The sequence below is a fragment of the Anoxynatronum buryatiense genome (genome assembly GCF_900182905.1).
GTDB lineage: Bacteria > Bacillota > Clostridia > Peptostreptococcales > Tindalliaceae > Anoxynatronum > Anoxynatronum buryatiense.
The window spans coordinates 288,357-346,027 of sequence record NZ_FXUF01000001.1 but is presented as its reverse complement, the minus strand read 5'-3'; the positions used below and the strand labels follow the sequence as shown (position 1 = coordinate 346,027).

53 protein-coding genes, 2 tRNA genes and 3 riboswitches (2 of these 58 cut by a window edge) are annotated in these 57,671 nt (G+C 45.6%); of the genes, 43 read left to right on the top strand and 12 right to left on the bottom strand.

Translation table 11 applies throughout. From position 1 onward, the window contains the following. From QOL74_RS01570 to QOL74_RS01495, 16 genes are all read left to right on the top strand, one after another. A protein-coding gene (locus tag QOL74_RS01570; protein ID WP_283407914.1) for a molybdopterin-dependent aldehyde oxidoreductase crosses the window boundary here: on the top strand, positions 1–819 show its 3' portion. The gene continues 1,914 nt to the left of window position 1, outside the view; the window shows 819 of its 2,733 coding nt (coding positions 1,915–2,733); its start codon lies off the left edge, out of view; it ends in the stop codon at positions 817–819. 154 nt (positions 820–973) lie between these two features. Further along, the gene (locus tag QOL74_RS01565) at positions 974–3,334 is read left to right on the top strand and encodes a pyridine nucleotide-disulfide oxidoreductase/dicluster-binding protein (protein ID WP_283407668.1); all 2,361 of its coding nucleotides are present in this window, start codon (positions 974–976) and stop codon (positions 3,332–3,334) included. 48 nt (positions 3,335–3,382) lie between these two features. After that, on the top strand, positions 3,383–3,589 hold the full coding sequence (locus tag QOL74_RS01560; RefSeq protein ID WP_283407667.1) for a DVU_1557 family redox protein: 207 nt from the start codon (positions 3,383–3,385) through the stop codon (positions 3,587–3,589). 15 nt (positions 3,590–3,604) lie between these two features. After that, positions 3,605–4,342: a DVU_1556 family methyltransferase gene (trsM, locus tag QOL74_RS01555; protein ID WP_283407666.1), complete on the top strand. Its 738-nt coding sequence runs from the start codon at positions 3,605–3,607 to the stop codon at positions 4,340–4,342. Positions 4,343–4,363: 21 nt separating this feature from the next. Further along, positions 4,364–4,747 (top strand): DVU_1555 family C-GCAxxG-C-C protein, encoded by a 384-nt coding sequence (locus tag QOL74_RS01550; protein WP_283407665.1) that lies wholly within the window; start codon positions 4,364–4,366, stop codon positions 4,745–4,747. Between the two features lie 17 nt (positions 4,748–4,764). Further along, a complete protein-coding gene (gene trsS, locus QOL74_RS01545) occupies positions 4,765–6,150 on the top strand; it encodes a radical SAM (seleno)protein TrsS (RefSeq protein WP_283407664.1) in 1,386 nt (461 codons plus the stop codon). After that, positions 6,147–7,493: a DVU_1553 family AMP-dependent CoA ligase gene (locus QOL74_RS01540; protein ID WP_283407663.1), complete on the top strand. Its 1,347-nt coding sequence runs from the start codon at positions 6,147–6,149 to the stop codon at positions 7,491–7,493. The genes trsS and QOL74_RS01540 overlap by 4 nt, the downstream gene beginning before the upstream one ends. Before the next feature lie 65 nt (positions 7,494–7,558). Next, positions 7,559–8,578 (top strand): molybdopterin-binding protein, encoded by a 1,020-nt coding sequence (locus tag QOL74_RS01535; protein WP_283407662.1) that lies wholly within the window; start codon positions 7,559–7,561, stop codon positions 8,576–8,578. 60 nt (positions 8,579–8,638) lie between these two features. Then, positions 8,639–9,781, top strand: coding sequence for a DVU_1551 family NTP transferase (locus tag QOL74_RS01530; protein WP_283407661.1), 1,143 nt, complete (start codon positions 8,639–8,641; stop codon positions 9,779–9,781). Beyond that, entirely contained in the window at positions 9,778–10,425 is a 648-nt protein-coding gene (locus QOL74_RS01525) for a histidine phosphatase family protein (RefSeq protein WP_283407660.1), read from the top strand. Before QOL74_RS01530 ends, QOL74_RS01525 begins: the two co-directional genes overlap by 4 nt. After that, positions 10,409–11,482, top strand: coding sequence for an XdhC family protein (locus QOL74_RS01520; RefSeq protein ID WP_283407659.1), 1,074 nt, complete (start codon positions 10,409–10,411; stop codon positions 11,480–11,482). The genes QOL74_RS01525 and QOL74_RS01520 overlap by 17 nt, the downstream gene beginning before the upstream one ends. Next, positions 11,482–11,598: riboswitch (molybdenum cofactor riboswitch) on the top strand. (Overlaps the previous gene by 1 nt.) Positions 11,599–11,738: 140 nt before the next feature. Continuing rightward, complete coding sequence (nuoE, locus tag QOL74_RS01515; RefSeq protein WP_283407658.1) at positions 11,739–12,272, top strand: NADH-quinone oxidoreductase subunit NuoE; 534 nt, start codon at positions 11,739–11,741, stop codon at positions 12,270–12,272. After that, positions 12,262–12,654: a (2Fe-2S) ferredoxin domain-containing protein gene (locus QOL74_RS01510; protein ID WP_283407657.1), complete on the top strand. Its 393-nt coding sequence runs from the start codon at positions 12,262–12,264 to the stop codon at positions 12,652–12,654. The genes nuoE and QOL74_RS01510 overlap by 11 nt, the downstream gene beginning before the upstream one ends. 7 nt (positions 12,655–12,661) lie before the next feature. Then, positions 12,662–14,470: an NADH-quinone oxidoreductase subunit NuoF gene (locus tag QOL74_RS01505; RefSeq protein ID WP_283407656.1), complete on the top strand. Its 1,809-nt coding sequence runs from the start codon at positions 12,662–12,664 to the stop codon at positions 14,468–14,470. A gap of 21 nt (positions 14,471–14,491) precedes the next feature. Next, entirely contained in the window at positions 14,492–16,228 is a 1,737-nt protein-coding gene (locus QOL74_RS01500; protein WP_283407913.1) for an NADH-dependent [FeFe] hydrogenase, group A6, read from the top strand. Positions 16,229–16,359: 131 nt separating this feature from the next. Then, positions 16,360–16,489: riboswitch (molybdenum cofactor riboswitch) on the top strand. A 322-nt stretch (positions 16,490–16,811) separates the two neighbouring features. After that, a complete protein-coding gene (locus tag QOL74_RS01495; RefSeq protein ID WP_283407912.1) occupies positions 16,812–17,438 on the top strand; it encodes a BUD32 family EKC/KEOPS complex subunit in 627 nt (208 codons plus the stop codon). Between the two features lie 88 nt (positions 17,439–17,526). On the opposite strand, the gene QOL74_RS01490 is transcribed toward QOL74_RS01495, so the two are convergent. Continuing rightward, positions 17,527–17,736, bottom strand: a complete 210-nt coding sequence (locus QOL74_RS01490; protein ID WP_283407655.1) for a TOBE domain-containing protein — start codon at positions 17,734–17,736, stop codon at positions 17,527–17,529. Positions 17,737–17,742: 6 nt separating this feature from the next. Continuing rightward, on the bottom strand, positions 17,743–18,828 hold the full coding sequence (locus QOL74_RS01485; protein WP_283407654.1) for a putative sulfate/molybdate transporter: 1,086 nt from the start codon (positions 18,826–18,828) through the stop codon (positions 17,743–17,745). A 429-nt stretch (positions 18,829–19,257) separates the two neighbouring features. Further along, positions 19,258–19,375, top strand: a riboswitch (molybdenum cofactor riboswitch). Positions 19,376–19,556: 181 nt separating this feature from the next. On the opposite strand from QOL74_RS01485, the gene QOL74_RS01480 reads away from it, so the two are divergent. Next, positions 19,557–20,492 (top strand): ABC transporter substrate-binding protein, encoded by a 936-nt coding sequence (locus tag QOL74_RS01480; protein WP_283407653.1) that lies wholly within the window; start codon positions 19,557–19,559, stop codon positions 20,490–20,492. Between the two features lie 94 nt (positions 20,493–20,586). Here QOL74_RS01480 and QOL74_RS01475 read toward each other — a convergent pair whose 3' ends face one another. Then, positions 20,587–21,435, bottom strand: a complete 849-nt coding sequence (locus tag QOL74_RS01475; RefSeq protein WP_283407652.1) for a DMT family transporter — start codon at positions 21,433–21,435, stop codon at positions 20,587–20,589. Positions 21,436–21,759: 324 nt separating this feature from the next. Between QOL74_RS01475 and QOL74_RS01470 the strand changes: the two genes are divergently transcribed. The 12 genes from QOL74_RS01470 (at position 21,760) to QOL74_RS01415 (ending at position 34,378) form a co-directional block, all read left to right on the top strand. After that, positions 21,760–22,545, top strand: coding sequence for an IclR family transcriptional regulator (locus QOL74_RS01470; RefSeq protein ID WP_283407651.1), 786 nt, complete (start codon positions 21,760–21,762; stop codon positions 22,543–22,545). A 331-nt stretch (positions 22,546–22,876) separates the two neighbouring features. Then, complete coding sequence (locus tag QOL74_RS01465) at positions 22,877–23,260, top strand: VOC family protein (RefSeq protein ID WP_283407650.1); 384 nt, start codon at positions 22,877–22,879, stop codon at positions 23,258–23,260. Positions 23,261–23,382: 122 nt separating this feature from the next. Beyond that, complete coding sequence (locus QOL74_RS01460; RefSeq protein WP_283407649.1) at positions 23,383–24,417, top strand: LacI family DNA-binding transcriptional regulator; 1,035 nt, start codon at positions 23,383–23,385, stop codon at positions 24,415–24,417. 112 nt (positions 24,418–24,529) lie between these two features. Next, positions 24,530–25,309, top strand: a complete 780-nt coding sequence (locus QOL74_RS01455) for a sugar phosphate isomerase/epimerase family protein (RefSeq protein ID WP_283407648.1) — start codon at positions 24,530–24,532, stop codon at positions 25,307–25,309. 62 nt (positions 25,310–25,371) lie between these two features. Then, positions 25,372–26,202 (top strand): 5-dehydro-4-deoxy-D-glucuronate isomerase, encoded by an 831-nt coding sequence (kduI, locus tag QOL74_RS01450; protein ID WP_283407911.1) that lies wholly within the window; start codon positions 25,372–25,374, stop codon positions 26,200–26,202. Positions 26,203–26,297: 95 nt separating this feature from the next. Continuing rightward, entirely contained in the window at positions 26,298–27,272 is a 975-nt protein-coding gene (locus QOL74_RS01445; protein ID WP_283407647.1) for a C-terminal binding protein, read from the top strand. A gap of 23 nt (positions 27,273–27,295) precedes the next feature. Then, a complete protein-coding gene (locus tag QOL74_RS01440) occupies positions 27,296–28,357 on the top strand; it encodes a TRAP transporter substrate-binding protein (RefSeq protein ID WP_283407646.1) in 1,062 nt (353 codons plus the stop codon). A 15-nt stretch (positions 28,358–28,372) separates the two neighbouring features. After that, positions 28,373–28,852 (top strand): TRAP transporter small permease, encoded by a 480-nt coding sequence (locus QOL74_RS01435; protein WP_283407645.1) that lies wholly within the window; start codon positions 28,373–28,375, stop codon positions 28,850–28,852. A gap of 209 nt (positions 28,853–29,061) precedes the next feature. Beyond that, the gene (locus tag QOL74_RS01430; protein ID WP_283407644.1) at positions 29,062–30,369 is read left to right on the top strand and encodes a TRAP transporter large permease; all 1,308 of its coding nucleotides are present in this window, start codon (positions 29,062–29,064) and stop codon (positions 30,367–30,369) included. Between the two features lie 93 nt (positions 30,370–30,462). Then, complete coding sequence (locus QOL74_RS01425) at positions 30,463–31,467, top strand: zinc-dependent alcohol dehydrogenase (protein WP_283407643.1); 1,005 nt, start codon at positions 30,463–30,465, stop codon at positions 31,465–31,467. A gap of 58 nt (positions 31,468–31,525) precedes the next feature. Next, positions 31,526–32,281 (top strand): SDR family oxidoreductase, encoded by a 756-nt coding sequence (locus QOL74_RS01420; protein WP_283407642.1) that lies wholly within the window; start codon positions 31,526–31,528, stop codon positions 32,279–32,281. Positions 32,282–32,488: 207 nt separating this feature from the next. Further along, a complete protein-coding gene (locus tag QOL74_RS01415; RefSeq protein WP_283407641.1) occupies positions 32,489–34,378 on the top strand; it encodes a PAS domain S-box protein in 1,890 nt (629 codons plus the stop codon). Positions 34,379–34,394: 16 nt separating this feature from the next. Here QOL74_RS01415 and QOL74_RS01410 read toward each other — a convergent pair whose 3' ends face one another. Further along, the gene (locus QOL74_RS01410) at positions 34,395–35,639 is read right to left on the bottom strand and encodes a [Fe-Fe] hydrogenase large subunit C-terminal domain-containing protein (protein WP_283407640.1); all 1,245 of its coding nucleotides are present in this window, start codon (positions 35,637–35,639) and stop codon (positions 34,395–34,397) included. A gap of 33 nt (positions 35,640–35,672) precedes the next feature. Further along, positions 35,673–36,479: an NAD(+)/NADH kinase gene (locus QOL74_RS01405; protein ID WP_283407639.1), complete on the bottom strand. Its 807-nt coding sequence runs from the start codon at positions 36,477–36,479 to the stop codon at positions 35,673–35,675. A 237-nt stretch (positions 36,480–36,716) separates the two neighbouring features. Here QOL74_RS01405 and QOL74_RS01400 point away from each other — a divergent pair, with 237 nt between their 5' ends. Then, positions 36,717–37,664: an RluA family pseudouridine synthase gene (locus tag QOL74_RS01400; RefSeq protein WP_283407638.1), complete on the top strand. Its 948-nt coding sequence runs from the start codon at positions 36,717–36,719 to the stop codon at positions 37,662–37,664. Positions 37,665–37,772: 108 nt separating this feature from the next. Here the strand turns inward: QOL74_RS01400 and QOL74_RS01395 are convergent. After that, positions 37,773–37,847 (bottom strand) — tRNA-Ala (locus QOL74_RS01395). 267 nt (positions 37,848–38,114) lie between these two features. Here QOL74_RS01395 and QOL74_RS01390 point away from each other — a divergent pair. The 5 genes from QOL74_RS01390 (at position 38,115) to QOL74_RS01370 (ending at position 43,232) form a co-directional block, all read left to right on the top strand. Then, complete coding sequence (locus QOL74_RS01390; protein WP_283407637.1) at positions 38,115–39,341, top strand: molybdopterin molybdotransferase MoeA; 1,227 nt, start codon at positions 38,115–38,117, stop codon at positions 39,339–39,341. A gap of 36 nt (positions 39,342–39,377) precedes the next feature. Beyond that, on the top strand, positions 39,378–41,309 hold the full coding sequence (locus tag QOL74_RS01385; protein WP_283407636.1) for a molybdopterin biosynthesis protein: 1,932 nt from the start codon (positions 39,378–39,380) through the stop codon (positions 41,307–41,309). Positions 41,310–41,382: 73 nt separating this feature from the next. Further along, on the top strand, positions 41,383–41,820 hold the full coding sequence (locus QOL74_RS01380; RefSeq protein WP_283407635.1) for an MOSC domain-containing protein: 438 nt from the start codon (positions 41,383–41,385) through the stop codon (positions 41,818–41,820). Positions 41,821–41,882: 62 nt separating this feature from the next. After that, positions 41,883–42,518, top strand: coding sequence for a GGDEF domain-containing protein (locus QOL74_RS01375; protein ID WP_283407634.1), 636 nt, complete (start codon positions 41,883–41,885; stop codon positions 42,516–42,518). 27 nt (positions 42,519–42,545) lie between these two features. Further along, a complete protein-coding gene (locus QOL74_RS01370; protein ID WP_283407633.1) occupies positions 42,546–43,232 on the top strand; it encodes a beta/alpha barrel domain-containing protein in 687 nt (228 codons plus the stop codon). 61 nt (positions 43,233–43,293) lie between these two features. Here QOL74_RS01370 and QOL74_RS01365 read toward each other — a convergent pair whose 3' ends face one another. After that, positions 43,294–44,100, bottom strand: a complete 807-nt coding sequence (locus tag QOL74_RS01365) for a histidinol-phosphatase HisJ family protein (RefSeq protein ID WP_283407632.1) — start codon at positions 44,098–44,100, stop codon at positions 43,294–43,296. Between the two features lie 282 nt (positions 44,101–44,382). On the opposite strand from QOL74_RS01365, the gene QOL74_RS01360 reads away from it, so the two are divergent. Then, positions 44,383–44,523 carry a hypothetical protein gene (locus tag QOL74_RS01360; RefSeq protein ID WP_283407631.1) on the top strand — a complete coding sequence of 47 codons (141 nt, stop codon included), beginning with the start codon at positions 44,383–44,385 and terminating at the stop codon, positions 44,521–44,523. A 119-nt stretch (positions 44,524–44,642) separates the two neighbouring features. Here QOL74_RS01360 and QOL74_RS01355 read toward each other — a convergent pair whose 3' ends face one another. Together QOL74_RS01355 and QOL74_RS01350 are read right to left on the bottom strand one after the other, a co-directional pair. After that, a complete protein-coding gene (locus tag QOL74_RS01355) occupies positions 44,643–46,586 on the bottom strand; it encodes an ABC transporter ATP-binding protein (protein WP_283407630.1) in 1,944 nt (647 codons plus the stop codon). After that, entirely contained in the window at positions 46,570–48,348 is a 1,779-nt protein-coding gene (locus QOL74_RS01350; RefSeq protein ID WP_283407629.1) for an ABC transporter ATP-binding protein, read from the bottom strand. The genes QOL74_RS01355 and QOL74_RS01350 overlap by 17 nt, the downstream gene beginning before the upstream one ends. 42 nt (positions 48,349–48,390) lie before the next feature. Here QOL74_RS01350 and pdxR point away from each other — a divergent pair, with 42 nt between their 5' ends. Both pdxR and QOL74_RS01340 read left to right on the top strand, forming a co-directional pair. Then, a complete protein-coding gene (gene pdxR / locus QOL74_RS01345) occupies positions 48,391–49,905 on the top strand; it encodes a MocR-like pyridoxine biosynthesis transcription factor PdxR (protein ID WP_283407628.1) in 1,515 nt (504 codons plus the stop codon). A 103-nt stretch (positions 49,906–50,008) separates the two neighbouring features. Beyond that, complete coding sequence (locus tag QOL74_RS01340) at positions 50,009–50,905, top strand: diacylglycerol/lipid kinase family protein (protein ID WP_283407627.1); 897 nt, start codon at positions 50,009–50,011, stop codon at positions 50,903–50,905. An 80-nt stretch (positions 50,906–50,985) separates the two neighbouring features. Here QOL74_RS01340 and QOL74_RS01335 read toward each other — a convergent pair whose 3' ends face one another. Continuing rightward, entirely contained in the window at positions 50,986–51,441 is a 456-nt protein-coding gene (locus tag QOL74_RS01335) for a bactofilin family protein (protein WP_283407626.1), read from the bottom strand. 27 nt (positions 51,442–51,468) lie between these two features. After that, positions 51,469–52,464 carry a M23 family metallopeptidase gene (locus QOL74_RS01330; RefSeq protein WP_283407625.1) on the bottom strand — a complete coding sequence of 332 codons (996 nt, stop codon included), beginning with the start codon at positions 52,462–52,464 and terminating at the stop codon, positions 51,469–51,471. A gap of 108 nt (positions 52,465–52,572) precedes the next feature. Between QOL74_RS01330 and pepV the strand changes: the two genes are divergently transcribed. The 4 genes from pepV (at position 52,573) to QOL74_RS01310 (ending at position 56,132) form a co-directional block, all read left to right on the top strand. Continuing rightward, complete coding sequence (gene pepV, locus QOL74_RS01325) at positions 52,573–53,973, top strand: dipeptidase PepV (RefSeq protein ID WP_283407624.1); 1,401 nt, start codon at positions 52,573–52,575, stop codon at positions 53,971–53,973. A gap of 122 nt (positions 53,974–54,095) precedes the next feature. Then, positions 54,096–54,266, top strand: a complete 171-nt coding sequence (locus tag QOL74_RS01320) for a DUF896 domain-containing protein (RefSeq protein ID WP_283407623.1) — start codon at positions 54,096–54,098, stop codon at positions 54,264–54,266. 47 nt (positions 54,267–54,313) lie between these two features. Continuing rightward, on the top strand, positions 54,314–55,471 hold the full coding sequence (locus QOL74_RS01315) for a sensor histidine kinase (protein ID WP_283407622.1): 1,158 nt from the start codon (positions 54,314–54,316) through the stop codon (positions 55,469–55,471). A 1-nt stretch (position 55,472) separates the two neighbouring features. Continuing rightward, complete coding sequence (locus QOL74_RS01310) at positions 55,473–56,132, top strand: response regulator (protein WP_283407621.1); 660 nt, start codon at positions 55,473–55,475, stop codon at positions 56,130–56,132. Between the two features lie 169 nt (positions 56,133–56,301). Here QOL74_RS01310 and QOL74_RS01305 read toward each other — a convergent pair. Continuing rightward, a tRNA-Leu gene (locus QOL74_RS01305) sits at positions 56,302–56,388 on the bottom strand. 144 nt (positions 56,389–56,532) lie between these two features. Here QOL74_RS01305 and polA point away from each other — a divergent pair. Further along, positions 56,533–57,671: the 5' portion of a DNA polymerase I gene (gene polA, locus QOL74_RS01300; RefSeq protein ID WP_283407620.1), read on the top strand. The gene runs 1,549 nt beyond the window's last position; 1,139 of the gene's 2,688 nt are visible here — the first part of the coding sequence; the start codon lies at positions 56,533–56,535; its stop codon lies off the right edge, out of view.

Genomic DNA, 57,671 nt, shown 5'->3' with positions numbered 1-57,671 from the left:
TTGCCAGCCGGAGGGGTAGCCATTTACAATTGCTGGCAAGACCATGGACAGGGATCAGACATGGGTACATTGGCGATTGCTCATGAATCATTAAGACCTTTGGGGATTCCGCTGGAAAAAATACAGCTGGTGATGAATGATACAGCCATTTGCCCTGACGGTGGTGTTTCTGCAGGCAGTCGTGGACAGGTATTCTTCGGAAATGCCATCAAACACGCCTGTGAAAAGTTGATTGAAGCGATGAAAAAAGAAGATGGCACTTTCCGATCTTATGAAGAAATGGCCAACGAAGGGCTTGATCTGAGGTATGTGGGCAACTTTGCTTCAGGTGCATACTGTGCGATGATTGACAAGGATACGGGCCAGGGAACACCAATGATGCAGTACATGTATGGCATTGTCATGTCAGAGGTTGAAGTGGATGTGACCACAGGTAAAACAACCGTGAACAAAATGACATTGGTGACTGACTGTGGGACGATCATCAATAAGACGGTGGTGGATGGACAGATGTATGGCGGTTTGGTTCAAGGCATTGGGCTGGCGCTCTCAGAAGATTTTGAGGACTTGTCCCGGCACACGAATCTGGCCCGCTGCGGCATACCCACCATCATGGATGCGCCGGATGAAATGGAAGTGGTGTATTTTGAAACACCCAGAGAGCATGGCCCCTTTGGAGCATCCGGTGTTGGTGAGCTGCCATTGAGTTCTCCCCATGCCTCCATTATCAATGCCATTTATCAGGCATGCGGGGCCCGTATTCGGGAACTTCCAGCGTTGCCGGAAAAAGTATTGGCTGCCCTTCAGGAAATTGAATAATCATCTCAGATGTTCCTGGTATTGCTGAAGACCTGATGGGAGGAAACGAGCAGGGGAAATGTCAGCGTATGATTCCCCTGCCTTTACATCATGGCGGATAGTGAAATGAAAGGGCTGTGTGAACTGCCTTTCAGCTTTTAAGGAGTGACGTTGCATGAAGCGCACGGAAATCAGGGCTTATGAAGATCGATGTACCCAGAGTGATCCACCTGCCTGTGAGTCCCGTTGTCCTGTTCACGTGGATGTAAAACAGATGATGTTACATATGCAAAAAGGCGAGCTGGAAGAAGCACTGCGGGTTTATCAGAAGAAGATCCCCTTTCCACGCATCATCAGCAGCGTGTGTGATCAGCCATGTCAGGATGTCTGCATGAGAAAAGAAATGGGAGGTTCCCTGCAGATCAGAGAAATCGAAAAAACCTGTACGACGTTGGGAATCATCGCAACCAAAAAAATCAGGATTTTCAAAAAAACCGATCATCGAGTGGCGGTGATTGGCGCAGGACTCAGCGGATTAACAGCAGCCTTGCTTCTGTATGAAAAAGGGCATGTGGTGCACGTATATGAAAAAAAGGCTGAAATAGGGGGGCAAATCAGGGGTTTTTCTTCTGAAAGGTTACCCAAACAACTGATTGATGAAGACTTTGACTTTTTAAAAAGTACTGGAATCCAGTTTTTTATGGGCTGTGAAATAGGACGCGACAAGCCGTTTGACACAATCATTGATGCATATGATGCTGTCTTTCTTGGAATGGGAACAATGCAAGCGGGGATGGTTGCTACAGGGAAGACTCAGTCTTTGGAAATTGATCTGCAGACTTTGTCCACAGAAGTCAGCGGTGTTTTTGCGGGAGGAAGCATGACCCGGAACCAGGCTGATTACTCACCCATTACATCCATTGCGGAAGGTCGAAGTGCGGCGATATCCATTGATCGATTTGTGAAGAAAGTTTCACTGACAGAGGGCCGCCATCATGAGGGAGCCTACAAAACCCGCTTATATACAAATATCCAGTCTGTTGAACATTGGGCACCAGTGCCTCCTGTCGATGAGGGCGGGGGATATTCAGCAGATGAGGCAGCAGCAGAAGCGGCGCGCTGTATTCAATGTGAATGCATGGAATGCGTGAAAAGCTGCAAATTTCTGCAATCCTACGGGAGTTACCCCAAAAAATACGTGCGTGAAATTGCCAACAACGTGAATATCATGATGGGTATTCGACAGACAAAACATATGGTGAACTCCTGCACGTATTGTGGGCTTTGTGAAGAACGATGCCCCAACGCATTGAATATGGGAGAGGTATGTGCCACTGCTAAAGAGGAACTTGTTGCGAAAAATGCCATGCCAGAAGCCATTCATGATTTCCCCATTCGTGACATGCAGTTCAGCAACAGTGACTATTTCCAGCTTTTCAGACATCAGCCGGGAATGAAGAGCAGTCAGTATATGTTTTATCCGGGATGTCAAATAGCAGCGCTTGCGCCTGAGCACGTGATGAAGGCCTATGAGTACCTGACAACTCATCTGGCAGGAGGTGTGGGTTTGTATTTAGGCTGCTGTGGTGCGCCGGCCGCATGGGCAGGAAGAGACCCATTATTCAAAAATACACTTGAAATTTTCACAAAAACCTGGGAAGAAGCTGGAAAACCTCTCATCATAACAGCTTGCTCCACCTGTCATAAAATCTTTAAAGAAGCACTGTCAGATCATGTGGTGCAATCCATTTGGGAGATTTACTGCCAGAGGGGACTTCCTTTTCAAGGGACGCCTGCCGGACATCATCGTAAAATCTCAATCCATGACGCCTGTACTGCAAAAAACGAACCACGGGTTCATCAGGCAGTGCGTCACATCCTTATTTCCAAAGGGTTTGAGATTCAAGAGCTTCCATTCAGTGGAGAAAAGTCCAAATGCTGCGGCTATGGAGGACTGGTTTCCTTCGCCAACAGACAGCTGGCACAGGAAATGGTAGCTGACCGGATTGGAGAAAGTCAGCAAGATTACATTGTTTACTGTCAAATGTGCCATGATTATTTTTCGAAACAGGGCAAAACCTGTTGGCACATTTTTGACCTGATCCACCGGGATCTTTCTCAGGAGGATTGGCGTGGTGAAAGTAATCAGCTCACCTTCAGTCAGCGTCATGAAAATCGGATTAAACTGAAGCAGCGACTGCTGAAAGAAGTTTGGAGGGATGATATGGATCGTCAGCCAGAGGACCATGAAAGCATTGTAGTACGTTTCTCCCCGAAGATGGAACAAGTCATGAATGATCGCCTGATCCTGCTTTCAGATATTCAGCAGGTGATTTATCACGCAGAGACCACTAACAATAAAATCTATCATCCCAATAACAATCATTATACTGCGAAGCTCAGGCCCGGAATCATTACCTATTGGGTGGAATACAGCATTGAAGAAACCAGCTTCCTGGTTCATAAAGCCTATAGTCACAGGCTTGAAATCAACCGGCAGGTGAAAGAGAATGAACATCGGAAATACAGCCTGTAACAACTTCTATTTTCCCTGGTTTCTCGTGTGGACGGACAGGAGGTTACCATGAAAGAAGAACTGAAAAACGAAGATGGTCTCACCTGTGTCAAATGTCATGTGTTGTTGGAGCCCCGTAAGGTGCACATTACTTATATGAAAAGCACTTTCCCGGCGGTATTACTGGCGTGTCCCAGATGCCAGGAAGTCTATGTCCCGGAGGATCTTGCCATGGGGAAGATGCTGGAAGTGGAAAAAACCCTGGAAGACAAGTAAGGAGAGGCAAGGAAGATGGAGATCATGGGCAGAGAAGAAAAGATTAAACTGTATGAAAACCCACTTTTTGAGGAGCTCACTGACGGCTCCATCAGACCCGGTGGGTTTCAGCTGACAATGAAAGCATTGGAGTATGGCGATTTCTATTCTAAAAGCAAGCTGTTGGACTTGGGTTGCGGTATGGGAGCCACCGTTGATTTCATCCAGCAACACTATGATTATACTTGTGCCGGGTTAGATGCTTCTCCGCTTCTTGTTGAAAAGGGGAAAAAAAAGTACGGGTCATTAAACCTGATAGAAGGAAAGGCTGAAGCGCTTCCATTTCCCACGGCTTCATTTGATGGCGTTCTCATGGAGTGCAGCTTTTCTCTCATGGAATCAAAAGAAAAAGTTTTGCAGGAAGTTCATCGCACGTTGAAGCCACAAGGCTGTTTGATGTTAACAGACATGTACCAGCGACAACAGGAGTTAATGGCTGTTGACGGCAATGCCGGCATCGAAAGCTGCTTAATGAGTCCGATGAGGCTGAAGGACCTTGATCACATGTTGCAAAATAATGGTTTTAATGTGGAACTTATGGAAGATGAGACCCACCACCTTCATTCAATGGTGGCCTCAATGATCATGAATTTTGGATCAGCCGCTGATTTTTGGAAGATGATCACTCATCAGCCAGTGGATGATAGGTGGACGCCATGCAACAGCAAGGTGAAAATGGGTTATTTTCTGTGTGTTGCCCGTAAAAGGAACTGAGGATTCACAGGGGGAATTCTGATGATGGATTACCTGGAAAAGCTAATGGATTATCGACTAAAGGGTTACTGCTGTTCACAAATGCTGCTGCAACTGGGTTTGGACGATCAGAAAAAAGAGAACAAGGACCTTATCAATGCAATGAAAGGACTCTGTGGCGGGTTATGTTCAGGCAAACTGTGTGGCGCACTAAGCGGCGGCGCCTGTCTGCTTTCTTATTATGACCCGGAAAAAGGAGCGCTGGAACTGGTGCCTCAGCTGGTAGGCTGGTTTGAGGAAACTTTTGAAAGTTGCGATTGTGCCACTTTGCTGAAAGGAAACGAAGGGAGACAGGGAGAAGTGTGTGAGAATCTGGTGGTGATGACCTATGAAAAAGTCAGGGCATTACTGGAGGAAAACGCATAGAGAGGAAGGCGGTGACCATGAAGTTCATTGAAGAGCACCAGGTATCGATGACTGAAAGCTTATGCCCGGTATGTCTGAGAAAGTTGGAGGCGCATATTGTTCGCAATGATCATCTGGTGAGCATGGTCAAGACTTGTACAGAGCATGGCGATTTCCGAACCATATTGTGGCGAGGAAAACCGGATTATGAGCAGTGGCAGCAGGAAACGGTGAATGATCCGCCGCTGTATGCTCCTAAAGTTCATGGCAAAGGGTGCCCTTACGATTGCGGTATTTGCGGGAAGCATCAACAGCAGGCTTGCTGTGTACTGGTGGAAGTGACTTCCCGGTGTGATCAGCAATGCACCGTCTGTTACGCAGACGTTGCCAAAGCACAATCAACAGACCCTTCCATTGAACGAATTGGAGCCATCTTTCGTCATTTGGTTCACATCAGTGAAGACCGGCCCTTTAACATACAGCTTTCTGGTGGTGAACCCACCCTTCGGGATGACCTTCCCCAAATTGTTAAAAGCGGCAAGCAGGAAGGGCTGCCCTACATTCAGCTCAATACCAATGGCCAGCGGCTGGCAGAAGATGAAGCCTATGTGGAAGCATTGAAGGAAGCGGGTCTTTCAGCAGTTTTTTTACAGTTTGACGGTGTGAGTGATGATGTGTATGAAAATCTGCGGGGCCATATGCGACTGGATATGAAGAAGAAAGCCATTGAAAACTGCCGAAAGTACGAACTGGGAACGGTACTGGTGCCCACCCTTGTACCTGGAATAAATACTCACCAGATAGGTGAAATCATTGAGTTTGCTCTTCAGTACCTGCCAACTGTTCGGGGAGTCCATTTTCAGCCTGTCAGCTACTTTGGAAAGTATCCCCATATGCCTTCAGATACGCAACGCATCACATTACCGGAAGTAATCCGGCAAATTGAGATTCAAACTGACGGAAAAATTCAGATGAAAGATCTGAAACCTCTTAAAACAGGATGTTCCCTCTGCTCCTTCAAAGGAAGCTTCGTGGTGGATGAGGGAGGTGCCGTTCGTTCCCTGTCATCACAGGGCGGATGTGGTTGTCAACAGGAAAAGCAAACATCAGAGATTGTCAATGCAAGAGACTTTGTGAAGAAAAAGTGGGAAATGGCTTCCAGTCACATGGAAAAAGAGGGACAGAACCCTAAGTCTGATCTTTATGATTTCACCGAGTGGGATGCTTATCTGAATCGCATTCGAAATGCAGGCTTCAGTATTACCTGCATGGCTTTTCAAGATGTGTGGAACCTTGATCTGAGCCGGCTCAAAAAATGCAGTGTGGCTATTTTTGATGCCGACAGTAACGAACTGATTCCATTCTGCGCCTATAATATCACCAGCTCTTCAGGGAATGCGCTTCATAGGAGGTCATCTCATTGATTGAAAAAACACCGCTGGAGAACTGGATCAGGGAAAAAATAACCGGCGAGCCGACAGTCTTCAATCGACAAATCCTTGAGAGGTACCAACTGAATCGAATCAGGTACACGGTGGCATATGCCAAAAGAAATAGCCGTTATTATCAGCAGAAGCTGAGTCACATAGAGCCAGAAGATATAAAAACGCTGGATGACATCAGGCTTATGCCATGGACAACAGAAGAAGACCTGAGGTCTGAAGGGCACCGGATGATTTGCGTCACGCAAGATGACATCAGCCGTATAGTGACCCTCCAGACTTCAGGAACCACAGGCCAGCCCAAAAGGATTTGTTTTACTCAGGATGACCAGGAACTGACCACTGATTTTTTTCACATAGGGATGTCCACCTTTACCAATCCAGGGGATCAGGTGCTGGTATTGCTGCCTGGTGCCAGCCCTGGAAGCATTGGTGACCTGTTAAAAAAAGCCCTGAGCCGCATGAACGCGGAGACATTGGTGTATGGTGTAGTGGATGATACAGCTCAGGTGGAAAACCTGTTGGTTAACAGGCGCATTAATGTCATTGTGGGAATACCACAACAACTCTTGGCGCTTGCAAAAGGAGAACATGCAGCTTTCATACGACAAAAGGGCACTTTGCATAGTGCGCTACTGAGTACGGACTATGTTTCCAGTGGCGTCAAGCGAACCATTGAAGAAAACTGGGGCTGCCGGGTTTTTCAACATTATGGGATGACAGAAATGGGGCTTGGCGGTGGCGTGGAATGCCACGGTTTTCAGGGATACCATTTAAGGGAAGCGGATCTATTTGTCGAGATCATGGACCCCCTTACAGGGGTTTCTCTTGGAGATGGTGAATGGGGCGAAGTGGTCTTCACCACACTGACACGCCGGGGAATGCCTTTGATTCGTTATCGAACAGGTGATCTGAGTCGTCTTCTAACCACACCCTGCACATGTGGAACAATATTGAAAACATTGGATAAAATTCAATGCCGTTTGAGATCTTCCGTTAAACTTTCAAATGGAAGTAAGCTGACCATGTCAGATTTGGAAGAAGTCATTTTTGGAATTGATCACGTCACCGATTTTGATGCTCGCATCCACACCACCGATGAAGGCGAAAGACTGGTCATTGGGGTGGGAGGCAAGACAGCAGGAGCGGACATGTATCAACAGTTATATCGGGCATTTGACGAGTCGCATCTGGCACCTTCCTTGGAGTCAGCAAATCTTGCCATCAGCTTTGAAAGACAAAAGCCAGCAGAGTTGGATGGAAAAGCGATTTATAAAAGACGCATCATTGATCTGCGGAGGCAGCCCATGAGGTCCGGCTTTTAGATTAAAGACTCAGGTAAATGAATGCTGTGGAGCAGTATCGATAAAATGTGTAAAGGTGGATGCATATGAAGCGAATACCGGTCCAAGAAGCGGTTGGAATGGTCATGTGCCATGATATGACACAAATTCTCCCGGGACAAAAAAAGGGTCCATTGTTTAAGCGGGGGCATGTGGTTGCTCAGGAAGATATTTCCCAATTACTGGATCTTGGTAAAAAGCATCTTTATGTGTGGGACTTGAATGCCGGATTTGTTCATGAAGATGAAGCGGCGCAGCGAATGGCAAAGGCAATGGCTGGTCAGGGAATTACCTTGACCACCCCCAGTGAAGGAAAGGTACAGATGATGGCATCAACAGACGGTTTGATAAAAATCAATCTTCAGGGACTTGAAGCCATTAACTGTATTGAGGATGTCATGGTTGCCAGCATTCATGAAAATCAGTCGGTGAAAGAAGGCGATCCCCTTGCTGGCACAAGAATCATTCCGCTGGTGATCAAAGAACGAGAGTTGGCTATGCTTGAAAAAGTATGTGAATCTTACAGGCCCATTTTCGAAGTAAAACCCTTCAGAAAATTAAACATCGGCATTGTGACAACGGGAAGTGAAGTTTTTGAAGGACGCATTAAAGATGGTTTTGGACCTGTTCTACGCCAGAAAATCAGTGCTTCGGGAAGCTGCGTGCTGGATCAGGTATTTGTGTCTGACTCAATCCAAATGATTGTTGAGGCAATTCACCGGTTTCGGGATCAAGGAGCAGATTTGATACTGGTCACGGGGGGAATGTCGGTGGATCCTGATGACGTGACCCCGGAAGGGATCCGACAAGCAGGTGCCCACATCGTCACTTATGGAGCGCCAGTTCTGCCGGGTGCCATGTTTTTACTGGCTTATCTGAATCAGATACCTGTGTTGGGCTTGCCCGGATGCGTCATGTACAACAGAACCAGCGTCTTTGATCTGGTGTATCCCAGGATTCAGGCAGGAGAAATACTGGGAAGAAAAGATATTATTCGCTGGGCCCATGGTGGTTTTTGCCTGGGTTGCGAGACCTGCCGGTGGCCAAATTGCTCTTTTGGAAAATGATCATGGGTCTGGAAATTCAACCAGGCTGCCAGAATTGATGGAAATGAAGGCGACGAGGTGATGGATTTGGGTAAATATGCTGCCATTATTGCTGCTGCAGGGTACGCTTCACGGATGGGTTTCTTAAAACCCCTGTTGCCGGTGTCTCCAAATGAACTGGTGATTGAAAGAGTCATCCGGGTTTTTCAGCGGGCAGGGATCCACGACATTCGAGTGATATTGGGCCATCAGGCACACTTATTAAAGCCACTGGTGGAAAAAATGGAAGCAATGGCAGTGGTCAATGAGGTATACTCTCGGGGAATGTACACTTCTGTTCAGGTTGGCGTCGACACATTGAAGACTGAAATTGACGCCTTTTTCTTTCTGCCTGCTGACATGCCTTTTGTTTCAAGTGAAGTGATCACAGAAATACTAAACACCTTTGAAACAAAATCATGTGATGTGGTTTATCCGGTTTACAAGGATCAAAAAGGGCATCCACCCCTAATATCCACAGCATTGCAGCCATTAATTCTGAAAAGAGAAGCGGCTGGGGGGTTGCAGGCTCTGTTGAGAGCACATGCAAGAACAGAGCAGGTTGTTGCTGTACATGATAAAGGGGTTTTAATGGATATAGACACTGAGGCAGCCTATCGAAGTGCTGTCAGAAACAATCTGGCTGACTTTCCAACAGCGGTTGAATGCCATGGAATGTGGCTGGAGCATGGAACAGAGGCTCACATTGTTTCCCACATGCAGCAGGTGGAACGGGTGGCCAGAGCCTTGGGAGAACATTTGAACAGCCAGGGTTATCATTTGCATCTGGGCTTGATCAGTGCTGCCTGCTTATTGCACGATCTTGTCCGGGGCAACAAGAATCACGCTGTTAAGGGAGCCTCATTGATTGCAGATAAAGGGTATCCTGAAGTAGCTCATATTGTCGCCGTCCACATGGATTTGCCGATTGAATTCAAAAATCAAATCAGTGAAACGACCCTGGTTTATCTGGCAGACAAACTGGTGGCAGATGCACAGCTAACAGATCTGAGCAATCGGATGGAGAAGATTCTGGTGCAGTTCCAAGGCAATGATCAGGCACAGAAATCAGCAGAAAAGCGTTTGACCGACGCAATGGACCTGCAAAAGATGGTGGAAGCTGCCTTGAAATGCCCTTTGATGCCATTCCTGCATTCCGAGCTGGTGCAGGGTGTTCAACCATGAAAGAGCGAATGGTGTTTTTAATCAGACATGCTGAACCTGCAACTGACCATCAGGAAAGCACTTATCTGGGATGGGAGAATCCATCTCTAAGCAGTCAGGGCGAACAACAAGCGAAAGCCGCTGCCCTGGCACTAAAATATCGGTCCCTGCAGGCGATTTATGCCAGTGACCTCATAAGAGCTGTTGAAACAGCAGCTGTTATTGCCAGTTTCCACCATAAACCGGTTGTTCAGATGGCCAGTCTTCGGGAGATCAATCTGGGAAACTGGGGTGGCAAAAGGTTATCAGAGATCAAAAAAACGGATCCTGAAGCATATACACGCCGGGGACGAGAAATAGATACTTTTAGGCCACCAAAGGGTGAGAGCTTTGCTGATTTAGCCAAACGGGTACTGCCCGCCTTCTATGGTATATTGGAAGATACATGTGAAAACATAGCCATTGTTGCCCATGCCGGCGTTAATCGAGTAATTCTGAGCCATTTGCTGGGAATGGAACTGAAGTCATTGTTTGAGATTCAACAGTGCTACACTCAGATCAGTCTGATCAAGCAATTGGGGGCTGTCATGCAGGTGGAAGCTCTGAACCTACTGCCGGCAAATGAAGCTGGAAAGGAGGGATGTCAACTTGAGAGAAGCTTATGAAAAACTGTTTCAAGCGCTTAATGAAGGCAGTGAAGCTGCAATGCTGACAGTGGTGAACAACCTTGATCAACAGGCATCGAAGGTGACAAAAAAATGTTATGTGAACAAAGAGCATGACAAGGACGAGGATCCTTTTAATGCATTGATTCAGCGGGCGTATGAACAGAGAATGGTGGAAGTCGTTGATCAGGTCCATCAGACGATCATCATTGAACCGTATTTCCCCGTACCTCAACTGGTGATTCTTGGTGGTGGACATATTGCAAAACCATTGACCACAATGGCTGCACAAGCAGGCTTTCAAGTCACGGTGGTGGATGATCGTCTTTCTTTTGCCAATCAAAAGAGATTCCCTGAGGCGCAGCAGGTAATCTGCGAAAGCTTTTCCACCTGCTTTCAGCGGCTGGATATAACTTCAGTCACTTACGTGGTCATTGTCACCAGAGGGCACCGCCATGACCTGGAATGCCTTCGGGCAGTCATTGACAAAGGACAAGCCTATGTGGGCATGATCGGATCAAAGCGCCGCGTAAAGGGAATACTGGAGGAACTGGAAAGAGAAGGTTACTCCAAAGAATTGCTTGAGAAGGTGCATACCCCCATTGGTTTGGATATTGGAGCCGTAACACCGGAAGAAATTGCACTATCCATTGCGGCTGAACTGGTGAGCTGCCGCAGGTTAATCGTGGAAGGGAGGGAAAAGAAGGCCATTGCCCGCAATCAGACAGAGTATGATCCCCAGGTGGTTAAAACACTCTCACTGAATCAGGGGGAGAAAAAAGCGGTGGTGACGGTGATCGCTACAAAGGGATCTGTCCCAAGAAAGGCTGGCGCAAAAATGATTGTATTTCCTGACGGCAGCATTGCTGGCAGCATTGGCGGTGGCTGTAGTGAGAGTCAAGTGATTCAATGGGCAATAGACAGCATGGACAGCCATCAAGTGACCATAAGAACGTTGGATTTAACCGGAGAAATGGCTGAAGACATGGGAATGGTTTGTGGAGGCATTATGAGTGTTCTCATTGAACCGTTCGTCACAGAGTCATCAAGAAACTAAATGAATAACAACTCCGATCTTTTAAACCTTCCTTTAAAGAGTGGTTTAAAAGGCGATGGGTATCGCCGGAAACAGCGATGCCTCCCAGTGTGGAAAGGAGGGGTAGAGAGCAAGGCTTTTTTGTAATGGAAACAGCCTGGCTTTAGGTATCCAGATAGCAGATCTGGAAACGAAGACTCCTCGGATGATTGGGGAGTTTTTTTTATTGATTCAGGAGTGATAGTTGGAGAGCATAATCTGAAAGGAAGGTGTATCAATGTCACAGCCAGTTTTACAGACATCAAAAAATCAAGCGGAGGTCGCCAGTTTGCCACAGGAGCATTATGAAACGTTGGAAACATATATCAATAGTCTGAAAGACAAAAAAGGTTCTTTGATTCATGTGCTGCACAAAGCACAGGAACTGTTCGGCTACCTGCCACCGGAAGTACAGCTCTTCATAGCCAGAAAGCTTGATATTCCAGGAGCTAAAGTGTTTGGAGTGGTGAGCTTCTATTCCTATTTCACAACAAAGCCAGTTGGAAAACATAAAATCAGCGTATGCATGGGAACGGCCTGTTTCGTGAGGGGAGCAGAAAAAATAGTCGACGCATTTAAAAATGAACTGGGTGTTCAAAATGGTGAAACAACACCAGATGGCCTATTCACTCTTAAAGACGTTCGATGCATTGGTGCATGTGGGTTGGCACCAGTCGTATTTCTTGATGATCAGGTGTTTGGGCATGTAACGGTGGATGGTGTTAAAGAAATACTAAAAAAATACAGAAAGGGGAATGAAAATGCCTATTAAATCATTGGAAGAACTGATCAAGATCAGAGAAAATGCACAAAAAAAAGTGAATTTGCGGGAAGGCACTGATCATACAGAGGCAATCACTGAGCTGATGGTGGGTATGGCAACTTGTGGCATTGCTGCTGGTGCCCGTGAAACGTTGCGGGCATTGTTGGACGAAATTGAAGCACAGTCTCTGGAAAACATCAGGGTGGTGCAGGTGGGGTGTCTGGGCTACTGTCACTCTGAACCAATTGTTCAGGTTAACAGACCAGGTGAAGAGCCCATCCTATATGGCAAGGTGGATGCTGAACGGGCAAAGGAAATTATTCAGAAGCATATTATGAAAAATGAATTTATAGATAATGCAATTTTGATGAACACATTCAACAAAGCATAATTAGTCGATGAGGAGGGTTAAGATGGAGCGGGTAAGAAGTCACGTCATGGTCTGTGGAGGAACGGGATGCGTTTCTTGCGGATCTGAAGAAATCATCGAAGCGTTGAACATTGAGCTGCAAAAAGCGCATTATGATCAGGAAATTAGTGTTGTCAGAACAGGTTGCTTTGGGTTTTGTGGTCAGGGTCCTATTGTTAAAATACATCCAGATAATGTGTTTTATGTAAAAGTCAGCAAGGAGGACGCTTCTGAAATTGTTCAGGAACACATCGTCAAGGGGCGTGTGGTCTCCCGATTGCTGTTCGTAGACCCTGAAGATCATCAAAAACTGGACAAACATGATCAGATGGCCTTCTATAAGAAGCAGTACCGTATTGCGTTGAGAAACTGTGGCTTGATTAATCCGGACGATATCAATGAATATATTGCCTTCAGAGGCTACGAAGCATTGGCAAGAGTGCTCATGGACTTGTCGCCTCTTGAGGTGGCAGGGATCATCAAGGAAGCAGGGCTCCGGGGACGCGGCGGTGGTGGCTTTCCAACTGGACTTAAATGGGAGTTGACACTGAAGTCGCCCGGTGATGAAAAGTATATGATTTGCAACGCCGACGAAGGTGACCCGGGGGCCTTTATGGATCGATCCATTTTAGAGGGTGATCCTCACTCGGTTATTGAAGCCATGACCATCGGAGGGTATGCCACTGGTGCGAACACGGGCATTGTGTATATTCGAGCAGAGTACCCCCTTGCCATTAAACGGCTGCAAAGTGCCATAGAGCAGGCGAGAGAAATGGGATTCCTTGGAAAAGACATCTTCAGCTCAGGATTTGATTTTGATATCCAAGTCAAGCTGGGAGCCGGCGCCTTTGTTTGTGGTGAAGAAACGGCCCTTATTCATTCTGTGGAAGGTGCCAGGGGAGAACCTACAAAAAAACCACCGTTCCCATCAGAATCTGGCTACCTGGGAAAACCCACCACTGTGAATAATGTGGAAACTTTTGCTAACGTCCCTTCCATTATCCTTAATGGAGCGGAGTGGTTCAAAGGTATTGGAACAGAAACATCCAAAGGAACAAAAGTTTTTGCTCTCGCCGGTAACGTCAACAATGTGGGGCTGGTAGAAGTACCCATGGGAACAACCCTGCGAGAAATCATCTTTGATATCGGTGGCGGAATTGTTGATAATAAAGGGTTTAAAGCGGTACAAACTGGTGGACCTTCCGGAGGTGTGATCACTCAAGCAGATCTGGATACGCCCATTGATTACGAGTCATTAAAAGGCATTGGTTCCATGATGGGATCCGGAGGAATGATTGTCATGGATGATGCCACCTGTATGGTCAATATTGCCAAATTCTACCTTGAGTTCACACAGGATGAATCGTGTGGAAAATGTACCCCCTGTCGCGTGGGAACAAAAAGGATGTTTGAAATCCTTGAAAAAATCACCAAGGGAAAAGGAACGGAAGATGATTTGATTCATCTGGAAGAGTTGGCTGCCATGATTAAAGATGCAGCGCTTTGTGGGCTGGGTCAGACAGCCCCTAATCCAGTGCTCTCCACGCTTCATTACTTCAGAAATGAGTATGAAGATCATGTACTGCATAAACATTGCACTGCGGGTGAGTGCAAGGCTTTGGTCAAATATAGCATCGACCCTGAAAAGTGCATCGGCTGCACAGCTTGTGTAAGAGCCTGTCCAGTCAATTGCATCGAAGGTGCTGTTAAAAAGGTGCACGTGATCAGATCGGCAGATTGCATTTCGTGTGGTGCTTGCTTGCGCGCATGTAAATTTGATGCAGTTATTAAACCTTAGGAAGAGGTGGATCAAGTGGATATGATTAATGTAACCATCAACGGCTGTCACATTCAAGTGCCGAAAGAAACGACGATATTGGAAGCTGCTGAGAAGTGTGGCGCACACATTCCGACACTATGTCACATGAACCTTGGTGAGTTGGGTATTGTCAACCAGTCTTCATCCTGTCGGGTGTGCATGGTTGAAGTGGCAGGACGCCCGGCGCTGGTACCTTCCTGTTCAGAAAAGGTGACAGAAGGAATGGTCATCACGACAGATTCTCTGAGATCTATCACGGCGCGTCGCATGTCGGTGGAGTTGCTTTTATCGAATCACCCCAAGGAATGTCTAACCTGTGCCAAAAATCTGGAGTGCGAACTGCAGAGTCTGGCCCAGGAGTTGGGGATAAGAGAAATAAAATGGGAAGGTGAACGATTGGACTACCCGAAAGATCAGTCCAGCTACTCGCTGGTAAAAGATCCCAACAAATGTGTGATGTGTCGTCGTTGTGAAACCATGTGCAACGATGTGCAAACCTGTGGCATCTTATCAGCGGTAAATCGGGGTTTTGGAGCTTTTGTGGGGCCTGCTTTCAACATGGACATGGCTGACACATCCTGCACATTTTGTGGTCAATGCGTTGCCGTTTGCCCAACTGCAGCCCTAACAGAAGTGAACAACACCCATTTAGTATGGAGAGAGCTTAACAACAAAAATCGCCATGTTGTAGTTCAGGTGGCACCGGCCATTCGCGTCGCAATTGGTGAAATGTTTCATATGGCGCCGGGAGAAATAACGACGGGAAAAATTGCAGCAGCACTAAGGAGACTAGGATTTGATGGGGTTTTTGATACCGACTTTGCGGCAGATTTAACGATCATGGAAGAAGCATCTGAACTGGTTCATCGCATTCAGCATCAGGGTACGCTGCCAATGCTTACCAGCTGTTGTCCGGCCTGGGTCAAGTTTTTTGAACATCAGTTTCCAGACATGCTGGATATTCCATCGACCTGTAAATCTCCTCAGGTAATGTTTGGAGCCATCGCCAAAACTTACTATGCAGAGAAAAAACAAATTAATCCTCACGACATCACGGTTGTTTCCATTATGCCCTGCTTGGCAAAAAAAGCGGAGGCAAAAAGGCCTGAGTTTACAAAAGAGGAAGATTCCAATGTGGATATCGTCATTACGACAAGAGAATTTGCCCAAATGATGAAAGAAGCGGGAATAGATTTTGCCAATCTTGAGGATCAACCTTTTGATTCGATGATGGGTGAAAGCACAGGTGCTTCAGTTATTTTTGGAACAACAGGCGGAGTCATCGAGGCAGCAGCCAGAACGGCTTATGAATGGATCACAGGTGATACACTTGAAAATGTTGAATTCAAAGCATTGAGAGGGCTTGAAGGAATTCGGGAGGCAACGATTACCATTGGTGACATGGATCTAAGGATTGGAATTGCTCATGAGTTGGGAAATGCTCGAAAGTTGTTGGAAGATATCAGGGATGGCAAGTCCAGTTTTCATGCCATTGAGATCATGGCATGTCCAGGAGGGTGCATTGGCGGAGGAGGCCAGCCATATCACCATGGTAACATGGAAATTATTAAAAAACGCCAGGAGGCAATTTATCGGGAGGATCAGGGAAAGGCAAAGCGAAAATCCCATGAGAATGAAGAAGTGCTTCGACTTTATGAGGAGTATTTAGGGAAACCTTATGGCGAAAAAGCACATGACTTGCTGCACACCCACTATATTGCCAGAGAAAAAATTTAATTAAAGGGCTGTGATGCTTATGGGATATATCATAGATGGTTTGACTTTCATTAACAACAATCCATTTTAATCAGTTGGATTAGAAAACAAATACCTTGACAATAATATCACAACAGATTATAATGATTAAGACAACTTAATAACTCCGAGTCTTTTTCTCTACCGGTACGCTCATCTCGTACCCATGAGAAACTGGCCTGTAGGGTATTAGTGGAAACGCTGGCACCTCCCATTGTGGAAAGGAGATGAACCGAACGTCAGGATGATTTTCTTGTCGTGTTCAAGGTGCCTTCTCTTAGGCACCTTTTTTTCTTTCTGCCGGCGAAAACTCGGAACTGGACCCAGTGACCTTCCTTAGCCGTGGAGTCGCACACACTTCTTCGGCTCAGGTTCCTTGCCGGTCCTGCAACAACGCAAAGAATGTCTCCCCAAGATCATTTCTTGAATTGTCAAGCAGGATCGGCTTTTTTTAGTTAGGTTTTGAAGGAGTGGTGTTGACTTGATACTGAGCAATCATTTCTGGCAAAAACATGATGAGGCGGTTTTTGAGAGAATCAAAACATTTAAAAGCAAAAAAAATGAGGTGTGGCTGATAAAGGCCAGGAAAAGTGATGGGACGCCTCAACAATATGTCTTGAAGGCCTATCAAGATCATAAACGCCTTGTGAAGGAAATGGAAATGATAACGGCACTGCATCGGCAGGGACTTGAAGTGCCTGCTGTTTATGAGCAGCAAGGCAGCTATTTGCTGATGGAATACATCGACGGAATTACTCTCTGTGAGGCATTTGAAAAACAGGAATGCAAATGGACAGAGGGTGATCATCTGCCAGAGTCTACAATGGAAATAATAGGATTGTTGACTGGCTGGCTGGAAAGGTTCTATCAGATAACGAAGGAGCTTGAGGGTAAGAGAATGATCATGGCTGATGTCAATCTGCGAAATTTTTTATGGACTGACACCGTTTTCGGGGTTGATTTTGAAGATTGCAGAGAAGGTAGATATGAAGAAGATGCAGGAAAAATATGCGCTTATGTCTACACCTATAGCCCAATGGCGACTCCTTTTAAAAAGCAGCTGGTAAATGCATTTGCGGATACATTTGTGAAGGAGCTGCTTCTTGAAGGAAGTTTGATCTACCACTACATGGATCGGGAACTGAAGATGATGGAAAGAAGAAGAAAAATGGCTATTCCCCATTTCAAATAAAACAGCTCTTCTTGAGAGTGTTTTTATGCTGGTAATGCGATAAAACGAAACCCTGGCTGAAGAACAGCTAGGGTTTCGTTTTATCGCATTACTCTTTCCCAAACATGACCGAAGTGGCTTTGATAATGGCTACCAACTCATCGCCCACCTGAATGTTCATTGATTCCGCTGACCCTTTGGTGATTAGTCCGGTGACGATCATGCCTTCAGCAATTTCAAGTTGCACTTCGGAACTGGTGACGCCATGCACCACTTTGACCACTTTTCCTTTAAGCTGATTTCTTCCGGTTATTTGCATTTTTACTCACCCCCTTTCAGCGTTCCATTTTTTTCTAACGATGATCCAAACCCAGACAATAAACAGTGACCAGGTAATACCCAGGAACAGCGACAAGATACCCGTCAAAAGAGTTGCTGCCAGATCAGGTGTTTTTCGGGCGGTTTGAAAAAGCGCCAAACCTGAGTAAAAAAGCAGTGCTCCTAAGGCTCCAAAGGGGATCACCATCTCCAGATGGGGTGATGCAAACAACAGTGCAATCACTATCAAAACAAATCCTGATATGATATTGGATCCACCTGTACGGGCACCAAATCTGTACTGAGCCGCTAAACCGCCTGCCCCATGACACATGGGGAAGCCTCCAAAAGGGACTGAAAACAAACACATGGCACTCATACTATAAAGAAGCTGCTTTTCCTGAACTTGGCGGTCCAATAAATCGCTGATGAGTAATGAAGTGGCTAAAACGGCATTTCCAAGAGTGAGAGGAATCTGCGGCAAAGACGCTTTCGTGAACCCGCTGATAAAAGAAGGAAAGTCAGGCAATGTTAAAGCTGGGAGGCGCATGAGTGTAACCGGAGGTGGTCCAAAACGAAAAAGGCCGACAATAATTCCCAGTAGAAAAACCATCAGAGCTGAAACATCCAGATGCCTTGAAAATCGATAGTAGAAAATGATGCCCATTGCCAAGGCACCGAGAATGAAATCATACCTCATCATCACCATGGCCTGCCTCATCAGGGTCAGAGCGAGCGCCAGTTGAATACCGCGGATTAAAGCGATGGGAATACTTCTTTTGATGAAGTCCATGGCGCCGGTGAGAGCGATGAGCAGCAGCACCAGTCCCATACCGATTCCTGCACCTGCAATTTCGGCAGCGGACAATCTTTCTGTAAGGGCAATCACACCAATGGCTTTCATAGGTTCAACAGGCATTGGTAATTTGTAATGGATTCCGGTGAAGAGATAAGCAATACCGAAGAACAGCAACATGACAGCCAAATTCATATCAGTTGCAACGGAAACGCCAATAACAATGGGGAGTAGTGTTCCAAAATCTCCCAGTGCGCCTGCAGCTTCTTCCATATTGAAACGAAAATCTTTTTCCATAAGCGTTATCACCTTCGATGCATAAAGATGGTAGTTCGATTAAACGGGTGGTAGTCTTGCCGTTGAGGTTGATTACCAAAGACGACGTTTTAGGATTGATCTTTGAAGCAAATGATATTCCTGTAAATATCCAAACAAAGAGGCTCTTAATCATTAATTTCCTGGTGAACCACCGTTGATTCAAAGAGAAACGATGCGATTAGAATAAATTGAGGGTATTAATTTTAAGATCAAAATGCATAAAAAAAATAACGACTAGATTAAATGAGAAAGCACGGCACATTTGCAAAAGGTTCAAGCCTTCACCATGAAGCTTGTTTAAACCACATTCTTGACAGAACATAGGGCATACTCTATACTTAACCTCAGGGAATCGTTTTCCTCAAAATGCAAAGATAAACATAACGAAGATGTTGTAACATCAGCAAACAATGGAATCGCCTCCGAGCTTAAGTCCCTAATGGCAGTTGCCTATGGGATCAAGCCGATAGGGTAATGTTGGAAACGGCGTTGCCTCCCAGTGGAAAGGAGATGTGTGGCTGAAGTGCAATCACCAGGCACCCCTTTGGGTGTTTTTTATTTCGATGTTCTTCAGCTGCAGTAACGGACTTAACCAGAAAGGGTGTGATCTCCCAACGATTAAACCAAGGAACTTGATTTTCAGTTAATGATCACTTAAAAAGTGAATACAGGCCAGAAATGATTCGCCTACAAAAGGAGATGAGAAAATGACATTGACGAGACGCAGCTTGTTCATCATGTTGCTCATTTTGATGGTTGCTTTAACAACAGCCTGTGGAGGAACTCAGGAACCAGCTCCACCGGAAGAACCGGCACCAGCTGAAACGCAGCCATCCGCTGAAGAAGCGACAGAGACTTCTGAAACGGATGGTGATTATCCTGAACTAACGAACACAGAGATGATTTTATCCACCACCACCAGTACTGAAAACAGCGGTTTGCTGGATTTTATTCTGCCGGATTTTGAATCAACCTATGAAATTGATGTGAAAGTGGTAGCTGTTGGTTCAGGTGCAGCACTACAGATGGGAGCTGATGGTGAGGCTGATGTACTGCTGGCTCATGCCAAGGCCCGGGAAGAAGAGCTGGTGGCAGATGGCCATGGCCTGGAGCGATTTGATGTGATGTATAATGATTTTATCATTGTCGGCCCTCCTGACGACCCCGCTGGTTTAATGGATGCAGCCGCTGGTGATGTGCTGGCTGGCTTAACACTGATCAGTGAGAAGGAAGGTACCTTTGTTTCCAGAGGTGACGATTCTGGCACACATATCATGGAAGTGAATTTATGGAAGGAAATTGGTTTAGAGGAGCCTGATGCCAGTTGGTATATTTCTGCCGGTCAGGGCATGGGAGACGTGATCCAAATGGCCAATGAGCTGGAAGGCTACACGCTGACTGACAGAGCCACCTATCTCTCCATGCTGGGAAGTATCGATCTGGTGATAGCTGTGGAAGGTGACCCAAAACTATTCAATCAATATGGCGTTATTGCAGTGAATCCTGACAAGGGAGATCATATTAACTATGCCGCTGCAGCCCGATTTGTCGATTGGATTTTGTCTTCTGAGACACAGGAACTCATCTCCCAGTTTGGTGTGGAAGAGTTCGGAGCGCCTCTCTTTTTTCCCAATGCCCAATAAGTGAGGAACAGCGCTTAACCGATTTTAAAACACCCGATTCCGGCCTCGACAGCTGGATCGGGTGTTAATCATCTAAAAAACAATCGTGAATCAGTCAGGAAATGCTTTGGCGCGTGCGCTGCATGCTGGCATGAAACAGATAACGTCCGGTAACTCCGCCTACCACAAGCAGTCCACCGAAAATGGTCCACATGCCTGGGGCCTCGCCCACAATGAGCAGAACCCAAAGGGGATTGAATAATGGTTCGATGACTGGGATTAAGGCACTCTCCATGGCACTGATATGCTTCACTGCAGTTGCGTAGAACACGTAAGCCAGCCCCAGCTGCAGCGTGCCCAACAGCAGCAGACCCAGCCAACTCATGGCGGAGGGCATTGATTGAAACATAAAAGGTAGCGTCACAATACCCGCCAGAAGATTACCCAGCAGAACAGACTCCATGGGGCGGGCATTTTTTTGCTTTCTCAGCAGAAGCACCATAACTGCAAAACTGATGCCGGTGAACATACCTAAAAGATTACCCCAGAAACTGGTAAAGCTTACATCATCCAGGAAAAAGAGCACCATGCCCACCATAACCAGTAAAATGGCAGCCCAATCAATGCGGGTTACTTTTTCCTTAAGAACAAAATAACTGAAAAGGCCGATATAAATGGGTGAAGTAAATTGAAGCAGGGCAGCATTCGCTGCTGTTGTGAGACGTGTAGAGGTGACAAAGAAGATCATGACGCAGGCATAGGCAACGGCAGCACCTACCTGAACTTTTGACCAGGTAAAGACAGGCTTTTTCAAGAAAAAGAAAATAACCACAGCTGCTATGAAGCTGCGCATGCCGGCAATGGCCAGAGGGTTCCAGTCCACCAGTTTGATCAAAACCCCTCCCAGGCTCCACAGAAAAGCGGCAGCCATCATTTGGTAACGTGCTTTTGTATCATTTGTCATATCAGCACCCCTTGCTAATCTCCTTTGACCATCAATACACGATAATCCTTTTAACAGCATAAATCAAAGCCCTGGAGATGACAACCGTTTGAAGTGATTATTTCAATTGAAAAATAGTTGATGATTTTTCTTTTGTGAAAACAGGTAGTTTGAAAGGCTGTTGAAATCTAATGCCTGTTCGTTGACATTATTTCTTAAGAAGTGTACATTTGGGATAACACCCGCCGCGCCCTGAAATGCGCACTAAGGCGGGTTGTTTTTCGAACAAGCAGAAAGATCATTATGTATGACATTTTGAGATGATGTTAAAGGAGTTTGGAAGCAATGAAAACGACAGAAACAGCAGGCGGATCAGCGGTGCAGTCCATTGACCGGACCTTTCATATTATAGAAGTGCTTGCAGAGAAGCCGGATGGACTGGGATTGACGGAACTGGGTAAACGGGTGGGGCTTCATAAAAGCACCGTGCATCGACTGTTATTGGCGCTGATCCACCATGGATATGTGGAGCAGGATTCCGGCTCTTCTGTTTACCGGTTGTCTCTCAAAATGTATGAGATAGGCAGCAAAATCATTGATGATCTCGCTTTGAACGAGGTTGCCAGACCACTATTATCTGCCCTGAAGGAATCTGTGAATGAAGTGGTGCATCTGGTGATTCGCGATGACATTGAAATTATGTATATTGACAAGGTGGAAGCTGACAATAAGATCCGTATGCACTCCCGCATTGGGGCGCGTTCTCCCCTATACTGTACTTCTGCGGGAAAAGCCATGATGGCCTTTTTGCCGGAACAGGAGATTGTCTCCATTTGGGAACGTAGCCATATCCAAAAACTCACCATATATACCATCACCGACTTGGAAAAAATGAGAGAAGAATTGAATCAAGTCAAAAATCGGGGTTATGCCATTGATAACGAAGAAAATGAGCTGGGAATTCGCTGTGTGGGGGCACCCATCTTTAATTATCGTGACGAAGTGATCGGGGCCATCAGTATTTCGGGGCCAACCCTTCGGGTAACGCCTGAAAGAGTAGCTGCTTTTGGTGAAGCAGTAATGGCAACAGGCCGCTTGATCTCCCAAAAGATAGGGCACCGTGTTAAATAGTCAATGTTACCCATAAAAGGGTATGACCAAATGAGATGAAAGCTTTAGAAAATTTGTGATAGATGAACTCAACTGCACTTTCAGTGCAGTTTTTTCATGCCTGAAACCTGTAAAGCATCTAAATAACGGGAAAACGTTGATCCACTATCAGAAAAGTGCCATATTTTGAAATGATGACTATAATGAAGAAATATGGAGAAATCAAAAGAATAATGTACCTAATAATCTGTAACCGTCAATGAAGCACTTGAAATTCTGGAAAAACATCGCTATGATTAGTCTATAAAACGAAACGATGGTTCACAATACGAAACTGGGGAGTGGATTAAATATGGTGACTTTGGAGCACGTAGGCATCTGCAGTCTGGATACACGAAAACTGAAAGACTGGTACGTCAATCTTTTCTCTTTCCGGATTGTTTACGATAATCAAAAGGAGATGCCCACCTACTTTTTGGCAATGGAAGACAACAGCATGCTAGAAATTTATCCTGCTGAAACTGATGCCAAAACTACCGACAACAAGTATCGAGGGATTCGACATCTGGCTTTTGGTACAGATCAGATTGAAGAAGCGTATCAAAAACTACTGGATCACCAGGTTGAAATCATTGAGCCGCTGAAAGCAAATGATAAAGGCGTTAAAACCGTCTTCTTCAGAGACCTGGAAGGAAACATTATTCATTTCATTCAACGTCCGAAGAGCTTGGTGTAACTGCATGACAATCGGAAGTTTAAAAGGCTGATTCAAAGAGTGTTGACGAAATGAAGATAGTGCGTTAAAATGTTGTTAACCGGTACACAAACCCGGTACACAGATGGAAAGCAGGAAAATGTATGTCATGGGCGAAGAAAAAAGTGACCATCAAAATGGTTGCAGACCAGGCGAACGTCTCAAAAACAACCATCTCCCGCTATCTTAACGGAAAGTATGAGTTCATGTCGGAGGAAACCCGGGAGCGGATTGAGAAAGCTATCGAAGCATTAAACTACCACCCCAATCAAATAGCCAGAGGATTAAAGTCAAAAAAGAGTGGTACCATTGGAATGATCGTTGCTGATATCACAACACCATTTTCATCAATTCTGGTCAAAGGTGTCAATGATATTTGCCTTGGTGAAGGGTACCAACTAATGATTGCCAACAGCGACGAAGATCCCAGAAAAGAAGAGGAATATATTAGGTCGATGCTCACCAGGCAAATCGAAGGGCTGGTGATTAATTCAACTGGCTACAATGATGATTTGATTCAACAGCTTCGAAATGAAGGCATTTTTGTCACTTATGCAGAAAGAAGACCTTTAAATGGTCAGATAGACACAGTCACCATCGATAACGAGCATATTATCAAATATGTACTTGATAAACTCTATGGCTCTGGATTTGAAGAAGTTGCATTTTTCAGCCAGACTATCAATAAGAATGCCACCCGTCAGATTCGTAAAGAGATTTTTCAACGAATGACCTGTGAACGTGGCGGTGATGCTGAGGCTCTTTTCTTTCAGATAGACCAGGAAGCATTTTCTTATGACAAAGCGATTATGGGTTATCTCCAAGAGAATCCCCAACGGTCAAAAGCAGTGATAACAGGTAATGGCGTTGCTATGCTTGATTTTTTAAGGGCTTGCCGACGTCAAAATATTGAAATACCTGACCAGGTTGGTTTGTGTGGTTTTGACGACTGGGGATGGACAGAGTTAGTTGGTGCCGGTATTTCGGCGATTGCACAGCCTACTTACGAAATTGGTGCCAGAGCTGCGGAAATACTTATTGGACGTATTCATTCAGGCATTGATTATAAGGATCCCATTGAGATCGAACTGAAAGCTCAGTTTGTTGAAAGGGGTTCGACGCAGATCATTCTTAAGTGACGATAGGGGCATTTCGAAAAAATGCCTTGACGTTTGTTTAGTGAACCGGTAAACGAAACTGATACATAAAAGTTGCGTGAATACCATTCGAATATGAAAAAGGATGGCGATAGTGAGAGGAGTGGCGAATTTGCTGAAAGAGAAGCTGATTCTTAATGCACTGGCTTTTAAGGATGCTAACTCTGGAATCGTCGAGCAGCATCGACTGCTTGATTGGATTTTATCCAAAGGATACAGACGTCTGGAGATTAGACGTGAGTATATGAGAAATCCATCGCAGGAGATCGCCTTAATAGCAGAAAGTAACCAGAAAGCTCAACTGGAGTTGCATTATTCAGTAGCTGACAAGCTTTTTCAGGATACTTACATTGACCAGTCACTTATTCAGGACTACATGGCTGAAGCAAAGATGTTAAATGCCAAAAGTATCACTTTTTATTTAGGCGATTACCGGGCGCTGTCGGTCAAAGACAAAGTTTTTCTTCAAGGGTTATGCAACGGATCATTAGCTGTTTTAATCGAAAATGACCAATCGCTGTCAGGTGGAAAAGCTGACAAGATTGAAGAACTGTTAATGATTTGCCATGAGAATAATATTAAGCTGCAAATGACATTTGACATTGGCAACTGGATATGGACAGGAGAAGATGCAGAAAAAAATGCACTGAAGCTGAAGCCCTATGTTTCGAATATCCATGTGAAAGATGTGATGATCAAAGATGGTTGTTTTTCATCTACACAGTTAGACGGTGGGATTGTCGACTGGAAGTATTTCTTGAAATTTTTCAATGGAAAAAATTTCATTTTGGAGTATCCCTGTGGGATGGAACCTTTCGATTGCATTGAACATGCTTACCAGTTGATTAATGAAGCAATGATCGAAAGTCAGTGAAAAAGAATGAGTAATTAAATAATGATTGAAGCATATGAAATGGAGGAGGTAGACCAATGAACCTGAAAGTACGCTATTCACATCACCCTGAAGATGCAAAGCATTATACGACTGAAGAGTTGCGCAATCATTTCTTAATGGAAAACGTTTTTTTGCCAGACGACATTCAATTGATCTACAGTCATGTTGATCGCATTATTTTTGGAGGTGCCATGCCCGTCGAAGAAACGGTGGTGCTTGAAGCTGGAAAAGAACTGGGTGTCAGCTATTTTCTTGCACGCAGAGAGCTGGGAATAATCAATATAGGCGGACCAGGAACGGTGACACTTGATGGAACTGAATATCAGCTTGATGGACGAGACGGCCTATATGTGGGAATGGGTGTTAAAGAGATAAAGTTCAGCTCACAAAGGGCAAGCCAGCCAGCCAAATTTTATTTGAACTCATGTCCGGCCCATCATGCATATCCTATACAAAAAATTGGACAGAAAGACGCCAATCAAGTGAATCTTGGAGATCCGCTAACAATGAATAAGCGAACGATTTATCAATATATTCATCCGGCAGTATGTCCATCATGTCAATTGAGCATGGGAATGACTCTCCTTGAGCCAGGAAATTCATGGAACACGATGCCTGCACATACACATGAACGACGCATGGAAGTATACTTTTACTTCGATATGGACGAAGAAACCCGTGTGTTTCATTTGATGGGACAGCCTCATGAAACGCGGCACATTATTATTAAAAATGAGCAGGCGGTGGTTTCGCCCAGCTGGTCCATTCACTCAGGCGTTGGTACTCGTCATTATACCTTTATATGGGGTATGTGCGGCGAAAACCAGGAGTTTGATGACATGGATTTCATTGAAATGGAAAAAATGAAGTGAAGGATACTTCTGATGAATTAATGTGAGCACGTTGGTCAAAGAAGGTCGGGACGAATGAGAAAGGCATAAAAAGAATTCAGTAGGGAGTTGAGCATGTGAAGAAACAGATTGTCATCACAGACTGTGACCATGGCAGTATTGATATTGAAACGCAGGTATTGAATCAGGCTTCTTTGGATTTTGATTTTCACCAGTGCAAAACAGAGGAAGATCTGACCAGCCATTGCAAGGGAGCACGGGCGGCCATTAATCAGTACGCTCCCTACACCAGAAAAGTATTTGAATCTTTACCAGAGCTGGAGTTAGTGGTTCGTTACGGTGTTGGAGTAAACAACGTGGATCTTGATGCTGCAACAGATCATCATGTTCAAGTGTGTAATGTACCGGATTACGGTATGTACGAAGTGGCAGATCATGCATTAGCGTTTATGTTGGCTATGACTCGAAGAATTGTCAAAATGAATGATTCAGTCCATCGTAAAGAATGGGACTATCAGAAAAGCATTCCCATATTTCGGCATAGCCACCAGACTGTAGGAATTATTGGCTTTGGAAGGATTGGCAGTGTCTTTGCGCAGCGGGTTCATGCTTTGGGTTGCCGAATTCTTGCATATGATACCAAGTATCCCAGCCAGGCAAAGCGACCTGCAAGAATCCCCGATTACGTCGAACTCGTGGAATTGGAGACGCTTTTGGAGCAATCTGATGTTGTCTCCATTCATTGTCCCCTTGATAATGCCTATCATTTAATTGGTGAAACAGAACTGAAAAAGATGAAAGAAAGTGCATTCATTATTAATGTTTCGCGGGGTGGCATCATTGATGAAGAAGCCCTAAACATGGCCCTTACGAACAAATGGATTGCAGGAGCCGCGTTGGATGTTACTCAAGATGAACCTGTCAACACGGAGTCTCCCCTGTTTCAACACGATATGTTTCTCTGCACACCTCACATGGCGTGGTATTCGGAGCAAGCAGCGAAGGAACTGAAGCAGAAGGTGGCAGAAGAAGTTGTTCGTTTTATCAAAGGTGAAGCGGTGCATTATCCTGTGAATTCATTAAAAAAATAACATCAAACAAAGGAGGAAGAAGGATGAATCAAAAGAAAAGATGGCTGGTAGTGTTAATGGTTGGGTTGTTGGTAGCTGGGCTTTTGAGTGGGTGCGGTGGAGGTGCTGCGGCACCCGATGCACAGCCGGCAGGAGATGCACCGGCTGCGTCTGCGGGAGATGCGCCTGTGCAGGTGAAAACACTTCGAGTGGCCTTTAATCAGCCAGAATCACATCCCCAGTTTAAAGCGATGGTTTCTTTCGGTGAAAAACTGGCCGAAAGAACTGGTGGTGCTTATCAGGTGGAGGTTTCTCCTAATGAGTTGCTTGGGCCACAGCGTGAAACCATTGAATTAGTTCAAACAGGCACAATTGAAATGGCCATTGTTGCTGGAAGTCTTCTGGAAAACTTTAATCCCGATTATGTGGTATTTAACCTGCCATACATGTTCAGCAGCCGCGATCATCAAATGGCCGTTGTGAATGATCTGGATATCGTGGGGGACCTCTATCGTTCAACGGCCAATCAGGGAATGATTGCTGTGGGAGCTTTCCATGGGGGCGTTCGAAATGTCTACACCAGAAGTCATCCTATTCATACACCAGCCGACCTGGCAGGTCAGAAGATTCGCGTGATGGAAAGTGATACGAATATTCGCATGATGCAAATGATGGGTGGTACAGGCACACCAATGGGTCAGGGGGAAGTATACACGGCTATTCAATCAGGTGTTCTGGATGGTGGCGAGAACAATGAGCTCATCTTTGCCGGCTTAAAACATGCAGAAATTGCACCTTATTACTCTTACACGCAGCATTTAATGATGCCTGACATGCTGATTATCAACACAGATCTTTTTGATGGCATGCCTCAGGAACATCAGGATACTTTCATGGAAGAACTGAGAAAAGCAGTTGATCTCCAAGTTCGATTGTGGGATGAAGATGTGGCTGTAGCAATGGAAGAAGCCATCGAAGCGGGCGCAAGTTTTAATGATGTTGACATTAGTGTTTTTCAGGAAAATGTGAAGCCTTTGGTAGAAGAAAAAATCACCACTGAGACAGCGAGAGAAATATATGAAAAAGTGCAGGCAGCTGCACGCTAAATCGGAGTGGTTATCATGCATGCCTTGAAAAGAATAGTTGACAGCGTGGTTGAAAAATTTTGCATCTTCCTTTATTCGGGATTGGTGGCTTTAGTCACATGGCAAGTATTCACCCGCTTTGTGTTAAATGATCCCAGTGTTGTTTCGGAAGAACTGGCAAAAGTATGCTTTGTGTGGTTGGTGCTGTTTGGTGCGGCATATGTTTTTGGCGAAAGAGGACATATGGCCATCGAGTTCATCCGCAACAAATTCCCAGTTAAGCTGAAGCTGTCACTCAGTATTTTCATAGAACTGGTGATTTTTAGCTTCTCCATGGCAATTCTGGTAATTGGAGGCTATAAAGTTACCATGATGACGATGGGACAGTCATCTGCAGCCCTTCGAGTACCTGTAGGCTACATATATGCAGCGTTGCCTTTGAGTGGAAGTCTAATTGTATTTTACACACTTAACAATATCGTGAAACTGTTTCAAAAGAGAGTCGCTATTGAATAACGAATAGTATGATTCTCCCTTAGAAATGTATGACAGCGGTGTTCCGGGCTATGAACAAAAGATGATGGCCCGGAAACACCTTGTCAGCTGGAAATGATGGATATGAAAAAAACTTGCGGGGATTCTGCGTGGGATTTGACATAAATCAACTGAAATATAAAGTGATATATTGTGAGAATCCGATTCATCGGAGCAAGGGAGTTGATTGAATGGAACTGGCAATACAGACTGGACTTATCCTGTTCGTTGCAGTTGCTTTTCTGCTTGTGATTGGCACGCCCATCAGCATTGGAATCGGTGCGGCTTCAGCCATTTCAGCCATTTATATTCTTGGATTCGATCGAGCAATGACAACATCAGCTCAAAGAATTTTCACAGGAATAAACTCATTTTCACTATTGGCTATTCCGTTTTTTATACTTGCGGGAATTATTATGAATAATGGAGGAATAGCGATAAGACTGGTAAATTGTGCAAAAGTCATCAGTGGCCGTTTGCCAGGGTCTTTAGCCCAGTCAAATATCGTGGCAAACATGTTGTTTGGAGCCATTAGTGGTTCGGCTGTTGCGGCTGCAGCTGCTGTGGGTGGCACTATGGGGCCGTTACAAGAAAAAGAAAATTATAGCAAGGAGTTCAGCGCAGCAGTGAATATTGCATCAGCGCCATCAGGGATGTTGATTCCTCCCAGTAATACACTGATTGTTTACTCTCTGGTAAGTGGAGGAACATCGGTCGCGGCGCTCTTTATGGCTGGTTATCTCCCGGGAATTCTGTGGGGGCTGGGATGCATGGTGATTGCTTATTTCATTGCCAAAAAAGAAGGGTATCGAAGCGAAGAGCGCATTGGTTTCAAACGCGGATTAGCGGTGTTTATTGATGCTATTCCAAGCCTTTTGCTGATTGTCATTGTAGTCGGAGGCATTATTGGCGGCGTGTTCACAGCCACTGAAGGATCAGCCATCGCGGTGGTCTACTCTCTCTTGCTGGCCTTTTTTTACCGTGCCATTTCCATCAAAGACTTGCCTCGTATTTTGCTGGATGCTTCCAGAACCACGGCTATCGTTATTTTTATGATTGGCGTTTCATCAATAATGTCATGGGTGATGGCATTTACAAACATTCCAGGTATTATTGCACAATTATTCTTGAGCTTAACCGATAATACCATCATCATTCTGCTAATTATGAACTTTGTACTTCTCGTGGTGGGTACGTTTATGGATCCGACACCGGCAGTGCTGATTTTCACACCGATCTTTCTTCCGATAGCTATGAATTTCGGAATTCATCCGGTTCATTTTGGGATTATTATGGTCTTCAATTTATGCATTGGCACCATTACACCACCCGTTGGGCCGGTTCTTTTCATTGGCTGCAAAGTAGCTGACCTAAAAATTGAAAATGTGGTGAGACAGCTGATGCCATTTTTCCTCTCAACTGTTGTAGTACTAATGCTGGTAACTTTTATTCCAGCACTATCCATGACATTGCCGAGGTTAATGCAGTTGGTGCGATAAACCGGATAAAGAGTGTTAAGGAGCGAACTTTTTTACTATGAAATCTGAAGCAGTGTAGATTCAAATTAGAGGAAGATAAAAGGAGGCGTAGCAATGATGCAAGCCATTACTTATAGAGGTCCCGAAAAGCTGGAAGTAATTGAACAGTCAAAGCCTGCTGTACCGAAGGGGGCTGTATTACTCAAAATATCTCATTCGGGCATATGCGGAACAGATTTGAACATATACGCAGGAGCACACCCACGGGCAAAGGCTCCTCTGATTATGGGACATGAGTTTTCAGGGGTAGTGGTTGAAGATGGTACACAATACAAGGCGGGAACTCCCGTTACCGTTTATCCTTTGGTATCTTGTGGCCAGTGCGAGCCATGCCAGACAGGCCAAAGTCATGTATGCACCACTTTAAAGTTGCTGGGAATTGACTTTGATGGCGGTATGGCTACATATGCTGTGGTATCGGAAGACTTGATAATTCCGTTGAAAGAGAAAGTGTCTCTAAAACTGGGAGCCTTTATTGAACCGGTTGCTGTGGCAGTACATGCCCTGCGAAAAGGCAACTATCAACTGGGTGATCGGAGTGTTGTTTTTGGTGCAGGAACCATTGGTCTATGTGTCGCTTTAACGCTTCGACATTACGGAGCTTCACGGGTGGTGGTGGTTGAAACGAATTCTTTTAGATTAAAAATGGCAGCCGATATGGGTTTTGAAACCATTAACCCCATGGAGGAAAATGAAGAAGAGGTGCTTCTTGAAAAAAGCGAAGGTTCCGGATTCGATCTTGTTTTTGACTGTGCAGGTCACCCCAGTGTTTCTGAGAAGTTAACCCGTGTGGTTAAAAGCTGTGGTCATATTGTTATGGTGGCAGCCTATAAAAAACCAGCGCCTCTTGACCTGATCCAGGGAATGTTTAAGGAAATAAGCATGCAATTTGTGCGTGTCTATACAAAAAAAGACTTTGAAATAGCAGCAGAAATGATAATGAATGTGCCAGAGTTTGAAAGAATCATCACTCATGAACTGCCAGCAGCAGAAGCACAGCAAGGGTTCGATCTTTTAGTTGGGCAAAAGAATGCCGTTAAAGTGATGTTCACGTTTTAATGATGAGTCACTAATGATGAACAGGAGCAGTTAGATTATCAAAACGGGAGGTGTCTTGATGCAAAAAATGTTTGATTTAACTGGTAAAACAGCAGTTGTTACCGGTGGAAGCCGTGGACTGGGAAAAGCGATGGTGAAAGCTTTAGCCGGAGCCGGCGCTAATGTGGCCATCATTGCAACAAAAATACCTGATGAATTGATGGATGAAATGGCTCTTGTGGGAACAAAGATTAAAGGTTATTCATTTAATCTGGGAGAGTTTGATAAATATGACGAGTTGGTGAATCAAATAGTGGAAGATTTTGGTCAAGTGGATATACTTGTAAATAATGCGGGTGTTCAACGGCGTCATCCCTCTACAGAATTTCCCAAAGAAGATTGGGATTTTGTTATGGAAATAAACTCCAGTGCCGTATTCTTTATGTGTCAGAGATTCGGGAAGCTGATGGTGGAGAGAGGTAGGGGAAAAATTATCAATTTGGCATCTCTGCTGTCTTTTCAGGGGGGGCTAACCGTTCCAGCATATGCAGCAAGCAAAGGTGCGGTAATGCAGTTAACAAAATCACTGGCTAACGAATGGGCTTCAAAAGGAGTTAATGTTAATTGTATCGCACCGGGATATATGGACACTGATATGAATATGGCGTTGGTGGCAGATGAAGAACGAAACAAGCAAATTTTACAGCGTATTCCAGCAGGCCGTTGGGGTCAGGCTGAAGATATGATGGGAACGGTGGTCTTTCTGGCCAGCGAGGCCTCAAATTACATCCATGGATATACCATCGCAGTAGATGGTGGTTGGATGGGACGCTAAAAGGGACTTTCTTTAAAATGCAGTAAAGAACACTTTTGGACAGCGAGGAGTTACAGCTGATCCAAAAGTGTTTTTTGCTGTGGATACGAGTCTCTTTCAGATTAACTGATGTGAGGCGTTGGCCGTTGGGTATGAGTACCCATAATGATTGATAGATTGATGAAGAGCAACACCACTTAAGAAATGTCAGAAAAGGGGTTTGCGGATATGCATCGTTACCGACAGCGCTACCATCTGCCATTGTTGATCATGGGCCTGGTCATTTTGGTGTCATGGTTGTTTAAAAACTGGATGCTCACTAATGTTTTTGATGCACATGGAATGCTGAGTCTTGAAAGTGGTCGGCAGTTAATAGGGCGATTACATTTAATTGATGCCGTGGCAACCTTATTGGTAATGGCCGTACTGTTTTTGGGTATTAAGTATGATTTTTTTAACTGGAATAACCAACTGTTAAATGGAGAACTCCGTGAAACGACATTTGCGATAGAGGATGCCAGCCATGACAGGGAGGCTCTCGTGGAGGCAAACCGGAAGCTTGAAGAGTCGCTTTCCCATCGTTTAGAGGTGGAAGAAGAGTTGCGACAGCAGAAACATTATCTTGAAGCACTTTTCAAAAACTCTTCTGATGCCATCATTCTCTTTGACAACCGTCATCGAATTGTAGAAGCCAATGAGGGTTTTACCCGCCTTTTTGGCTATTCGCTGAGAGAAGTACTGGGAAAAGATATTAATGATGTGCTGGTTGATCAATCAAAGTTGCCTGAATCCCGGGGGTTTTATAATGATTTTCTCAATGGAAAAGAAAATGTGGTGGAAACCTATCGGATGCACAAAGACGGCAGCCGGGTGGAAGTATTGACCCGGGGAGTGCCCATTGTCACGGAAGCAGGTATTGTGGGAGGCTATGCCACCTATTACGATATCGGCAACCGGAAACGAACCGAGCAACAACTGGCAGAGAGCGAGCAGGTGAAACGCTCCATCATTGAATCATTGCCAGATTTGTTGCTGCGGTTTGATAAAGATGGCACATATCTGGAAATCATGGGAGGTAATGAGGAAAACTTATTACTCAAAGAAGAAGAGCTCATAGGTAAAAAGATGGAAGAGGTGCTGCCTGTCGAGATTGCCCATAAAAGTAGAAGAGCTCTGGAAAAAGCCTTTTCAACAGGGGAAATGCAACTTTTGGAATATGAGTTGGAGGCATTGGTGGGCAAAAGACAGTTTGAAGCCCGGTTGAAAGCATACAACGAGCATGAGGCAGTCTCCATGGTGCGGGAGATCACTGAGCGGGTTCGCATGATGCAGGAACTGGTGGAAGCAAAAGAACAGGCTGAAACAGCCAATGTGGCCAAAACACAATTTTTGGCCAACATGAGTCATGAAATACGCACACCGATGAATGGATTGATCGGATTTTTACAGTTGCTTGAAATGACCCGGATGGATGAAGAGCAAAGAGAATACCTTCGCTTCATGAACACAGCTTCAGAAACCCTGCTGAATGTCATCAATGACATACTGGATATCTCCAAAATTGAAGCGGGCCATATGGAACTGGTCAATGCGGCTTTCTTTTTGCCGGCGGCGATTGAGGCTGCAGTACTGCCCTTCAACGCCTATGCACAAAGCAAAGAACTGCACCTGGTGTTGAATATGCAGGAGTTGCCCAAAGAGAGTGTCATGGGAGATGCAATGCGACTCAGGCAAGTTATCACAAATCTGGTGAGTAATGCCATAAAATTCACCAATGAAGGTACTGTGACGGTAAACGTAACAGCAGTTAGAAAGAATGATATCCAGTACACGGTTCTGTTCGAGGTGATAGACACTGGGATCGGGATGCAGGGATCAATGTTGAAAATCATTGCACAACCATTTGTTCAAGGTGATTCATCATCAAGAAAGCGTTACAGCGGAACAGGTCTGGGCCTTGCCATTTCAAAGAAATTTGTTGAAATGATGGGTGGAGACCTGCTCATTGACAGCCGGGAAGATATAGGTACTAAAGTATACTTCCAAGTGGATTTTCAGACGTCACGTTTTCCAGGCCAATCAAAAAACCGGCAGCAGGATGACCTGAATGCCGGATAAAGCAATCGTTTTTTAGTCAGCGTCCACAACGTTGTTTCAGAAGAACAACACACTCTTCCCGCTCTGCATATCCCTGAACAATATCTTCCGCGAATGCCCGGCATGAGGGGGCTCCACAGGCTCCGCAGTCAATACCTGGCAAGCCTTCCAAAGTATCCTCAACCATTTCCAGCTTGTCAATTGCTTTTGAAAGGTCTTTGTCCAGTTTGGTTGCGTGAAGAGGATGGATCGGTTCGGTAAATATGAACTTTTCTGCCGGGACAGGGAAGGCACCCGGTTCAAAGGCTGCATACCGACTGCCCAGAATACGAATCCGGTTCTTGGCAATATAGGAGTTTTCCACATTCAGGCTCCCGCCGATACATCCGTTTGTGCAAGCTTGGCATTCAAGAAATTTGACGTTGCGAATTTTTCCGTACTCCATTTCCTCCAACAGTTCAATGACATTCTCAATACCGTCAACAGCCAGATACTCATCGATCTCCAGTGCTTTGCACTGACCGCCTACCCGAGCCCACTCAATCCCTTTGCCGGAAGGATAAAAGTGAGTGGATGATTTCCCTGATGCACTTTTCAAGTGCTGGTTAATGAGAATATAAAGGCTCTTGATTGGCACGGCCATATCCACGTGGGATTGTTTGGTGCCAACAGGGTCAATAAAACTGGCAATTCGTGCAGGGCAGGGAGTGAAATAAAAAACACCAATTTCATGCGCCTTTAGATGATGCTTTTCCATCGCTTCCTGGCGAGCCAGATAGGCGCTGACTTCAACGGGAGAGTCAATGGGCAGTATATGGTGAATCAACTCGGGGAATCGCAATTGAATTAATCGGATAATCGCCGGGCAGGAAGAGGAAATAATCGGTTGCTTTTTTTGGAGTGTCAAGTACTTGCGGGTGAACGCCGTGATGAGATCAGATCCCCTGGAAACTTCGTACAGATCATCGCAACCGCATGCGCGGATGGCTCCAAGAATTTGCTCAGGCATGATATCGGTGTTGAACTGGCTGAATATAATGGGATCAACAAGCCCGATTTTGTAGGGGAAACTGGAAACGCCCTTAAAACCCCGCACCACTCCCTGAAAAGCGTAGTAAGGGCAGACGGTAATACACATGCCGCATTCAATACATTTATCTTTGATGATTTTGGCTTTTTCATTTTTAACACGAATAGCCTGAGTGGGGCAACGTTTAATACAGTTGGTACATCCGATGCATTTGTCAAGATGAAGGGAAATGGGGTGGTATCTGGAGGCCATCGGGATCACTCCTTTAATATTAAGTGAAAATCACTACAGGAATTTCTTGACGACTTTGTTCCAGAAGTCATGGCGCTTCAGTCGAAGCATTTTAATACGCTTTTCATCAAGAGAAACATCAATGGTATTAAAGTATTCTTGGGGAAAGTCGATTCCATCTGCTGAAACCAGTACATACCCTTCGGGATCCCGTTCAGGAGTGATCTGAATACAGGCATCGGGAGGGAAAATAACACTGGAGGTAAAACAGCGGTATGAATTGGTGTTTATGGGAGCGAGAGGGGTCAGCTGCAATACGTCCAACCTGGGGTCGACAATGCTTCCGCCGGTGGAATAGCTATATGCAGTACTGCCTGCAGAGGTGGAAATGATAAGGCCATCGCCGCTGAAACGTTGAATCAGCTGTCCGTTCACCTGAATTTTCAAGTGAATTGCCTTCACCAGACTGCTTTTGATAACCACCTCATTAATACCCCGCAGTGTAGATGTTTCATCGTGGGTTGTGATAACTGCTTTTAGTGGAGCCATTTCTTCAATGAAGTATTCATTACGGGAAACCCGTTCCAGCAACAAGTCGATCTGGTCAGGTGTGATTTCAGAAAAGAAACCCAGATGACCGGTATTGATGGCCAGCACAGGCGTTTCTGGATATTCAAGATCATGCATGACTTTTAAAAACGAACCGTCACCACCAATGGAGATAATCAGATCGGTTTGTGATGTCAAATGATCAACCGCCTTGAAGCCTGCAAGCTGGAGCTTACCCAATAGATGATCAGCGGTTTCAAGGGAACGCTGTAACCGATTGCTGATGACACAGACTTCTTTTACTGAAGGCATTCACAGACTCCTTCCCGCCGTTTAATGAGACGGATATGATATATCCTTACGATACACATTTTCAAATTAAAAGTCAAACCTTGTGATGACTTTGGCCTGTGCGGATGATGCTCGTATAGACCAAGATGAAGATGGAACGCAGCTATAAGCTATTAATGATGGAATCAAAGAAATAAAATGATATAATGGGGAGACTATCAAGGATAAAAAGACAATCCAGAGAAAGGTATGGTAGTTATGATTCTATTAAAAGAAGAACAACGACATCATCAGATCAAGGTACATATTGAACATAAAGAAGCCGGAGAAACCATCCGACAGTTTTTGAAGAGGCAATGGCAAGTCTCCGGACGTTTATTAACCCGATTGAAGAAAGAAGCAAGCGTCTTGCTGAACGGAGAATGGGCACCTTTCCATACACGGTTGAATGAAGGCGACTGTCTGGTGTTGGAAATGGAAGAAGAACCCTGTGAATTTTCTCCAAATCCCATTAATTTTGGAGTGGTTTATGAAGATGAAGATCTTCTGGTGGTGAACAAGCCACCAGGCCTGTTGACGCATCCCACGACCAGGGAACGAACGGATACCCTGGCTAATGCGGTGACACACTACATGATGCAACGGAACGAAACCTACAAAGTGCGATTTGTTAATCGTCTCGATATGGACACTTCTGGAGTGATGATTTTAGCTAAAAATGCCTTTAGTCATCATCACCTGATGTTGCAAATGCAGCAAGATTTTATGATAAAAACCTATCGCGTGTTCGTTTGGGGCAAGATGGTGCATGATGAAGGGACCATCGATGCCCCTATTTATCGACCTGAAAATATACCGGCGGAAGAACCTCCCAGGCGTGTGGTGGACCCCAGGGGTAAAAGTGCCATCAGCCATTACCTTGTGGAACAACGTTACAAGGAAGCTTCGCTGGTTAAGGTAACCATTGAAACGGGAAGAACCCATCAGATTCGCGTGCACATGAAGCACCTGGGGCATCCGGTGATCGGCGACACATTTTATGAGCCGTCACAGCCGGTACTCATTGATCGACAGGCTCTTCACGCAGCTGAAACTGAATTTCGTCAGCCGCGGTTTGGTACAGTGCTCCAGCATGAAGCAGAATTTCCGGATGATATGAAACAACTGGAAAAGCTGCTGGGAGCGGGACTGAATGAAATCAAATGACTCATGTGGCGGCGCAAAAAAAGAAAACCGGCGGAGAGCCGATTTTCTTTAAAATTGAAACAGAGACAAAAAAATAAGCGCGTCATTGACCGCTTAATTTAAGAGTTATGGTGGAGACGAGGGGATTTGAACCCCTGACTTCCACACTGCCAGTGTGGCACTCTCCCGCTGAGTTACGCCCCCACAACAGGATTAATTATAGCATGGAGTATGACAGAATGCAACCATATTTTTCAATCATTGATGAACCTTAAATTGCAACCTGAACTGAACCTGAGTTGCAGTATTAAACACAAACTGTCTCTGATAAAAAACAATTCGTATTTGCGATTTGCATTTTTTTTAAAAGGATGTCAATCCTTAATCGAAAAATGTTACAATAAAAAGGGTTTAGGCACTTGTTTTAAAGAATGACAGTATGGCAATCAGAAAACACAAAGGAGTCATCCCATGGAATTGCTAAAAACCAAGAGTGTCACTGAAGTTCAGCAAATCATTGCCCAGCTGTGCAGTCACTTAAAGCTGGAAACGGAAGTCATCACGTTATCAGAGGCATTGCATCGCATTGTTGCATTACCCATCACTTCACCCCATGATGTGCCGGCATTTCATCGGTCTACGGTAGATGGCTATGCTGTCAAAAGCCAGGATACTTTTGGCGCCAGCGAATCCATTCCTGCAATACTCACCTGTGTCGGCGAGATTACCATGGGGACACAGGCCCAGCTGAAAATTATGGATGGACAATGTGCCTATGTTCCGACAGGTGGCATGTTACCTGAAGGCAGTGATGCGGTGGTTATGGTGGAATATGTGGAACAGCTTGACGAAATCACCTGGTTGATTCAACAGGCGGTTTCTCCCGGCGGAAATGTGCTGCGACGGGGCGAAGATCTATCCCGGGAAGAAGTGCTATTTCAGCCGGGGCACCGCCTTCGCCCCCAGGATATCGGCCTGCTTGCAGGCATGGGATTTCGTGAAGTTGTTGTTTATTGCCCCTTGAAAACGGCTGTCATCTCGACGGGAGATGAGCTCATCGCACCGGGCGACCCCCTTGAACCCGGAAAAATCATTGACATGAACACCTATAGTCTTGCGGCGGCCCTCCGGGAGGATGGCCTGGAGGTGACAAATACCGAAGTGGTGAAAGATGATCTGAAACAATTGCAGAATACCATTGCCAGGCTAGTGAAGACGGCAGATGTTATCCTGATTTCTGGGGGCAGCTCCATGGGTGTGCATGACATTACAAAGGATGCCATTGATGGGATGGGAAAACCTGGCGTTGTCGTTCACGGCATGGCTGTGAAGCCGGGGAAGCCTACCATAGTGGGAATGGTAGAAGATACTCTGATGATTGGGCTTCCGGGCCAGCCTGTATCGGCTTTGGTGGTGTATCATTTACTGATGAAACCGCTGCTGAAGCACCTGTGGGGTCAGCAGGGAATAACACCAGGGGTGAACGGTGAGTTGACAGTGAACATCCCTTCGGCTCCGGGTCGAGAACACTATGTGATGGTACGAGTCACTGAGGAAAATGGCCGGCGATTTGTATCGCCCCAGCATGGGAAATCGGGAATGCTCTCCATGATGGGGCGCTCTCATGGAATGATCAAACTGGATGTGAATCAGGAAGGCCTTCAAAAAGGAGACAGGGTGGAAGTGCTGTTGTTCTGATGGAGATCTTCAACTGACATTGATGGAGGCGAAAGGATGGCAAAAAAGAGAAACCTGTACCTGACCAGTGTACCCTTGTCGAGAGCACTTGAAGAATACGTGATACAAATGGCTGAGGTGCTGAATCAACGTGAAATACAATGGGTGGATGTGGGGGATTCCCTGGGAAAAATGACGGCTGAGCCTGTTTTTGCCCGTATTTCAGCGCCTCACTATAATGCAGCTGCCATGGACGGCATTGCCATTGATGCAGCAAAAACCTATGGGGCATCAGAAACCACACCAGTTCAACTGCAACAAAACAGTGATTTCGTAATGGTTAATACGGGGGCGCCTCTTCCGGATGCCTTTGATGCGGTTATTATGATTGAAGACGTGGTGGAGGTGGATGAAGAGACCGTTGAAATCAGAAGTGCAGCCACGCCCTGGCAGCATGTGCGGCCAGTGGGAGAAGATATCGTTAAAGGCGAACTGATTTTGCCGGTGAGGCACCTGATTCGCCCCCAGGATATGGGAGCGTTGCTTTCGGGAGGTGTTACCCAAGTACCTGTTTTTCGAAAAATCAGGGTGGGTTTAATTCCCACAGGGTCAGAAATCACTGCCATGACAGATCCATTGCCCCCGGGCAAAATTATTGAATCCAACAGTCGGATGTTTAAAGGGCTCATCGAAACCTATGGCGGTGAAACAATCACCTATCCGGTGGTGAAAGACGAACCTCGACTGCTGGAGGCAGCAGTTTTGCGGGGGGTTGCTGAAAACGATTTGTTGGTGATTAATGCCGGCTCTTCTGCAGGCACCAAAGACTTCACTGTGGATGTGTTGCGTGAATTGGGAAGTGTCATGTTCCACGGCATAGCCATTAAACCGGGGAAACCGGCAATTCTGGCCCAAGTGAAAGGAAAACCGGTGGTGGGCATTCCGGGATATCCTGTTTCTGCCTATGTGGTTTTTGAACAGATTGTTAAACCATTGGTGTACCATTATCGGCTGTTGCCGCCTCCGGAACCTGAAATGGTGGAGGCGGTGCTGGCGCGAAGAGTGGTGTCATCATTGAAACATGAAGAGCATATTCGCATTAAGCTGGGGCAGGTGAGTGGACGATGGATCGCGACCCCCCTCAGCAGAGGAGCGGGGGTCACCATGTCGCTGGTGAGAGCCGATGGCATGTTGACAGTACCTCAAGAAGTGGAAGGGTACGAGAAGAGTACGGTGGTTCCTATTCGCTTGGCCAGGCCTCTGAAAGAAATACAAAACACCCTTGTTTCCATCGGCAGTCACGACTTGGTAATGGATCTGTTGTCCAACGAACTGCAGGCAGGCGGTAAAGGCGTTGCTCTCTCGTCGGCCCATGCCGGCAGTATGGGCGGTTTGATGGCTCTCAAACAGGGTGAGTGTCATATGGCTCCCATTCATTTGCTGGACGAAACGACAGGTCGTTATAATGACGCAATGGCGGCACGCTATTTTCCCGGCAAGAAGATGGTGTTGATTAAGCTGGTGAAGCGAAGTCAAGGGTTGATTCTACCCCGGGGCAATCTGAAAAAAATCACCGGTATTGCCGACCTGACCCGTGAAGATGTGACAATGGTTAACCGGCAAAAAGGGGCGGGTACACGCATTTTGCTGGATTACTACCTGAAAAGAGATTCGATTGATCCTCTGAAGGTTAAGGGATATCATCGCGAAATGACCACTCACATGGCTGTTGCTGTCGCTGTTGGCAGCGGTGGAGCTGATTGTGGGATGGGGGTGGCTTCGGCGGCTGCTTCCATGGAACTTGATTTTCTTCACCTTGACTGGGAAGATTATGATCTTTTGTGTGAGGAGAGTACACTTGAACTAACTGCTGTCCAGGAATTACTCAAAATTATACGGGGAGATGCTTTCCAGAAACAGGTGGCTGCCATGGGAGGCTACGATTTATCCCAGGCGGGTGAGTTGGTTTATTTGAATCAAGCAACGTAAAGCATGAACAAGCATTGACAAAACATTTGTGAATCAAAAAACGGATTGAGATCAAGTTAGGGGAGGATCAACCATGGCAAAAGTACTGGCAGTCAATATCAGTCATGAAAAAGGGGTTATCAAAAAGCCAGTTGAAAAAGGTGTTTTTCTGGAAAATTTCGGGCTTGAGGAAGATGCTCATGCAGGTGAATGGCACCGACAAGTCAGTTTACTGGGTCAGGAAAGTGTCGATAAAATCAAAGCACTGGGCATTGAAAACCTAGAAGCTGGCATTTTTGCCGAGAACATATTAACGGAGGGTATTGTACTCTACGAACTGCCTGTGGGTACGCGTTTGCGTGTCGGTGAAACCATTCAGGAAGTCACACAAATTGGCAAAAAATGTCATCATGGATGTGAGATCTTCCAAAAAGTGGGCGACTGTGTCATGCCTCGGGAAGGTATTTTTACCAGAGTCATACAGGGAGGCACCGTGAAGGCCGGTGACTCCATAGAAATCATCGAAGATTGATTTTTATTTAGGTTGAAAGGGTATATACTAATGAAAGTTGACATCGTGAGGGGTGACTGGGGATGATCAAGAGTATTGAAGGGCTGGTTTCAGAGAAAGCATTTAGCGAGATACTGGAGGAAAAAGTGAGGGCCTGCACCAATGAAATCACTGTTGCTAAACTGGATATTGACAACTTTGAAACAGTGAACCGGTTTTATGGTGAATTTACCGGTGATCAGGTCATTCGCAAATTAGCCCATGTCTTGAAAAATAATCTCAGCCCAGACCATGTCATTTGCAGAACGACAAAAAATGAATTTAATGTCATGATGGATGCGACACCGCTGGAAACAGGTGCTCTGATGATGGAAGAAATTAGAGCCTATTTTGATGAACATCTATTGCTCATCGGTGACCCGCCCAAAGAGATGACCATCCGGTTTTCTGCCGGCATTGCAGCTTACCCTCAAAATGGTAAAACGGCAGAAATGTTGATGAGTGCAGCAGATCATGCCATGAAACTGGCCAAAAAGCAGGGGAAAAATCAAATTCAGATTGCCAGAAATGACGACTGGGTTGAGAAAAAAATAGTGATAAGGCAGGAAAGCGCCTGGCGGTTGAATCAATTATCGCGGCAAATGGATAAAACTGAAGCGGGCTTATTGAGAGAAGCGCTTCAAGACCTGCTCAACAAGTATGATCAGCGGGCAACGTAATTGACCGTAAAGGAGGCTGAAGGCAACATGACAAACCAGAGTGGCAAAAAAGAAAAGTTTATTCCTGAAATAAGAGGTACATTGCGCAGTAATTTTATCGAACTTCCGGCTTGTATTGCTGATGCCAGTGGTATTAAGATCTTTGGTAAGCGGATTAAATCTGTGCTTTTCAGCACAGACGTGGCGATTATCAAAAACACCAATGCAGACGCGGTCATCGCGGTTTATCCATTCACGCCACAGCTGGTTATTTCTCAGGCGCTTTTACTGGCGTCAGATGTACCGGTATTTTGTGGAGTCGGTGGTGGGATCACCACCGGAAAGCGTTCGTTGAACATCGCCCTTCATGCTGAATTTCAAGGGGCCATTGGGGTAGTGCTTAATAAGCCAACACCGAATGAAATCATATCGGAGCTTAAAGAAATTGTGGATATTCCCGTGATCATTACGGTGACAACGCTGAGCGATGATTTCCTGGGAAGATTAGAAGCCGGAACTGATATTTTCAACGTATCGGGAGCAGCCCAGACAGCTGATATTGTTAAAAAAATCAGGAAAGACATCAGCAAAACGGTTCCCATTATTGCCACGGGAGGCAACTCGGATGAGTCTATCAAACGAACCATTGAAGCGGGAGCCAATGCCATCACATTCACGCCGCCTTCAACGGGTGAAATATTCACCGAATCCATGAAAAAATATAGACTTGAATGATACAAAACCGCCGAAGCGAATGATTCGGCGGTTTTTTTCTGTAGCTCGTTTTGTGCCTTTGTTAAAGCAACTTGTGAATTGAGTGAAAAGTAGGTTTGCGTTGCTTGAAGGTGGTGACATACTTAAAGCCAAGATCGTCCAGATAATGCAAAATAGTGGGGAACTTATAAGCCAGCTCATCCAGCTGATGTGTATCTGATCCGGTGACGATCACCTCGCCGCCGCATTCCTTGTAGAGAGCCAACAGATCTCTTGAAGGGTGGGCATCATTCAAACCATAACGGAATCCTGATGTATTGACCTCGATTCCTTTTCCCTGAGCTGCCAGCTGGCGAAAAATGGTGGCGGCAATATCCGAAAAATCAGTTAGTGGAAGAGGCGATTCGAAAGATCCATATCTTTTAATCATATCAAAGTGGCCAATGGCATCAAAAGGTGCCCCTTGTCCGATGATTTGGAGCATGTCATCATAATAGTCCAGGTATGCATGGCGTTGGTCGCGTTCCTGAAAGTATGGGCCGGTATAAATATCTGTTTTTTTGGCGCTGTGAAGAGAGCCGATGATGTAGTCAAAAGGCCACTTCTCTGCATCGGCCGCATAGTTCTGCAATACATGAGGCTGCAAACCAAACTCGACGCCGGCAAGCACTTCAATCTGTTGGCTGTATTGCTGCTTGGTCCGGGTGATTTCATCAAAAAATGCCTGATATGAAAAAGAAAAATGACTGCCCGCGCCATCATAGTCATAATCCGTGTGATCTGTAAAACACAGCTGCTGGATTCCAAGCTGAATAGCACGTTCCACCAGAAGATCCATCGGGTGGCTTGCGTCAAATGAATGGTGTGTGTGAACATGAAAATCAAACATGAATGAGCTCCTTTGAGTTTTCTTTTCATTCTACCTATTATGAGAAAGAATGTCAAAAAGAAATGACTTAAAAGAGATTTATTCAAGGTCGTCTTGCAAAACGTAGAATTATTTGAAGGATATCGATCAAATGCAGGATCGAATCGTTTGCATAAACAGTGAATGCATGAAATTTTGCAAAATGAAAGATGAATAAAAAAAATTTCAAATTGCAGTTGACAGACAATATTAGCTTTGCTATAATTTCTTTAACAGCATTCAACATGAAGGAGGGAATCGTCAATGAAACCAACCGAAAACAAGGTGGAAAAAACCGGTAAAAGAGTAAAATGTGGGGTATTGACATGTATTCATTGCGTGATGAATACCTGCATGGTGGATGCCTGTGATATGCAGGAAAAAACTTTAATGCAAGAAGGATAACATAACTTTCACAATACACAAAACGCCCTTTGTTGACCACGTGGCCAACAAAGGGCGTTTTGCATGAAACAATATTATTTTCCCGCAATGATGCATTATTCAAATGAACCGTTACGGGGTCATGCAGAATTGTTCTCCTGATACTGCAAACGATATAGGCGGTAATAATAGCCGCGCTTCTTTAACAGATCTTGATGATTTCCCATTTCCACAATCTCTCCCTGATGAAGTACGATGATTCGGTCACAATGCTGAATAGTAGAAAGTCGATGGGCGATGGCGATGGTGGTGCGCCCTGCCATCAGTCTGGGGATTGCCTGTTGAATCAGACCTTCTGTTTCTGCGTCGATATGGGCAGTGGCTTCGTCCAACACCAGAATGGAAGGGGAGGCGACCAGTGTTCTGGCAAAAGAGATAAGTTGTTGCTGACCCGTGGAAAAATTATTGCCTCGCTCCATCACCGGTTCGTCATAACCATTGGGAAGCTTGGAGATAAAATCATGAGCATTCACTTCTTTGGCAGCCTGTTCGATCTGTTTTCTGGAAATATCTGGAAGATACAGGCTGATATTTTCGGCAATGGTACCTGAAAAGAGAAATACATCCTGAAGAACAATGCCAATTTCACGGCGCAGAGCGGATTGTTTGATGTTACGCAAATCAATGCCATCGATGGAGATGCTTCCCTTCTGGATGTCATAGAAACGGGCGAGTAGATGGATTAATGATGTTTTTCCGGCGCCGGTTGCGCCAACAAAAGCGACAGACTCGCCAGGGTGAATGTTGAAAGAAATGTCTTTGAGTATCCAGTCTTCTTCCTGATAGGCGAACCACACATGATCAAAAGTGATGTGCCCCTTTAGGTTGGCGGGAGTCAACGCTTCGTTATGATCTTTGATCTCTGGTGCTCGATCGAGGAGTTGGAAAATTCGCTCAGATGACGCCATTGCCGATTGAAGAATATTGTATTTGTCTGTCAGATTGCTGATGGGTTGAAAGAACTGACGGATATAACTGATGAACGCAAATAGAATACCAAATTCGATGGTGCCGGATATTACCTGACGGCTTCCAAAATAAACAACAGCAGCCAACGCAAGGGAACCAATCATTTCAACAGCAGGGCGAAATACTGAAGAAATCCGGTTTTCTTTTTCGTTGGCAATAAGATGCTGGTGGTTCAAGTCGTCAAAGCTCTGGGACTGCTGTGCCTCCCTTGCGAAAACATGAATGGTGCGAACGCCGGAGAGGTTTTCATTGAGACTGGTATTAATACGGGCCAGACGAGTGCGCACTTCACGATATGCATCTCTCACCCGCGAACGGAAAAACCAGGTTGCCAGCAGTACAAAGGGAATCAGGCTAAATGATACCAGGGCCAGTTGCAGGTTGAGGCGAATCATGATGATCACAATGCCACCAAGGAGGAAAACATCCTTAAAAAGATTGACCAGTACGCTGGTATACATCTCATGAAGGGTCTCTGTGTCATTGGTGATTCGCGTTACCAATCGTCCCACGGGTTGATGGTCAAAGTAGCCAAGAGACATATGTTGCAGATGGTCAAAGAGTTCCTGGCGTATCGACATGATAATACGGTTGCTGGCATAATTCAACAGATAGACCTGCAAAAAATTCATGATGAAACCGGCGATGAAGATGAAGACCAGCAGCAAAGCCAATTGCATGACTGCCCGATAGTCTTGTTGGCGCAAATAGGTGACAGCTTCATCAGACAAAGGAAGTTGACGACCCTCAGTTGTCAGGTGATAACGAGCTCCGTCTTTCTGGTGAATGGTCAGTGTCTCGTCGGTTGCTGCCACATCGAAATATTGTCTGGCGGTATCGCTTAGCTCATAGGTTTTTGTACCGTAATTAAGATGATCATCAATGGCCACCTTAAACAGGTAGGGTTGAGCCAAATCAGTCGCTGCAATAAAGGCCAGCAGTACGATGCACCCCATAATCAATGCAAGGTAAGGCTTGGCGTAACTGAGGAGACGCATCATCAGGCGACTGTCATAGGTTTTTGCCAGTTTTTCTTCTTCATGAAAGGTATTCATGGGTAGCACTCCTTTCACCAGAAGACAATTCTTCTTCCAGTTGCTGTCGTCGATGCTGGCGAGCATAATAACCATTCAACTGAAGCAGTTGTTCATGGGTTCCTGATTCGATGATTTGCCCCTCTTCAAGAACAAGAATGCGCTGGCATTGTTGTAGTGTAGACACTCGGTGGGCAATGATCAGAGTCGTTGTGTTGGTGATGGTTTCTTTCAGGCTGTCGAGAATTTGTTTTTCTGTTTGAGTATCCACGGCAGAAAGAGCATCATCGAAAATGAGTAATGCCGGGTTCTTCACCAAGGCCCGGGCAATGGCCAGGCGCTGTTTTTGCCCGCCGGAAAGGGTCACGCCCCGTTCTCCGACGATTGTGTGGTATTGTTTTGGGAATCGACAAATATCGCTGTGAAGTCCCGCTTTTTCAGCAGCTTGTTCAATGGTTTCGAGGCTGATGGTATCAGTGCCAAAAGCGATATTATCGGCAATGGTGGCAGAAAAAATAAAGCTGTTTTGCTCGACATAACCTACTTGATTTCGCAGGTCATTCAAAGAAAGCGCTTTGATTGGATGGCCGTCAATGGAAACATGGCCGTCATCAACATCATAAAGCCTCAGCAGCAAGGTTGGCACGGTGCTTTTTCCACTGCCGGTCTTTCCCATGATTCCCAGGCTCTCGCCAGGTGAAACCGAGACAGAAAAATCTTTCAAAGCTTCGGTTTCGCTGCCAGGATAGCGGAAGGAAACCTGGTGAAAAGAAAAAGCACCTGACATGGCGCGTAAAGAAATGGGCGTTGATGCCTGTTTGATATCCGGTTCAACTGCCAGTACTTCATTAATGCGGGAGAGGGATGCAGCGCCCCGTTGAAGAATGTTGATAACAAACCCAATAACCGGAACTGACCAAACCAGAGAAATCAGATATGCATTGAAGGCAACAAAATCACCCAATGTGATGGTTTGATACAATACCAGACGGGTACCGTAGAGCAGTGTGACCACAAAGCTGATCCCGGAAATGAACTGAATAGCAGGGTGAAAAGTGCCGAACAGCAATGCCAGTTTCATATTATTTTGAAACACATCTTGATTTGCTTCGTGAAAGCGTTGCATTTCAATATCTTCACGCGCAAAAGACTTAATTACGCGGATGCCGGAAATGTTTTCCTGCACCTTTTCTGTCAGCATGGAAAACGACCGCTGTACCTTTTTAAAACGGTGGTTAATGGCATCGCCGAAAAGATAAATGGAAAAGGCCAGTATGGGCATGGGAATCAGGGCGATCAGTGTCAGGCGTACGTCGGTGGTGAGCATCATCATTGTAATGGCAGCGATGTTGAGAAATAATGCGTCGGTGAGGGTGATGACTCCGGCGCTGGCAGCCATTCTGACGGCCATAATATCGTTGGTGGCATGTGCCATCAAATCTCCTGTCTTTTTTCTGCTATAATAGGAGGGAGAAAGGCTGAGCAAATGATCGAAAAGTTGATTGCGCAGCTCATACTCCAGCCTGCGGGAAGCGTTGATAATTAAAATGCGCCAAAAAAAACGAAAGACCATGATGAACAGGCCAATCAGGACAATCAACAGACTGTAGCTGAGCAACTGCTGGTGCCCAAGAGAGCCTGTCTGCAACCCGTCCGTTAGTCGACGCAGTATTTCGGGTATGATCAACTGGAGTGCATCGACTGCAAGCAACGAAAAAACACCCAGCAGGTAGACCCACTTATTTTTGAGGGCAAAAGGAATTAGTGCACGATAGGTGGACATGGATTCACCTCTTTGTCCATTGTGTCTGAATGGAGGATTTTAATGGCGAACTGGATCAATCAGATCACTCTGAATGACCATAGCACAGAACACCGCTACATGCAAATATACCGTCAATTAAAAGAATTGATCATCGTTGGCGGCATCGTTCATGGAGATCGCCTGCCTTCTGTACGTCAGATGGCAGCACATTTGAACCTTAATACTGTCACGGTGGTGAAGGCTTACGACTTGCTTGAACGTGAAAAATTGGTGGTCAAACGAACGGGCAGTGGTACATATGTGAATGATGGAAAACGAACGGCACTGTTGACCGGAATAGCCGAAGATGAATGGGACCAGGAAAGCATTCAACTATTTCGGCAGCAGCAACAGTCTTTTCAGCGAACAGTTGTCATCACGCCAGACACCATTAATTTTGCAAGTGCCACACCCTCGCCAGATCTATTTCCGGTTGATGACTTCAAGCAGGCACTGCTGACTGTTTTGGACAGAGATCAGGGCTATGCCTTTGGGTATCAGGACCCTCAAGGTTACCAGCCGCTACGGGAGGCGGTGCGGCAACAGGCGTCTCTCGCCGGCATTCGTTCGGAAACCGACGACATTCTGGTGGTTTCCGGTGCTCAGCAGGGGATCGACCTGGTGGCCAAAGGGCTGGTATATCCGGGAGATACCGTCTTGATAGAACGGCCTTCCTATGGCGGCGCCATGCAGGCTTTTTTCTCCAGAAGTGCCCGGGTAACGGATATTCCGCTGGAATCTGACGGCATTCACCTGGAACTACTTGAAAAAGCTGCAAAAGAAACCAGGCCGCAGTTGCTTTATGTCATGCCAAATTTTCAAAATCCGACTGGCATCTCTTATACCCGCGAAAAAATGGAGCAAATCATCATGCTGAGTGAAAAGTATGATTTTATGATTCTTGAAGATGATTATCTCAATGAATTATCATTTCATCATCAGCCGGTGACGACTCTAAAATCCCTGGACAGGTATGACAGAGTGATATACATCAAGAGCTTCTCAAAAATGTTCATGCCGGGACTTCGATTAGGATACCTCATTGTACCCCGGACAGCTACCCAAAAACTGCTGGCAGCCAAACAATCAAGTGACATCTCTACTTCGGGTCTTCTACAGCGGGCGCTGGAACAGTATTTAATTTCGGGCGCCTGGGAGCGAAATCTTGATGTGCTCACCGGAGAGTACAGGAAACGCTTTGATCTTATGAACCAGCTTTTAAGTAACCAGCTGCCTGAAGGTGTCCATTTTCAAACACCGACGGGAGGATTAAATTTCTGGTTGCAAATGCCCCGGGAAATCAATGGCCAAATGTTGTATGAATCAGCCCTTGAGCGCAATCTGGTTTTCGCCCCCGGCAGGTTGTTTTTTCTCAGAGATCCTGAAGATAACTGCTTGCGGCTAAGTATTGCGGCGGTAAAGTTACAGCAACTTACCAGTGGCATTCGTTTGCTGTCTGGTCTGATGAACCTTCGCCTTCGGCTTGACCGGCCAATGAAAGATGTATTAAGCCGCTATCAGGACCCAATCTTATGATTGATCACCTTCGATTGCGTCAGACAAAAAAACCAGCAATTTATGAAGAAAGACCAACTCATTGGACGCATCTTTTTAGACGCGACAGAATCAGGAGGAAATCATGAAAAAAATCGGAGTGATTGTCAATCCAAATGCAGGCAGAAAGCTGGCGCCACAGCGGGCAGAAGAATTGCAGGAGCTGTTGTCGTTAAGGGGCATGAAGCTAAGCTTTCACTATACAGAAGCAGAGGAAGATCTGGAACTGGTTATTTCTCAAATGGTGCCTGAAGTAGAGCAGTTAGTGGTGATGGGTGGAGACGGTACAGTGAATGAAATTGTCAACGGCATCGTACGCCAGGAAATTAAACATCCGTTGTCCATCTACCCCATGGGAACGGTGAATGATTTTGCAACATATTTACAAATTCCTAAAAATATCAGGGATTTTTCAGCCATGATTCATAAGAATCAACAGCGTAAGGTTGATGTGGGCCTGGCGGGAGATCGCTATTTTCTAAATGTGGCAGCGGGCGGACTCCTGCCGGAACTGGCACATCGGGTTTCTTCCGAAGCAAAAACGGTACTGGGAAAATTCGCATATTACATGGAAGGGATAAAAGAATTTCCAAAACAGTTTTTTCACCCCATTCCCATTCAGCTTGAGATTCAGGGGAAAGTGGAAACCATGGACACCCTCTTTTTTCTGGCGGCCAATAGTCCTTATGTGGGTGGTTTTCGAAATCTGGTACCGGGCGCGTTGGTGGATGACGGATTGTTGGACCTCCTGGTGGTGGAAGCCGGCGAATTGCAGGATATGGCCAATGTGTTTTTTAACTTTCTTCGTCGCCAGGTGGAAGCTGACGTAAAACCTGTACGTGGGATGAAGCATTATCGGGTTCGTGAATTTAAATTGATGTCGTCAGAGGTGGTGGATGTGGATACGGATGGGGAATTGGGTGGTTATCTTCCCCTCTCTTTCACCATAGTTCCCAAATCATTGACATTACTGGTTCCCTGAATCGGCTCGAGAATTCAAGAAAAAACCGCCGGGTTTTCCGGCGGCAGTCATCTTGTTGCTGATCATCAACACTGAGGCGGTTAACGGTTTCTTCGGCTGGATCCACCTGGTCGCGAACCCGAATCCTGCTGTTGGGATGGCTCGGGCTCGGTGACAGATGGGATTACCTGGCTTGTTGAATCCTGCACCATCTGACATTTTCCATCAAAAGTACCCTGCTCATCAACAATAAAAGAGCGGATACTGGCATCCCCCTGCAGAGTGCCGGTGGCGGTAATGTGAAGCTGACCGCTGGCTGAAATATTACCCTCGACTCTGCCGGCCAATAAGAGGTTTTGGCAGGCGATATTTCCTTTGATACGGCCACTTTCGCCAATGATGAGATCTGCCTTGCTGATGATTTCACCTTGCACTGAACCATCCACGCGGAGAGGTTCTTCGGTTTTGATGGTACCTTCAATCACTGTTGCTTTTCCAATCAGGGTGTCAAATTTTTCGAACTGCGGTTTGGCTGATTCCTGTTTTTTATTGAACATGGGACCTCCTTGTTTTTTGGGGTAAAGTTACTGTAAAATTGTCAAAGGGTCAACAGGTTCTCCATGAACCCGTACTTCAAAATGCAGATGCGAGCCGGTGGCTCGTCCTGTGCGGCCCATACGGCCAATCAGATCGCCCTTTTCCACCCGGTCTCCCACCTCTACCAGATTTTGACTGTTATGAGCATAGACGGAGGTATAACCGTATCCGTGGGAAATGATGATCATGCGGCCATAGCCGCCGTTATATCCCGAATAGGTGACAACGCCGCTGCCTGCGGCAATAATGCTGGTGCCAGAATTGTTGGCAATATCAAGACCCTGGTGAAATTCTGTGCGTCTGCGGTTTGTGGGGGAAACCCGGTAGCCAAAGCGGGAAGAAATACGGCCTGAGGCAGGCCACTTGTTAGGTTGGGCATCCAGATAATCCAGTTGTTTCTCCACATCATCAACCAATTGTATCATAGAAGTGGTCTGGGATTCGATGAGTTCACTCAGATGGGCGACATCAACCTCATAGGTATCGTATACAGGTCCCTGTGAACGACTGTCGGAGGAGCGGGTGACCAATAGAAACTGGCGGGAAAAATAATCCTCTTCTGAACTCAAGAGATCCTCCCCGGTTTCTGTCAGTGTTTCTTCACCAGATGAATCGGTTTCCAGTCCGACCATATGTAACACCTTATTCTCCAACTCACTCAACATCGACAATCGCCCGTCAATTTCATGGAATTGATCTGTGAGTGTGACGATTTCCTGCTGATGCCGATGGTTTTCCTCCGTCAGTTCAGCCACTGTGATTTTTTCAGCTATTAAAGCCTGTTGAGTATGTTCCAGTTGGTTTGAAAAGCGCGCGGTACTGACAGATAGTAATGTCAAAGTCAGCACAAGTACGCCTGATAACATTCCCGGAAGCCAGGTGGGGCAGGTGAATTGCCGAATTTTTTTAGCATCATTGGGAACCAGCATCAGAGTCATCCGACTTTTCTTTCGGTGCGCCAGATGTGGCGGTTTCTTTAACATAACAACCCTCCTTACGATAATCATTATAACGGAAAAAGCAAAAGATGCAAACCTGCTTCTGCCGACAAAGGCAAAAAAAGCAGGCAAAGTTCAAGAGGGAGTGATGACATGAAGCAATACATGGAACTAACGAACAAGTACAGAGAGTCAATCATCCGCCATTCACAGCAACTGGTACGTATTAAAAGTGTGGAAAGTGAACCGCTGCCCGGAATGCCATTCGGAGAAGGCGTTAATCAGGCGCTGGTGTACATGTTACAGTTAGCGCGGGAACTGGGATTTGAAACTGTAAATGTGGACGGATATGCAGGCCATGCTGATCTGGGAACAGGAGATGAAATTGTTGCAGTACTGGTTCATCTCGACGTGGTACCTGAAGGAACCGGGTGGGAGTATCCTCCCTATGGCGGGGAAATTCATGATGGCAAGATATATGGACGAGGTATCATTGATGATAAGGGGCCTGCCGTTGCGTCCCTCTATGCCATGAAAATACTGGCAGATTCAGGATTGCCACTGCAAAAAAAAATCCGGTTGATTTTTGGAACGGACGAAGAATCCGGGTGGAAGGACCTGGAGGTTTACTTTAAGCATTATCCAAGGCCCAAAACAGGTTTTTCTCCCGATGCAGAGTTTCCATTGATTCATGGAGAAAAAGGCATTCAGATTTTCGATCTTAAGGGTCGGTGGAAGCAGGATGATGCAGATGTTGTTATTGAAGAAATAAAAGGCGGCAATGCCCCCAACATGGTGCCTGACAGTTGCTGTGTGAAGTTGGCGGCAGCGGAAAATCTGAAGTCAGCCATGAGTGAGTCACTTCTTTCTTTTAATCGAAGAACCGGATTTGAGTTAATCATGGAGGATCTTCAGGAAAAAGTGATCATCATAGCACCGGGTGTTTCTGCCCATGGCAGTACCCCTGAAAAAGGGAAAAATGCCATTTCACATCTATTATTGTTTTTGGCAGAGTGTCCGGGCTTGAGTGAAGATGTCAGCCGCTTAATTGGTTTTTATAATCATCATATTGGTCTTGAAGTCAACGGTAAGGCCATGGGGTGCGGCTATGAAGATGAAATATCGGGAAAACTGGTGTTTAACGTTGGACAAGTGAAGGGTGACCAACATGAAATCGAATGGACAGTCAACACGCGTTATCCCATCACAATTGAAGGAGAACAAGTGCTGAAGGGTATGGCACCAATTTTGAAACGGAACAATATTGAACTGATCATGCATGAAGATGTGAAACCGCTATACGTACCAAAAGAAGATGAGTTGGTGCAGAAACTCATGCAGGTATACCGCGAGGCCACAGGGGATCTGACCAGCGAGCCCTTCACCATTGGTGGCGGGACATATGCCAGGGCGCTTGAAAATGGTGTTGCTTTTGGGCCGTTGTTTCCCGGACAGGAAGAGTTGGCACATCAAAAAAATGAGTTTATGAAAGTGGATGACCTTCTGAGAATGACCAGTCTGTATGCAGCTGCCCTGGCATCTTTGGCAGGCTGATGGCCTAAAGATAGAACCACAGCCACATATTTTGACAAAAATTAGGACCGTGTGATTCAATTTGGTACCTTTATGGTATGATGGTTGTTAGAAATGAACGAGGAAGAAAAGGAGCGACTTACGTGCTTGATGAACAGAAAATTGAACGAATCAATCAATTAGCTCAAAAAAAGAAGACGGTGGGATTGACTGAAGCGGAAACCATTGAGCAACAGGAACTGAGGCAAGAATACCTGAAAGCTTTTCGCCAGTCTTTCAGAGGACAGCTGGATAAAATTGAATGGACTGATTAATGTGGTGTTTGCCGGTGCAGGCATTGCCAAGCGGGAGGGCACGAAAGATGGCACAGGAATATGTTAATAATGCAGAAAAAATGAACCAGGTGCTCAGCCGCATTTTTACAGCCATTGAAGAAAGCAAAGAAGAAATTTTTGAAATGACTGATACTCTTAACAAAGAGTGTTCCCGCCTGGAAGACAAACTAAACCACATAAATGAAAAAGTGAAAGTGGTCATTGATGAAGTCGAGGTATTGGAACGCAAGGAGAAAAGAAGTCGGCGGGTGCTGGTGGATGTCAGTCGGGATTTTTCCCGTCACAGTGAAGAAATGATTCGAAATGCCTATGAACAGGCCAATGATCTTCAAATTCAGCTGATCATCAAACGACAGGAAGAGGAAGAACTGGCCAGAGAACGAAAAGATGTTGAGATGCATATCCGCAATGCCCGGGCAACTCTGGAGCGGGCAGAAAGACTCACTACCAAATTCAGTGTTGCGCTGGAGTTCCTGGAAGGCAATATGGAAGATTTCAGCAACACCATTACAGACTTGGAACAACGGCAGCTCTTGGGGAGAAAAATCATCCAGGTGCAGGAAGAAGAACGCAGGAGGGTTTCCAGAGAGATTCACGACGGGCCTGCCCAAACATTTTCCAACATTCTTCTGAAAATAGATTTGTGCGAGAAGCTGATGAACATCGACATGAAAAGAGCGCGGGAAGAAACAGCTTCATTGAAGCAAATTGTTCGTCAAAGCACCAAAGAAATCCGCAAGATCATTTATAACCTTCGACCGATGGCTATCGATGATCTGGGTCTGGAGCCGACACTGCGCCGCTACATTGAAGATTTCGAAACAGATTCCGGTCTGAAAATTGCCTTCGAAGTTTTTGGAGAGCTTCAGTTGGAAGACACCATTCAAAAGCTGGCTCTTTTTAGAGTTGTTCAAGAAGCGTTAAACAATGTGAATAAACACGCCAAAGCCACTGCCTGCACAGTTATGCTGAAGAAGGAAAGTGAGCAGGTGGTGTTAATGGTTCGGGATAACGGGCGGGGTTTTGATCTGAACAGGGTAAGGGCCAGCCAGGAAAGCGGGTTCGGTATTATGAACATGAAAGAGCGGGTGGAGTTGCTCAACGGCAACCTAAAAATTGACTCAACACATGGGCGGGGAACCATTCTGACGGTCACTCTGCCACTTCAACTTCAGGAGGTATAATATGGATAAAATCAGACTGCTCATTGTTGACGATCACTCTCTGGTTCGCCAGGGATTGAGTCAGATCCTTTCCCTTGAACCCGATATCGAAGTGGTGGGAGAAGCCAGAGATGGTGAAGAGTGTCTTCAAAAGGTGAAGGAACTGCATCCTGACGTCACCCTTCTTGATATCAATATGCCCAACATGAATGGCATTAAGGCGTTACGAAAACTGAAAGATATGGATCAAAACACGAAAGTGATCATTCTTACCTTTCATGAAGAGATTGAATACCTTTTTGAAACATTTAACCTGGGTGCCAATGGTTATATTGTAAAGGATGCGGAAAGTGATGTGCTGATCCATGGCATCAGAGAAGTTTACAATGGTGTTTCTTATGTGTATCCAACAATGGCAGAAGGTGAAGCCAGCCAGTTGAATATGATTCGGCATGTTGAAGGAAACGGCCAGGAAACACAGAAAGCTCAGTTAACCAAACGGGAATATGAAATTCTCACTCTCATCGCCGATGGCCTCAATAACAGAGAAATAGCCAACACCCTTTTTATCAGCGAAAAGACAGTCAAAAATCACGTATCGAATATTTTTAAGAAGATTAAAGTGAATGACCGAACACAGGCGGCCATTTACGCTTATCGCAACAAGATTAAGAGTATCTGATATCTTACATACGATGACCGGAATTGTCAGATTAAGGTAAAGCAGCCCATTGCCGGGAGGCTTTACCTTATTGCACTTTGTAGACAACGTATTTTTGCCTCTCGGTGGAACTGAAGGCATATTTTCACATGAAAAAACTTCCAGGTTCTCTGGAAGTTCAAGACATATATGGTGCCGCGGAAGGGAATCGAACCCCCACGATGTTGCCATCGGCAGATTTTGAGTCTGCTGCGTCTGCCAGTTCCGCCACCGCGGCGTGGTACGAAGAAAATAATACCAAAACTGAGGCGGAAAGTCAAGGAGATTCTTTAGGATGTGTTTCTTTTAGGACTGGCACTCATTTACGGCAACCCATCAAAATGGTACAATGACAAAGAGTCTTCACGAAAGGATGGTTATCATGCCGGAGCAAATCCAGCGCAAGTTATTGATTATTGACGGTAACAGCCTGCTAAACCGGGCATTTTATGCACTGCCTCCCTTAACCAACCGTGATGGTGAACATACCAATGCCATCTATGGTTTTTTAACGATGCTTTTTAAAGCCCTTGAAGAAGTGAAACCTGATCATGCAGCAGTTGCATTTGATTTGAAAGCACCCACATTTCGACATGATACGTATACTGATTACAAAGCCGGTCGTAAAAAAATGCCCATGGAGCTGGCAGAACAAATTGAACCACTGAAAGAAATACTGGATGCCATGGGACTTTATCGCATTCAGATGGAGGGTTTTGAAGCAGATGATCTCATAGGAACGCTGGCCAGAATGGCGGAAAGTGACGGGATGACAGTGGCCATCGTTTCTGGTGACCGGGATGTGCTTCAATTAGTGACAGAGCAAACACAGGTGATGATCACCAAAAAAGGGATCACTCAAATGGATGTTTACGATCCTGGCAGATTCACAGAGGAATATGGCATTCCGGTGGAACGGTTTATCGACCTGAAAGGTCTGATGGGTGACAGCTCCGACAATATTCCCGGCATACCCGGGGTTGGACCAAAGACGGCGACCAAACTGTTACAGGAATTTGGTACCATCGAAAATCTCTTGGAGCAAGCGGAAACAATCTCCAATAAAAAATTGAGGGAAAAAGTCGATGGCCATCGGCAAGAAGCTGTTCTCAGCAAAAAATTGGCAACGATTATTACCAACATACCCATTGAAGTGAAAATGGATGAGCTGAAGCTTGGCGAATTGTCGAATCCCGAAGTTGCCGCACTCTTTCGACGCTTCGAATTTAACAGTCTTCTGGAGCGTATTTCAGCACCGGCGGACTTCAAAAGCGAAAAGACTGCTGACAAGCATCTGTGGCCGGAAATGACCACAATAGAGGCACTACAGGAACTTGATCGACAGGTGCAGCAGCACCAGGAAATTACATGGCACACCCTGACAGACACCAATGCAGAAGGGTGGCCGTCACCGGTGGCAGCGGCCGTTACTATTGATGGCAATACCGGTTGGTGGCTGGATTGCCGCAACGGCAAATACATGGCACTGGCAAGGGAGTGGATTGAAAAGTGGCTGGGAGA

What these genes read in the sequence shown, in the direction of transcription:
- QOL74_RS01565 (WP_283407668.1), top strand. Translation starts at nt 974, where the DNA reads ATGAAGCGCACGGAAATCAGGGCTTATGAAGATCGATGTACCCAGAGT.
- QOL74_RS01560 (WP_283407667.1), top strand. Translation starts at nt 3,383, where the DNA reads ATGAAAGAAGAACTGAAAAACGAAGATGGTCTCACCTGTGTCAAATGT.
- trsM (WP_283407666.1), top strand. Translation starts at nt 3,605, where the DNA reads ATGGAGATCATGGGCAGAGAAGAAAAGATTAAACTGTATGAAAACCCA.
- QOL74_RS01550 (WP_283407665.1), top strand. Translation starts at nt 4,364, where the DNA reads ATGATGGATTACCTGGAAAAGCTAATGGATTATCGACTAAAGGGTTAC.
- trsS (WP_283407664.1), top strand. Translation starts at nt 4,765, where the DNA reads ATGAAGTTCATTGAAGAGCACCAGGTATCGATGACTGAAAGCTTATGC.
- QOL74_RS01535 (WP_283407662.1), top strand. Translation starts at nt 7,559, where the DNA reads ATGAAGCGAATACCGGTCCAAGAAGCGGTTGGAATGGTCATGTGCCAT.
- QOL74_RS01530 (WP_283407661.1), top strand. Translation starts at nt 8,639, where the DNA reads ATGGATTTGGGTAAATATGCTGCCATTATTGCTGCTGCAGGGTACGCT.
- QOL74_RS01525 (WP_283407660.1), top strand. Translation starts at nt 9,778, where the DNA reads ATGAAAGAGCGAATGGTGTTTTTAATCAGACATGCTGAACCTGCAACT.
- nuoE (WP_283407658.1), top strand. Translation starts at nt 11,739, where the DNA reads ATGTCACAGCCAGTTTTACAGACATCAAAAAATCAAGCGGAGGTCGCC.
- QOL74_RS01510 (WP_283407657.1), top strand. Translation starts at nt 12,262, where the DNA reads ATGCCTATTAAATCATTGGAAGAACTGATCAAGATCAGAGAAAATGCA.
- QOL74_RS01505 (WP_283407656.1), top strand. Translation starts at nt 12,662, where the DNA reads ATGAGGAGGGTTAAGATGGAGCGGGTAAGAAGTCACGTCATGGTCTGT.
- QOL74_RS01500 (WP_283407913.1), top strand. Translation starts at nt 14,492, where the DNA reads ATGATTAATGTAACCATCAACGGCTGTCACATTCAAGTGCCGAAAGAA.
- QOL74_RS01490 (WP_283407655.1), bottom strand. Translation starts at nt 17,736, where the DNA reads ATGCAAATAACCGGAAGAAATCAGCTTAAAGGAAAAGTGGTCAAAGTG.
- QOL74_RS01485 (WP_283407654.1), bottom strand. Translation starts at nt 18,828, where the DNA reads ATGGAAAAAGATTTTCGTTTCAATATGGAAGAAGCTGCAGGCGCACTG.
- QOL74_RS01480 (WP_283407653.1), top strand. Translation starts at nt 19,557, where the DNA reads ATGACATTGACGAGACGCAGCTTGTTCATCATGTTGCTCATTTTGATG.
- QOL74_RS01475 (WP_283407652.1), bottom strand. Translation starts at nt 21,435, where the DNA reads ATGACAAATGATACAAAAGCACGTTACCAAATGATGGCTGCCGCTTTT.
- QOL74_RS01470 (WP_283407651.1), top strand. Translation starts at nt 21,760, where the DNA reads ATGAAAACGACAGAAACAGCAGGCGGATCAGCGGTGCAGTCCATTGAC.
- QOL74_RS01465 (WP_283407650.1), top strand. Translation starts at nt 22,877, where the DNA reads ATGGTGACTTTGGAGCACGTAGGCATCTGCAGTCTGGATACACGAAAA.
- QOL74_RS01460 (WP_283407649.1), top strand. Translation starts at nt 23,383, where the DNA reads ATGTCATGGGCGAAGAAAAAAGTGACCATCAAAATGGTTGCAGACCAG.
- QOL74_RS01440 (WP_283407646.1), top strand. Translation starts at nt 27,296, where the DNA reads ATGAATCAAAAGAAAAGATGGCTGGTAGTGTTAATGGTTGGGTTGTTG.
- QOL74_RS01435 (WP_283407645.1), top strand. Translation starts at nt 28,373, where the DNA reads ATGCATGCCTTGAAAAGAATAGTTGACAGCGTGGTTGAAAAATTTTGC.
- QOL74_RS01430 (WP_283407644.1), top strand. Translation starts at nt 29,062, where the DNA reads ATGGAACTGGCAATACAGACTGGACTTATCCTGTTCGTTGCAGTTGCT.
- QOL74_RS01425 (WP_283407643.1), top strand. Translation starts at nt 30,463, where the DNA reads ATGATGCAAGCCATTACTTATAGAGGTCCCGAAAAGCTGGAAGTAATT.
- QOL74_RS01420 (WP_283407642.1), top strand. Translation starts at nt 31,526, where the DNA reads ATGCAAAAAATGTTTGATTTAACTGGTAAAACAGCAGTTGTTACCGGT.
- QOL74_RS01415 (WP_283407641.1), top strand. Translation starts at nt 32,489, where the DNA reads ATGCATCGTTACCGACAGCGCTACCATCTGCCATTGTTGATCATGGGC.
- QOL74_RS01410 (WP_283407640.1), bottom strand. Translation starts at nt 35,639, where the DNA reads ATGGCCTCCAGATACCACCCCATTTCCCTTCATCTTGACAAATGCATC.
- QOL74_RS01405 (WP_283407639.1), bottom strand. Translation starts at nt 36,479, where the DNA reads ATGCCTTCAGTAAAAGAAGTCTGTGTCATCAGCAATCGGTTACAGCGT.
- QOL74_RS01400 (WP_283407638.1), top strand. Translation starts at nt 36,717, where the DNA reads ATGATTCTATTAAAAGAAGAACAACGACATCATCAGATCAAGGTACAT.
- QOL74_RS01390 (WP_283407637.1), top strand. Translation starts at nt 38,115, where the DNA reads ATGGAATTGCTAAAAACCAAGAGTGTCACTGAAGTTCAGCAAATCATT.
- QOL74_RS01385 (WP_283407636.1), top strand. Translation starts at nt 39,378, where the DNA reads ATGGCAAAAAAGAGAAACCTGTACCTGACCAGTGTACCCTTGTCGAGA.
- QOL74_RS01380 (WP_283407635.1), top strand. Translation starts at nt 41,383, where the DNA reads ATGGCAAAAGTACTGGCAGTCAATATCAGTCATGAAAAAGGGGTTATC.
- QOL74_RS01375 (WP_283407634.1), top strand. Translation starts at nt 41,883, where the DNA reads ATGATCAAGAGTATTGAAGGGCTGGTTTCAGAGAAAGCATTTAGCGAG.
- QOL74_RS01370 (WP_283407633.1), top strand. Translation starts at nt 42,546, where the DNA reads ATGACAAACCAGAGTGGCAAAAAAGAAAAGTTTATTCCTGAAATAAGA.
- QOL74_RS01365 (WP_283407632.1), bottom strand. Translation starts at nt 44,100, where the DNA reads ATGTTTGATTTTCATGTTCACACACACCATTCATTTGACGCAAGCCAC.
- QOL74_RS01360 (WP_283407631.1), top strand. Translation starts at nt 44,383, where the DNA reads ATGAAACCAACCGAAAACAAGGTGGAAAAAACCGGTAAAAGAGTAAAA.
- QOL74_RS01355 (WP_283407630.1), bottom strand. Translation starts at nt 46,586, where the DNA reads ATGAATACCTTTCATGAAGAAGAAAAACTGGCAAAAACCTATGACAGT.
- QOL74_RS01350 (WP_283407629.1), bottom strand. Translation starts at nt 48,348, where the DNA reads ATGTCCACCTATCGTGCACTAATTCCTTTTGCCCTCAAAAATAAGTGG.
- pdxR (WP_283407628.1), top strand. Translation starts at nt 48,391, where the DNA reads ATGGCGAACTGGATCAATCAGATCACTCTGAATGACCATAGCACAGAA.
- QOL74_RS01340 (WP_283407627.1), top strand. Translation starts at nt 50,009, where the DNA reads ATGAAAAAAATCGGAGTGATTGTCAATCCAAATGCAGGCAGAAAGCTG.
- QOL74_RS01335 (WP_283407626.1), bottom strand. Translation starts at nt 51,441, where the DNA reads ATGTTCAATAAAAAACAGGAATCAGCCAAACCGCAGTTCGAAAAATTT.
- QOL74_RS01330 (WP_283407625.1), bottom strand. Translation starts at nt 52,464, where the DNA reads ATGTTAAAGAAACCGCCACATCTGGCGCACCGAAAGAAAAGTCGGATG.
- pepV (WP_283407624.1), top strand. Translation starts at nt 52,573, where the DNA reads ATGAAGCAATACATGGAACTAACGAACAAGTACAGAGAGTCAATCATC.
- QOL74_RS01315 (WP_283407622.1), top strand. Translation starts at nt 54,314, where the DNA reads ATGGCACAGGAATATGTTAATAATGCAGAAAAAATGAACCAGGTGCTC.
- QOL74_RS01310 (WP_283407621.1), top strand. Translation starts at nt 55,473, where the DNA reads ATGGATAAAATCAGACTGCTCATTGTTGACGATCACTCTCTGGTTCGC.